Source organism: Moheibacter sediminis (assembly GCF_900176425.1).
Taxonomy (GTDB): domain Bacteria; phylum Bacteroidota; class Bacteroidia; order Flavobacteriales; family Weeksellaceae; genus Moheibacter; species Moheibacter sediminis.
The window spans coordinates 1-57,671 of sequence record NZ_FWXS01000002.1 but is presented as its reverse complement, the minus strand read 5'-3'; the positions used below and the strand labels follow the sequence as shown (position 1 = coordinate 57,671).

Annotated in this window: 56 protein-coding genes (1 of these 56 running past the window's edge); 22 read left to right on the top strand and 34 right to left on the bottom strand. The window is 33.4% G+C overall.

Translation table 11 applies throughout. The features are described from left to right. The 3 genes from argS to B8977_RS03155 form a co-directional block, all read left to right on the top strand. Positions 1-1,139 carry the 3' portion of an arginine--tRNA ligase gene (argS, locus tag B8977_RS03165; protein WP_084016097.1) on the top strand. The gene continues 631 nt to the left of window position 1, outside the view, so the window shows 1,139 of its 1,770 coding nt (coding positions 632-1,770); its start codon lies off the left edge, out of view; the stop codon is at positions 1,137-1,139. Between the two features lie 207 nt (positions 1,140-1,346). After that, the gene (locus B8977_RS03160) at positions 1,347-2,645 is read left to right on the top strand and encodes an aminopeptidase P N-terminal domain-containing protein (RefSeq protein ID WP_084016095.1); all 1,299 of its coding nucleotides are present in this window, start codon (positions 1,347-1,349) and stop codon (positions 2,643-2,645) included. A 103-nt stretch (positions 2,646-2,748) separates the two neighbouring features. Beyond that, positions 2,749-3,324 carry a Crp/Fnr family transcriptional regulator gene (locus B8977_RS03155; RefSeq protein WP_084016093.1) on the top strand — a complete coding sequence of 192 codons (576 nt, stop codon included), beginning with the start codon at positions 2,749-2,751 and terminating at the stop codon, positions 3,322-3,324. Positions 3,325-3,648: 324 nt separating this feature from the next. Here B8977_RS03155 and B8977_RS03150 read toward each other — a convergent pair whose 3' ends face one another. Further along, positions 3,649-3,900 carry a type B 50S ribosomal protein L31 gene (locus tag B8977_RS03150; RefSeq protein WP_084016091.1) on the bottom strand — a complete coding sequence of 84 codons (252 nt, stop codon included), beginning with the start codon at positions 3,898-3,900 and terminating at the stop codon, positions 3,649-3,651. Between the two features lie 215 nt (positions 3,901-4,115). Between B8977_RS03150 and B8977_RS03145 the strand changes: the two genes are divergently transcribed. Then, positions 4,116-5,483, top strand: coding sequence for a hypothetical protein (locus B8977_RS03145; protein ID WP_084016089.1), 1,368 nt, complete (start codon positions 4,116-4,118; stop codon positions 5,481-5,483). On the opposite strand, the gene B8977_RS03140 is transcribed toward B8977_RS03145, so the two are convergent. Together B8977_RS03140 and B8977_RS03135 are read right to left on the bottom strand one after the other, a co-directional pair. Then, entirely contained in the window at positions 5,480-6,061 is a 582-nt protein-coding gene (locus tag B8977_RS03140; RefSeq protein WP_084016087.1) for a phosphatase PAP2 family protein, read from the bottom strand. The two genes, B8977_RS03145 and B8977_RS03140, sit on opposite strands and share 4 nt — an antisense overlap. 18 nt (positions 6,062-6,079) lie before the next feature. Beyond that, positions 6,080-7,165, bottom strand: a complete 1,086-nt coding sequence (locus B8977_RS03135) for a M42 family metallopeptidase (protein WP_084016085.1) — start codon at positions 7,163-7,165, stop codon at positions 6,080-6,082. A gap of 142 nt (positions 7,166-7,307) precedes the next feature. Here B8977_RS03135 and B8977_RS03130 point away from each other — a divergent pair, with 142 nt between their 5' ends. The 4 genes from B8977_RS03130 (at position 7,308) to B8977_RS03115 (ending at position 10,801) form a co-directional block, all read left to right on the top strand. After that, positions 7,308-7,952: a DUF4294 domain-containing protein gene (locus tag B8977_RS03130; protein WP_245828415.1), complete on the top strand. Its 645-nt coding sequence runs from the start codon at positions 7,308-7,310 to the stop codon at positions 7,950-7,952. Positions 7,953-8,020: 68 nt separating this feature from the next. Continuing rightward, positions 8,021-9,007, top strand: coding sequence for a 6-phosphofructokinase (pfkA, locus tag B8977_RS03125; protein WP_084016081.1), 987 nt, complete (start codon positions 8,021-8,023; stop codon positions 9,005-9,007). A 24-nt stretch (positions 9,008-9,031) separates the two neighbouring features. Beyond that, entirely contained in the window at positions 9,032-10,036 is a 1,005-nt protein-coding gene (gene gap / locus B8977_RS03120; protein ID WP_084016079.1) for a type I glyceraldehyde-3-phosphate dehydrogenase, read from the top strand. Between the two features lie 174 nt (positions 10,037-10,210). Continuing rightward, on the top strand, positions 10,211-10,801 hold the full coding sequence (locus tag B8977_RS03115) for an RNA polymerase sigma factor (RefSeq protein ID WP_084016077.1): 591 nt from the start codon (positions 10,211-10,213) through the stop codon (positions 10,799-10,801). A gap of 272 nt (positions 10,802-11,073) precedes the next feature. On the opposite strand, the gene B8977_RS03110 is transcribed toward B8977_RS03115, so the two are convergent. Further along, positions 11,074-11,664: a DUF937 domain-containing protein gene (locus B8977_RS03110; RefSeq protein WP_084016075.1), complete on the bottom strand. Its 591-nt coding sequence runs from the start codon at positions 11,662-11,664 to the stop codon at positions 11,074-11,076. 116 nt (positions 11,665-11,780) lie between these two features. Between B8977_RS03110 and B8977_RS03105 the strand changes: the two genes are divergently transcribed. The 4 genes from B8977_RS03105 (at position 11,781) to obgE (ending at position 17,417) form a co-directional block, all read left to right on the top strand. After that, positions 11,781-12,818 (top strand): GyrI-like domain-containing protein, encoded by a 1,038-nt coding sequence (locus B8977_RS03105; RefSeq protein WP_084016073.1) that lies wholly within the window; start codon positions 11,781-11,783, stop codon positions 12,816-12,818. Positions 12,819-12,908: 90 nt separating this feature from the next. Continuing rightward, on the top strand, positions 12,909-15,728 hold the full coding sequence (gene uvrA / locus B8977_RS03100; protein WP_084016071.1) for an excinuclease ABC subunit UvrA: 2,820 nt from the start codon (positions 12,909-12,911) through the stop codon (positions 15,726-15,728). A gap of 54 nt (positions 15,729-15,782) precedes the next feature. Continuing rightward, positions 15,783-16,337: a hypothetical protein gene (locus B8977_RS03095; RefSeq protein WP_245828413.1), complete on the top strand. Its 555-nt coding sequence runs from the start codon at positions 15,783-15,785 to the stop codon at positions 16,335-16,337. Positions 16,338-16,430: 93 nt separating this feature from the next. Beyond that, a complete protein-coding gene (obgE, locus tag B8977_RS03090) occupies positions 16,431-17,417 on the top strand; it encodes a GTPase ObgE (protein WP_084016069.1) in 987 nt (328 codons plus the stop codon). A gap of 12 nt (positions 17,418-17,429) precedes the next feature. Here obgE and B8977_RS03085 read toward each other — a convergent pair whose 3' ends face one another. Both B8977_RS03085 and B8977_RS03080 read right to left on the bottom strand, forming a co-directional pair. After that, positions 17,430-18,167, bottom strand: a complete 738-nt coding sequence (locus tag B8977_RS03085) for a LytR/AlgR family response regulator transcription factor (RefSeq protein ID WP_084016057.1) — start codon at positions 18,165-18,167, stop codon at positions 17,430-17,432. Further along, positions 18,164-19,183, bottom strand: a complete 1,020-nt coding sequence (locus B8977_RS03080; protein WP_159447444.1) for a sensor histidine kinase — start codon at positions 19,181-19,183, stop codon at positions 18,164-18,166. Before B8977_RS03080 ends, B8977_RS03085 begins: the two co-directional genes overlap by 4 nt. Positions 19,184-19,380: 197 nt before the next feature. On the opposite strand from B8977_RS03080, the gene B8977_RS03075 reads away from it, so the two are divergent. Continuing rightward, entirely contained in the window at positions 19,381-21,102 is a 1,722-nt protein-coding gene (locus B8977_RS03075) for a CRTAC1 family protein (RefSeq protein WP_084016053.1), read from the top strand. A gap of 178 nt (positions 21,103-21,280) precedes the next feature. Here B8977_RS03075 and ffh read toward each other — a convergent pair whose 3' ends face one another. From ffh to B8977_RS03060, 3 genes are all read right to left on the bottom strand, one after another. Then, the gene (gene ffh / locus B8977_RS03070) at positions 21,281-22,618 is read right to left on the bottom strand and encodes a signal recognition particle protein (RefSeq protein ID WP_084016051.1); all 1,338 of its coding nucleotides are present in this window, start codon (positions 22,616-22,618) and stop codon (positions 21,281-21,283) included. A 74-nt stretch (positions 22,619-22,692) separates the two neighbouring features. Next, complete coding sequence (locus B8977_RS03065; RefSeq protein ID WP_084016049.1) at positions 22,693-23,361, bottom strand: DUF2461 domain-containing protein; 669 nt, start codon at positions 23,359-23,361, stop codon at positions 22,693-22,695. Positions 23,362-23,381: 20 nt separating this feature from the next. Further along, complete coding sequence (locus B8977_RS03060) at positions 23,382-24,155, bottom strand: exodeoxyribonuclease III (protein WP_084016047.1); 774 nt, start codon at positions 24,153-24,155, stop codon at positions 23,382-23,384. 247 nt (positions 24,156-24,402) lie between these two features. Between B8977_RS03060 and B8977_RS03055 the strand changes: the two genes are divergently transcribed. Next, on the top strand, positions 24,403-24,993 hold the full coding sequence (locus B8977_RS03055) for an HPP family protein (RefSeq protein WP_084016045.1): 591 nt from the start codon (positions 24,403-24,405) through the stop codon (positions 24,991-24,993). A gap of 60 nt (positions 24,994-25,053) precedes the next feature. Here B8977_RS03055 and B8977_RS14980 read toward each other — a convergent pair whose 3' ends face one another. Further along, positions 25,054-25,224 carry a lmo0937 family membrane protein gene (locus tag B8977_RS14980; protein ID WP_143736293.1) on the bottom strand — a complete coding sequence of 57 codons (171 nt, stop codon included), beginning with the start codon at positions 25,222-25,224 and terminating at the stop codon, positions 25,054-25,056. Positions 25,225-25,452: 228 nt separating this feature from the next. On the opposite strand from B8977_RS14980, the gene B8977_RS03050 reads away from it, so the two are divergent. Beyond that, positions 25,453-25,947 carry a TlpA family protein disulfide reductase gene (locus B8977_RS03050; protein ID WP_084016043.1) on the top strand — a complete coding sequence of 165 codons (495 nt, stop codon included), beginning with the start codon at positions 25,453-25,455 and terminating at the stop codon, positions 25,945-25,947. 90 nt (positions 25,948-26,037) lie between these two features. Beyond that, positions 26,038-26,610 (top strand): thioredoxin family protein, encoded by a 573-nt coding sequence (locus B8977_RS03045; RefSeq protein ID WP_245828443.1) that lies wholly within the window; start codon positions 26,038-26,040, stop codon positions 26,608-26,610. A gap of 1 nt (position 26,611) precedes the next feature. On the opposite strand, the gene B8977_RS03040 is transcribed toward B8977_RS03045, so the two are convergent. Together B8977_RS03040 and B8977_RS03035 are read right to left on the bottom strand one after the other, a co-directional pair. Further along, positions 26,612-27,451, bottom strand: a complete 840-nt coding sequence (locus B8977_RS03040) for a hypothetical protein (RefSeq protein WP_084016039.1) — start codon at positions 27,449-27,451, stop codon at positions 26,612-26,614. Next, a complete protein-coding gene (locus B8977_RS03035) occupies positions 27,448-28,245 on the bottom strand; it encodes a glycosyltransferase family 32 protein (RefSeq protein WP_084016037.1) in 798 nt (265 codons plus the stop codon). Before B8977_RS03035 ends, B8977_RS03040 begins: the two co-directional genes overlap by 4 nt. A 96-nt stretch (positions 28,246-28,341) precedes the next feature. On the opposite strand from B8977_RS03035, the gene B8977_RS03030 reads away from it, so the two are divergent. Then, positions 28,342-29,169, top strand: a complete 828-nt coding sequence (locus B8977_RS03030; RefSeq protein ID WP_084016035.1) for a glycosyltransferase family A protein — start codon at positions 28,342-28,344, stop codon at positions 29,167-29,169. Positions 29,170-29,383: 214 nt separating this feature from the next. Here the strand turns inward: B8977_RS03030 and B8977_RS03025 are convergent, their stop codons facing one another. The 3 genes from B8977_RS03025 to B8977_RS03015 form a co-directional block, all read right to left on the bottom strand. After that, positions 29,384-32,251: a type I restriction endonuclease subunit R gene (locus B8977_RS03025; RefSeq protein ID WP_084016033.1), complete on the bottom strand. Its 2,868-nt coding sequence runs from the start codon at positions 32,249-32,251 to the stop codon at positions 29,384-29,386. Between the two features lie 39 nt (positions 32,252-32,290). Then, positions 32,291-33,259: a hypothetical protein gene (locus tag B8977_RS03020; RefSeq protein WP_084016031.1), complete on the bottom strand. Its 969-nt coding sequence runs from the start codon at positions 33,257-33,259 to the stop codon at positions 32,291-32,293. 115 nt (positions 33,260-33,374) lie between these two features. Continuing rightward, positions 33,375-34,298: a tyrosine-type recombinase/integrase gene (locus B8977_RS03015; protein WP_084016029.1), complete on the bottom strand. Its 924-nt coding sequence runs from the start codon at positions 34,296-34,298 to the stop codon at positions 33,375-33,377. 127 nt (positions 34,299-34,425) lie between these two features. Here B8977_RS03015 and B8977_RS03010 point away from each other — a divergent pair, with 127 nt between their 5' ends. Then, a complete protein-coding gene (locus B8977_RS03010) occupies positions 34,426-35,568 on the top strand; it encodes a restriction endonuclease subunit S (protein ID WP_084016027.1) in 1,143 nt (380 codons plus the stop codon). Here the strand turns inward: B8977_RS03010 and B8977_RS03005 are convergent. From B8977_RS03005 to mobA, 4 genes are all read right to left on the bottom strand, one after another. Continuing rightward, entirely contained in the window at positions 35,561-36,772 is a 1,212-nt protein-coding gene (locus B8977_RS03005) for a restriction endonuclease subunit S (protein WP_084016025.1), read from the bottom strand. The two genes, B8977_RS03010 and B8977_RS03005, sit on opposite strands and share 8 nt — an antisense overlap. Before the next feature lie 47 nt (positions 36,773-36,819). Next, positions 36,820-38,376, bottom strand: coding sequence for a type I restriction-modification system subunit M (locus tag B8977_RS03000; protein ID WP_084016023.1), 1,557 nt, complete (start codon positions 38,374-38,376; stop codon positions 36,820-36,822). 166 nt (positions 38,377-38,542) lie between these two features. Then, positions 38,543-39,808, bottom strand: a complete 1,266-nt coding sequence (mobB, locus tag B8977_RS02995; protein ID WP_084016021.1) for a conjugal transfer protein MobB — start codon at positions 39,806-39,808, stop codon at positions 38,543-38,545. A 4-nt stretch (positions 39,809-39,812) separates the two neighbouring features. Next, positions 39,813-40,247 carry a conjugal transfer protein MobA gene (mobA, locus tag B8977_RS02990; protein WP_084016580.1) on the bottom strand — a complete coding sequence of 145 codons (435 nt, stop codon included), beginning with the start codon at positions 40,245-40,247 and terminating at the stop codon, positions 39,813-39,815. 568 nt (positions 40,248-40,815) lie between these two features. On the opposite strand from mobA, the gene B8977_RS02985 reads away from it, so the two are divergent. The 4 genes from B8977_RS02985 (at position 40,816) to B8977_RS15250 (ending at position 42,843) form a co-directional block, all read left to right on the top strand. Continuing rightward, entirely contained in the window at positions 40,816-41,274 is a 459-nt protein-coding gene (locus tag B8977_RS02985) for a DUF3408 domain-containing protein (RefSeq protein ID WP_084016020.1), read from the top strand. Positions 41,275-41,784: 510 nt separating this feature from the next. Next, entirely contained in the window at positions 41,785-42,168 is a 384-nt protein-coding gene (locus tag B8977_RS02980) for a hypothetical protein (RefSeq protein WP_084016018.1), read from the top strand. Continuing rightward, a complete protein-coding gene (locus B8977_RS15280) occupies positions 42,110-42,565 on the top strand; it encodes a helix-turn-helix domain-containing protein (protein WP_317043179.1) in 456 nt (151 codons plus the stop codon). Before B8977_RS02980 ends, B8977_RS15280 begins: the two co-directional genes overlap by 59 nt. Continuing rightward, a complete protein-coding gene (locus B8977_RS15250) occupies positions 42,562-42,843 on the top strand; it encodes a helix-turn-helix domain-containing protein (RefSeq protein ID WP_084016016.1) in 282 nt (93 codons plus the stop codon). Before B8977_RS15280 ends, B8977_RS15250 begins: the two co-directional genes overlap by 4 nt. Before the next feature lie 13 nt (positions 42,844-42,856). Here the strand turns inward: B8977_RS15250 and B8977_RS02965 are convergent, their stop codons facing one another. The 15 genes from B8977_RS02965 to B8977_RS02895 all read right to left on the bottom strand — a co-directional run bounded on the left by B8977_RS02965 (position 42,857) and on the right by B8977_RS02895 (position 57,536). Beyond that, the gene (locus B8977_RS02965; protein WP_084016014.1) at positions 42,857-44,584 is read right to left on the bottom strand and encodes a DUF2326 domain-containing protein; all 1,728 of its coding nucleotides are present in this window, start codon (positions 44,582-44,584) and stop codon (positions 42,857-42,859) included. Next, complete coding sequence (locus B8977_RS02960) at positions 44,581-44,817, bottom strand: hypothetical protein (RefSeq protein ID WP_076506217.1); 237 nt, start codon at positions 44,815-44,817, stop codon at positions 44,581-44,583. Before B8977_RS02960 ends, B8977_RS02965 begins: the two co-directional genes overlap by 4 nt. 2 nt (positions 44,818-44,819) lie before the next feature. Further along, the gene (locus tag B8977_RS02955) at positions 44,820-45,746 is read right to left on the bottom strand and encodes an SMEK domain-containing protein (RefSeq protein ID WP_084016012.1); all 927 of its coding nucleotides are present in this window, start codon (positions 45,744-45,746) and stop codon (positions 44,820-44,822) included. Between the two features lie 238 nt (positions 45,747-45,984). Continuing rightward, complete coding sequence (locus B8977_RS02950) at positions 45,985-47,235, bottom strand: site-specific integrase (protein ID WP_084016010.1); 1,251 nt, start codon at positions 47,233-47,235, stop codon at positions 45,985-45,987. A gap of 279 nt (positions 47,236-47,514) precedes the next feature. Further along, a complete protein-coding gene (locus tag B8977_RS02945) occupies positions 47,515-48,513 on the bottom strand; it encodes a WaaS/CpsH family glycosyltransferase (RefSeq protein WP_143736290.1) in 999 nt (332 codons plus the stop codon). Beyond that, positions 48,495-49,337 (bottom strand): glycosyltransferase, encoded by an 843-nt coding sequence (locus B8977_RS02940; protein ID WP_084016006.1) that lies wholly within the window; start codon positions 49,335-49,337, stop codon positions 48,495-48,497. The genes B8977_RS02945 and B8977_RS02940 overlap by 19 nt, the downstream gene beginning before the upstream one ends. 5 nt (positions 49,338-49,342) lie before the next feature. Next, positions 49,343-50,530, bottom strand: a complete 1,188-nt coding sequence (locus B8977_RS02935; protein WP_084016004.1) for a glycosyltransferase family 4 protein — start codon at positions 50,528-50,530, stop codon at positions 49,343-49,345. Positions 50,531-50,533: 3 nt separating this feature from the next. Next, a complete protein-coding gene (locus B8977_RS02930) occupies positions 50,534-51,112 on the bottom strand; it encodes an acyltransferase (RefSeq protein WP_084016002.1) in 579 nt (192 codons plus the stop codon). Positions 51,113-51,171: 59 nt separating this feature from the next. Next, a complete protein-coding gene (locus B8977_RS02925; RefSeq protein ID WP_084016000.1) occupies positions 51,172-52,098 on the bottom strand; it encodes a glycosyltransferase family 2 protein in 927 nt (308 codons plus the stop codon). Further along, positions 52,091-52,651, bottom strand: coding sequence for a GNAT family N-acetyltransferase (locus tag B8977_RS02920; RefSeq protein ID WP_084015998.1), 561 nt, complete (start codon positions 52,649-52,651; stop codon positions 52,091-52,093). The genes B8977_RS02925 and B8977_RS02920 overlap by 8 nt, the downstream gene beginning before the upstream one ends. A 4-nt stretch (positions 52,652-52,655) precedes the next feature. Continuing rightward, a complete protein-coding gene (locus tag B8977_RS02915) occupies positions 52,656-53,618 on the bottom strand; it encodes a hypothetical protein (RefSeq protein ID WP_084015996.1) in 963 nt (320 codons plus the stop codon). A 6-nt stretch (positions 53,619-53,624) separates the two neighbouring features. Further along, entirely contained in the window at positions 53,625-54,326 is a 702-nt protein-coding gene (locus tag B8977_RS02910; protein WP_084015994.1) for a WbqC family protein, read from the bottom strand. A gap of 1 nt (position 54,327) precedes the next feature. Beyond that, on the bottom strand, positions 54,328-55,410 hold the full coding sequence (locus tag B8977_RS02905) for a DegT/DnrJ/EryC1/StrS family aminotransferase (RefSeq protein ID WP_084015992.1): 1,083 nt from the start codon (positions 55,408-55,410) through the stop codon (positions 54,328-54,330). Continuing rightward, a complete protein-coding gene (locus B8977_RS02900) occupies positions 55,407-56,675 on the bottom strand; it encodes an ABC transporter ATP-binding protein (protein ID WP_084015991.1) in 1,269 nt (422 codons plus the stop codon). The genes B8977_RS02905 and B8977_RS02900 overlap by 4 nt, the downstream gene beginning before the upstream one ends. Positions 56,676-56,687: 12 nt before the next feature. Then, the gene (locus B8977_RS02895; protein WP_084015989.1) at positions 56,688-57,536 is read right to left on the bottom strand and encodes an ABC transporter permease; all 849 of its coding nucleotides are present in this window, start codon (positions 57,534-57,536) and stop codon (positions 56,688-56,690) included. Positions 57,537-57,671 lie beyond the last annotated feature (135 nt).

Here is a 57,671-nt window from a genome sequence, read left to right as displayed (position 1 = left end):
TAGTTGAAAAAGGACAATCTGAAGATGAAGCTAAAAAGAACGCTCCGTTATTTCTCGAAGCGCAGGAAATGCTCAGAAAATGGGAATCCGGAGACCTACAAGTTCGCTCGCTTTGGGAAACTATGAATGGTTGGGTTTATGATGGATTTGGAAAAACTTATAAAAGATTAGGCGTTGATTTTGACCATTACCAGTACGAAAGCAATACGTATTTATTAGGTAAAGATTTAATTCAAAAAGGAATTGAAAAAGGTGTTTTTTACCAAAAAGAAGACGGTTCAGTTTGGATTGATCTGACGGAAGACGGTTTGGACGAAAAACTCGTTTTGCGTTCGGATGGAACTTCGGTTTATATCACTCAGGATTTCGGAACTGCGGTGGAAAGATTTGAAACTTTTGACATCGATAAATTGATTTACGTTGTCGGAAACGAACAAGATTATCATTTCAAAGTTTTGTTTTTAATTCTTAAAAAATTAGGTTACGATTGGGCACAGACGCTCGAGCATCTTTCTTACGGAATGGTTGATTTGCCTGAAGGGAAAATGAAATCACGCGAAGGAACAGTGGTTGATGCCGATGAATTGATGGAAGAAATGCACCAGACCGCGAAAGAAATTTCTCTAGAATTAGGAAAACTGGATGATTATTCTGATGAAGAAAAGGAAAAACTCTACGAAATCATTGGAATGGGCGCTTTGAAATATTTCATTTTAAAAGTAGATCCTAAAAAACGAATTTTGTTTGATCCGAAAGAAAGTGTAGATTTCAACGGAAATACGGGACCTTTTATTCAGTATGCTTTTGCTCGAATTCAATCTATACTGAGAAAGGGAAAACCGCAAAATTTTGATTTGAATTCAATTGAATTGAACGAAACTGAAAAAGAAATCATTCGTCATTTGAACAATTACGAAGAAACGATTCAAAAAGCTGCGGCTGAGTTGAGCCCGGCTTTAGTAACGAATTATACATATGATTTAGTAAAACATTTTAACCATTTCTATCAAAATTATACAATTTTAAAAGCTGAGGATCAAAACATTAAAAATTTCAGATTGTACTTGGCTTTATGGACAGCAAATGTAATTGCATCTTCATTTAATTTATTAGGAATTAACGTTCCGGAAAAAATGTGATAATATTCACTTAATTTTTGGCTAAAAGTTTTGTGGTTAAAATAATTTGTGTAAATTTGACACCATAAAAGCTAATAGCTTTTTCATAGGTTTAGGTTGGTTAAGGTTAGCACCTCATTCTTACGAATGAGGTGTTACTTTTTTATACCTATTTTAACTTGCATTACCATTTCATCTTTCATACATTTGTTTTCATAAAAATCAGTTATGACTACAAAATACGAACAGATATCCTCTGACCTATTCATCAAAAACAGACAAAAATTTACTAAAGAATTAAAACCAAAATCAATCGCGGTTTTCAATTCAAACGATATATATCCGGTAAGTGCCGACAGTACGCTGCCTTTTAATCAGCACCGAGATATTTTTTATTTATCAGGAATTGATCAGGAAGAAAGTATTTTAGTTATTTTCCCGGATAGTTATGAGGAAAAACACAGAGAAATCCTTTTCCTTCGTGAAACAAATGAACACGTTGCGATTTGGGAAGGAGCAAAATTAGATAAGGAACAAGCTTTTGAAGTTTCAGGAATTAAAACGGTTTATTGGTTACAAGATTTCCATAAAGTGCTTTATAAGTTATTGACCGAAGCAGATAATATTTACATCAATATCAATGAACATTACCGTGCAGAACGTGTAGTTGAAACTCGCGAAGACCGTTTCATCAAAACTTTGAAAAATGATTATCCGGCACATAATTATTTGCGCAGCAATCCGATTTTGCAAAGACTTCGTTCAATCAAAGAACCGGAAGAGATTGAGTTGATCCAAACGGCTTGTGACATTACTGAAAAAGGATTCAGAAGAATTTTATCTTTCACAAAGCCAGGTGTTTGGGAATATGAAATCGAAGCGGAATTTGCACATGAGTTTTTGAGAAATCGTTCGAAAGGTTTTGCATATACGCCAATCATAGGAAGCGGTTACAGTTCCAATGTTTTGCATTATATCCAAAACAATCAGCAGTGTAAAGACGGCGACATTTTGCTTTTGGATGTTGGAGCTGAGTATGCAAATTATTCATCTGACATGACCAGAACGATTCCTGTGAATGGGAAATTCAATGAGCGACAAAAAGAAATTTACAATGCGGTTTTGAATTGTAAAAATGAAGCAGAGAAATTGTTGGTTGCTGGAAATAACTGGTATGATTACCACAGAGAAATGGGCAAAATCTACACTTCTGAATTACTTGGTTTAGGTTTAATTGACAAAGCAGACGTTCAAAATGAAAACCCTGAATGGCCTGCTTACAAAAAATACATGATGCACGGAACTTCGCACCACATGGGATTAGATACGCATGATTATGGTATCTTATCCGATAAATTTGTGGAAGGAATGGTGTTTACAAATGAGCCGGGATTCTATATCCCTTCGGAGAATTTAGGAGTCAGAATCGAAGATGATTATGTGATTCAAAGTTCGGGTGCGCCAATCAATCTGATGAAGAATATTCCTATCGAAGTTGAGGAGATAGAAAGCTTGATGAATGCTTAAAAATTGAAGTTAATTTCAATATGTCATTCCGACGAAGGAGAAATCTTATTTATTTTAGATTTTTAATTAAATTCCATTCAGAATGACAAAATAAATATTATCAATGTCAGGGATTTTCAAAGCACATTTAGAAAAATTTATCCAGGTGAGTGAGGAAGATTTCCCTCTGATTCTGGATTATTTTCATGTGTTAAATGTGAGAAAGAAAGAAAATCTGCTAGTGGAAGGAAATGTTTGCAAGTTTCATTATTTTGTACTGGAGGGTTGTCTGCGGAAGTTTTTCATCAATGAGAAAGGAACGGAACAAACGACTGAATTTGCAATTGAAACTTGGTGGATAACGGATCATCTTGCTTATGAACATAAGCTTGTGACGGATTTCTATATACAGGCGGTGGAAAAGTCAGTCGTTTTGGTGATCAGCCAGGAAGCTCAGGAGGAATTGCTGATAAAGTTTCCGGAAATGGAAAGATATTTCAGATTTGTTTATCAGCGTGCGTTTGCGGCAGCTCAAAGGAGATTGAGGTATTTATTCAATTATAGTAAAGAGGAGTTTTACCATAAGATGGTTGAGGCCCAACCAGCGTTTGTGCAACGGATACCGCAATATCTGATAGCTTCTTTTCTTGGATTCACACCGGAATACCTGAGTGAGATACGGGCGAAAAGTCTTTCGTAAATAAAATTGAAACGCTTTTACGAACAAGTAATTTGGTATATGTTTTTTGATTTTATAAAACTCGACGAATTATTGATAATATTAAGGGCTTAAAATTATTATAAAACCCTCGACTCGCACGAGGGATTGCAAGGGCGCGACTGAAAGAAGCGGTACGAAATGCAATGAAGTACCGAAGCGAAGCGGAGCCGTGAAAAGCCCGACCGACGGGATGCCTGCTCAAAGGGCAGCACGGCGGACGTGCCCTAATATTGAAAAAAAAAATTGATTGCATAAAAAAAGTCCCGCAAAACGGAACTTTTTTATTATGAACAAATCAAAATCTTACTTTTGAAATTTTGAATACTTATTTTTGAATTTGTCGATACGACCTGCTGTATCTACCAATTTTTGTTTTCCTGTGTAGAAAGGGTGAGATGTACTTGAAATCTCCATTTTGATCAATGGGTACTCTACACCATCGATTTCAATTGTATCGCGTGTGTCAGCTCCAGAACGAGTGATGAAAGTTTCATCATTACTCATATCTTTGAATACAACTAATCTATAATTTTCGGGATGAATTCCTTTTTTCATAATGTTTATTTTTTGATTCGCAATTTCCACTTCCTACCGTTTCCATTGCAGTTAACTTCTCATTTTGAGTGTGCAAAGATAAAAATAATTCTGAATTACAAAATGATTTATAGATTTTTATTTTTGTAAAATTAATATTTTTACGCGAAGTTCGAAATTCGAAGTTCGAAATTCGTTTTTTTATGTAGTTTTGTTCGAATTAATTTATTGAAATTATGCAAATACGTTCCCTTGTAACCGGCGCAATATTATTACTAATTATAGGAATCACTTCATGTCGTGATGATTTTGATTTTGATCCGGCTTCTGATGAATTAGGATTTTCTACCGATACGATTTCTTTGGACACCATTTTTAACCATACCAATTCTCAGACTTACAAATTTACGGTTCACAACCGTCAGAACAAAGATGTTGAAATTCCAAGGATCTATTTGTCGCGTGGCGAAAGTTCTCTCTATAAACTAAATGTTGACGGTATGCCGGGGTATGCATTTGAAAATGTTCCTGTAAGAGCCAAAGACAGTATTTTCATTTTTGTGGAAATGGCTGCAGGCGAAGCACCTGTAAATCCTTTGTATGAAGATGAAGTAGTTTTTGAAACTACAAATGGTTCGCAAAATGTGAAATTATTGTCTTGGATTGAAAAGGCTAAGTTTTATATTCCTGAGCAAGGACAAACTGATGTGTTAATCACTGAACCAAGTTGGGATAATTCTGAATCAAGAGTAATTTTTGGGAATGCCGTTGTAAATAACAACCTAACTATACAAGGTGGAACAAGAGTTTATTTTCACAATGGTGCAGGAATGACAGTTAATGGAAATCTGACCGTCAATGGTCAACTCGGAAATGAAGTCCGTTTCAGAAGTGACAGACATGACGAACGTTCGGACTCTTTACCAAATATGTGGGGGGAAATTAAAATTAAATCTCCTAATACAAGTATTTTAAATAAAATCGATTACGCAATAATAAAAGGCGGAAATATCGGATTGGAAGTAGAAAATTCTAGATTGGAAATTTCAAATACCAAAATCTTAAACAACGAATCTATCGGTTTATATGCAAAAAATGCTAACATCACAGGATACAATCTTGTAATTAATAATAGTAATATTACAGCTTTAGGAATTGAGGGTGGAACTTATGATTTCAGGCATTGTACTTTTGCAAATTACCACAACATTGGACAAGGAATCGGAAGTAATCATAGCTTAGTTTTAAGTAATGATGGAGCTTCAATCACGCAAGCAAATTTCTATAACAACATTTTTTATGGACGCGCTTCAAATGCTATAGTTTTTGACAGCGTTGGAAGTGGTGCTTTCATTCATGATTTTAGAAATAATTTAATAAGAAACGACTTTGGAGATTTAACTTTTCCAGCATCCAATATTACTGAAGGAGATCCTTTATTTGTAAACCCTGGATTTGGAACTAATGATTTGAGATTAAAAATTGATTCTCCTGCTGCTCAAAATGGTGATATTGGAAATCAAGGCGTGGATCAAGACATTTTACAAATTGCAAGACCTAATAATCCTACTTTAGGAGCATACCAACAAACAGTAACGCCTTAGATAAATAACTGCAAAACAGAGCCACAAATCGCTCCGATTATAAAACCGCACACAACCTCCTGGGTTGTGTGTTTTTTTAGTACCAATCTTGACCAAGCAATCATCAACACAAAAATCCACCATAAAATTCCTGCAATGGGATTTAAATTAAACAACAAAAATCCCAAATAAACATTGACCGCGACGTGCAATGAACTTTTGATGAAATAATTCATCGCCTGCATAATCAGCAATAAAATCGTCGCAAACAGAAAACTGTAAATCAAATCTTTGGATTGATTTGTAAACATCAAAATCAGATTTACCAAGATTAACAAAGGAAGAACCAAAAAGTAAAACTTTTTTCGTTCATTTCTATCCGAAACATCGAAGCTTTCTATTTTTTCTTTTTTAAGTTTTTTGGTCAAATTAATCAAAACCGGAATTTGAATAATTCCAATTACCAAACAAGAAATAAACAACGCATTTTTTAATGGCTGCGTCTGAAATAAAAGAAAAATAACAACAAATGGGACAGTCACCAGCGGATGTCCCATTGTCGATATTATTTTTGCAAATGAATTATTTTTCTGTGTCATTTCGAAGCACGAGAAATCTTAGAAATATTTAAAATTCTGGCCCTCTTTAATTTTTTTTACAGACTCATACATCAATTTAATGGTATTTTCCACATCATTTTTATCAACCATTTCTACAGTCGTATGCATATAACGCAAAGGCAAAGAAACCAAAGCCGACGGAACGCCGCCATTGCTGTACGCAAAAGCATCGGTGTCAGTTCCCGTTACACGGCTGCTTGCCGCACGTTGGAAAGGAATTTTATTATTTTCAGCAGCTTCTATGATCAATTCTCTCAAATTATTCTGAACCGCTGGCGCATAAGTAATTACCGGTCCGTCTCCACATTTTACTTCGCCATCTTTGATCTGGCTCATTTTCGGAGTAGAAGTATCGTGGGTAACATCAGTCACAATCGCAACATCAGGCTGAATGGTTTTGGTAATCATTTCTGCTCCGCGCAATCCAACTTCTTCCTGAACAGAATTTGTAAAATAAACTCCAAAATCGATTTTATCTTTATTTTCATGAAGCAGCCTTGCAACTTCCGCAATCATAAAACCTCCAACTCTATTATCCAAAGCCCTGCAAACAAAATACTTATCATTTAAAATCATGAACTCATCCGGATAAGTTACCACGCATCCAACATGAATTCCCATTTTTACAACTTCTTCTTTTGAACTTGCGCCACAGTCAATCCAAATGGTTTCTATTTTTGGAATTTCATCACGTTCTCTATCACGCACATGAATCGCCGGCCAGCCAAATAATCCTGGAACGATCCCTTTTTTGGTATGAATATTCACACGTTTTGAAGGTGCAATTACTGCATCTGAACCACCATTGCGGATTACGTACAACATTCCTTCTTTTGAAATATAATTTACATACCATGAAATTTCATCGGCATGCGCTTCTAAAATAACTTTATATTTTGCTTTCGGATTCAAAATTCCGTAAGCCGTCCCGTAATTATCAGATCTAATTTCGTCAACATAAGGTTTTATATAGTCAATCCAAGCCAATTGCCCGGCGGTTTCATATCCAGTTGGTGAAGTAGTATTTAAATAATTTTCTAAAAACTGAAGTGATTTTTTAGAATAAAATTCTTTTTTAGCCATTGATTAAAATTTCGACAAACCTACATATTTTTTTAACCAAAATGAATTTCAATATTTTCCGGTAATTAATTTATCTTAATCTAAATTCTCAATTAGTTAACAATAAGACAAAATAGGAACAATTTTTGATTATATGCGGTTTATGAATTTTAAACTACTCCTAATACTTATTATTTTATTTCCTTGTTTTATTTTTTCGCAGGTCGAACCACAAAAAGAACAAGAATTACAAAAGGAATTGGCAGAAATGGATTCTATAACTGAGGATGATTTGGCTGCTTTTGATACCATTCAGCTGAATAATGCAGATTTATTTCATTTAAATTTAAAATCAGATTTAGAAAAAAAATATTATTTATGGCTCCGCAAAAGGGTTCGGGATGTTTGGCCTTACGTAAAAGTTGCAGTTGAAGAATATAATTTCATAGAAGAATCTTCAAAAGAATTTAGCAGTAACAGAGAAAAAAGAAAATTTGTAAAAGAAAGACAAAAAGTGCTGGCAGATGAATTTGAAGGAAAATTGAAAGATTTATCACGCTCCAGAGGTCAGATTTTAATCAAATTAATCCACAGAGAAACCGATAAAACATCATTTCAAATCATCAAAGAGTTACGTGGCGGTATGAACGCATTTCTTTGGAATTCAGCCGGAGGCGCATTTGATTTAGATTTAAAAACACAATTTGACCCACACAAAACCAGAGAAGATTTATACATAGAAGTGATTTTGGAAAAAGATTTCCGTACCGGAAGATTGGAACCCATTCAGGAAATAGAAAAAAGATAACTTTATCCTAATAATTTTATTTAACAATCCCTATTTATTATATTTGTAAATCAATTTTCAGCTAAAAAGTGGCAAAAAAATCTATCAAAAAAATAGGGGTTCTAACTTCAGGAGGTGATTCTCCCGGTATGAATACTGCCATACGTGCAGTTGTTAGGGCTTGCTCGTATTACAACATTCAATGCATCGGCATCAAGGAAGGTTATCACGGATTGATTAATAATGATATGTCAGAACTCGGACCTCGCTCCGTAAAACACATCATCAACCGTGGCGGAACTTTTTTAAAAACTGCACGGTCACAAGAATTCAGAACGCCGGAAGGACGAAAAAAAGCTTTTGAAAATTTCAAATTAAATGAATTAGATGCTTTAGTTGTAATTGGTGGAGATGGCTCATTTACAGGTGCTTCTGTTTTTCATAAAGAATTTGAAGTTCCGTTTATAGGAATTCCGGGAACCATCGACAATGATATTTTTGGAACAGATGCTACGATTGGATATGACACCGCGCTGAACACTGTTATAGAAGCGATTGACAGAATCCGTGATTCTGCTACTTCCCACAACCGTGTTTTCTTTGTGGAAGTAATGGGACGCGATGCAGGTTTTATAGCATTAAATAGTGGAATTGCTTCAGGTGCCCAGGATATTTTAATTCCTGAAAAAAAGGACAGCTTGGAAGAATTGCTTCAAACTTTAGAAAGGTCACAACAGGCAGGAAAAAATTCAAGCATCATAGTAGTTGCAGAAGGAGAAGAATTAGGAAATGTATATGATTTGGCAAAAGCCACCCAAAAGAAATTTCCTGAATACGATATTCGCGTAACAGTTCTGGGACACATACAAAGAGGCGGAAGTCCAACCTGTCAGGACAGGGTTTTGGCTAGCCGTTTAGGTGTCGCGGCTGTTGAGGCAATTTTAGAAGGGAAATCAAATTTGATGGCGGGTTTGCGTTCCAACAAAGTAGTTTATACCCCCATAGAAGAAGCCATCAAAAAACACAATCAAATAGACGAAGAACTCATAAAAGTAGCTAAGATTTTAGCAATATAATAACCTTAAAACAAAAACAAAAAAATGTCAACAATCAAAGTAGGAATTAACGGTTTTGGACGTATTGGTGGTCTTGTTTTCAATGCAATGCTTGAAAGAGACAACATCGAAATCGTGGGAATCAATGACTTAATCAATGCTGAATACATGGCATACATGATGAAATACGATTCTGTTCACGGAGGATTCAAAGGGGAAATTAAAGTTGAAGGAAATAACCTTGTTGTAAACGGAAAAACCATCCGAATTACTTCTGAAAGAGATCCAAACAATTTGAAATGGAATGAAGTTGGCGCTGATTATATTGTAGAATCTACCGGATTGTTTTTAGACAAAGAAACTGCTACAGCACATTTAAACGCAGGTGGTAAAAAAGTAATTCTTTCTGCTCCTTCAAAAGACGATACGCCAATGTACGTAATGGGTGTTAACCATAAAGAATTGACAGATGATGTAAAAATATTCTCAAACGCTTCTTGTACGACAAACTGTTTGGCTCCATTGGCAAAAGTAGTTCATGACAATTTCGGAATCGTTGAAGGTTTGATGACAACTGTACATGCTACGACTGCAACGCAAAGAACTGTTGACGGACCATCTATGAAAGACTGGAGAGGCGGACGTTCAGCTTTGTTAAATATCATTCCTTCTTCAACAGGTGCTGCAAAAGCAGTTGGAAAGGTAATTCCTTCATTAAATGGAAAATTGACAGGTATGTCATTCCGTGTTCCAACAGCTGATGTTTCTGTGGTAGATTTAACAGTAAGATTGGAAAAAGCTACTACTTATGATGAAATTTCTGCCGCTATGAAATCTGCTGCCGAAGGTGAATTAAAAGGAATTTTGGGATATACTGAAGATTTGGTAGTTTCTCAGGATTTCATTGGAGATAAAAGAACTTCAATTTTCGACAAAGACGCAGGAATTATGTTGTCACCAAATTTCGTGAAATTGGTTTCTTGGTATGACAATGAAACAGGATATTCAAACAAATTGACAGATTTATTGGTTCATTCTGCATCACTTTAATAGGTAGTTCTGAAATAAATATAAAAAAGCTGTCTTTTCAAGGCAGCTTTTTTTTTATGAAAAAAATCATATCCTTTAAGATTATTTTATATATTTGCTGATATAACAATTAAAATTCATTGCCTATAGAGCTACTTTCTACATTATTTAACATTTGAGACAAAAGTAGATAGTATGGAAATCATTGATGATTCGCGATTGGTCGATGCTTATATTCTCGGCAACGAGGCAGCATTAGCCGAATTAATCGATAGGCACAAAAATAAAGTCTATGGCTTTATTTTCTCCAAAGTTTTAGACAAAGACATTGCTGAAGATATCTTTCAAGATACATTCGTAAAAGTAATTCTTACTTTAAAAGAAGGTAAATACAATGAAGAAGGTAAATTTTTACCTTGGGTCATGCGTATTGCTCATAATTTATCCATTGATTATTTCAGATCACGCAGAAGAATGCCTGTGATTGGTGAAACTTTTATGGATGAAGAGTTTAGTATTTTCGATTTTTTGGCAGATCCGGAAGATTGTTCGGAAACCAAAATTATTAAAGAACAGATTGACAAAGAATTAAGACAAATAATCGATTATCTACCTGAAGACCAGCAAGAAGTTTTAAGACTTAGAATCTTCAAAGGATTGAGCTTCAAAGAAATTGCTGAAGAGACCGATGTCAGTATCAATACGGCTTTGGGAAGAATGCGATATGCTTTGATTAATTTGAGAAAAGTCATCGAAGATAAAAATCTTTCTTTGACTATGGTTTAATAAAAATTAATTATAAACATTTTGCAATATAATTTTGAGTGATGCGTTTTTATTTATATGAACTCAAAATTATTGTATATGAAGCAAAATTACTCTTTTATCGGTGAGATTTTTTCACCAAAGGATTCTACAATCCAAAACATTTTAAATTTTTCAAAAACATTATCAGTTATTAGAAGTGGTATCTTGAAGAAAAATATAGTTTGCTTCAAGAATTAAAAAAAAGAGGGAAGTTCACAGAACTTCCCTCTTTCATTTTCATTTTTTTTCAATCATTTCTTGAAAAACCCTCCTAAAAGTTTACTTCCAATATCCATCACATCGTCCATTGCACTTCCATCTCCATCTTGGTCAAGAAGTTTTTCGATTGTACTCATTTCTCTTTGGTTTGTTTGAGCAGCACCACCAACCAATCCTCCTAGAAGACCAGTCAATCCACCAGCATCTAAACCTTGTGAATTTTTCTCTTTTCCTAAATACCCCATAACAATTGGTGCTAGCATGGCCAAAAGCTGAGCCACTTGCCCGCCATTCAAACCACTTGATTGTCCAATCGCATTTTCAACCTGAGATTGTTTACCTCCCAAAACGTGTCCTAAAATTCCGGCACCATCTGAGAAATTTCCTGAACTTAGAAATCCACCCAAATTATCCAAAATGCTTCCGTCATGTTTTGTTTCCAATGCCTTATTAATATTTTGTGCATCACCGTTTGCAGCATTTTTATTTAAAGCGGTAAGCAAAAAAGGAATTGCAGCAGAAATAGCCATTTGAGCTTGTTCATTTTTGATTCCCAATTGGCTAACTACCCCTGAAACCAACTGTTGTCCAACAGGTCCTTGTAATAAGTGTGAAATGTCCATTAAATTTTTATTTATTGATTAGTTATACCAAATGTAATATTTTTAAATTAAATTCCTTAAATTAAATTTTCAAAAAAGACAACTCTAATATTTACCTTTGTCAAAATTCATTTTCTATGAAAAGATTTACACAATTTTTGATCGTTTTAGTAATTGCAATCTTAATTATTCCTTTGTTTTTACCCAACAAAATAACTGCCGAAACTGAGAAAGAACTCAATCTGCCGGTAGGAATTGTTTATGAAGAATTCAATAATCTGAAAGAATATTCCGAATGGGAACCCTGGGCAAAATCCGATTCCACAGCTAAAAAAGAATATTTCGCACCTTATCGTGGTGAAGGTGCGGGGTATAAATGGGGAAATGTTGAAAACGAATCTCAGAGTGGTGAACTTACCATTTCCACAGCCGAACCTAATAAACAAATCGAATTTAAACTCGAAGGTTTGGGATTAGGAAAAGTATCTAAAATGTTAGTTGAATTTATTCCTGAAGGTGCTTCCAAAACAAAATTAAAATGGAAAATTGAAAGCGAAGAAATCGGTTATTTTTCAAGATATTACAGTTATTTTACTTCAAAAAATATCAAAGAAAAATTGGATGAAGGTTTGATTTCTTTGGAAGAAAGATTGAAATCTGCAGCTTTAACTCCTGAACAAGCCAATTCTTTACTTCCCGGAATGATTAAAACTGAAATGTTTGATGGAGAAAAACTAATCACAATTCTAAACGAAACTTCGTTGGACGCGAGTGAAATCAATACTGCACGTGAAGAATCTTTGGGTAAATTATTCAGTTACTTGACCGATTTTATAAAAATTCCACCACAAAATATCGGTAAACCCACTTCGTATTTTGAATATATCGACACCGCTTCCAAAAAGGCAAAATTTTATTGCGGTTATCCGATTACAGAAATAGTTAAATTAGAGGAAGATATGCAGCTTTATTCGTTGCCTGCAGGAAAAAATTTGGTTTGCATCCACAAAGGAAGTTATGAAACTTTGAACCAAACCATTCAAAAAATGAAGCAATATGCAGCCAAAGAAAAATTATCTTTAGGTAATTCACATTGGGAAAGTTACATGAATGACCCTGAAATTGTAAAAGATAAAAACGAATTGCTTACCAAAATTTACATTCCGATTAAATAATTTATTCAAATACAAAATTACTGAAGTGCTCTTTTTAAGAGCACTTTTTTTTCGTCTTGAATTCATGTAACTTTGTACGATTTTTTGAATATGAACGATTTTATAGAAGTTTACGGCGCGCGCGAACACAATCTAAAAGACATAGATATTAAAATTCCCCGCGAAAAACTGGTTGTCATAACCGGTCTCAGCGGAAGTGGGAAATCTTCCTTAGCTTTTGACACCATTTATGCGGAAGGTCAGCGTCGCTACATCGAAACTTTTTCTGCCTATGCAAGACAGTTTTTAGGAGGAATGGAACGTCCTGATGTCGATAAAATTGAAGGACTTTCGCCCGTGATTGCCATCGAACAAAAAACTACTTCAAAAAGTCCGCGTTCTACTGTAGGAACCATTACTGAAATTTATGATTTTCTGCGGTTGCTTTACGCAAGAGCTTCCACTGCTTATTCGTACAACACTGGAGAAGAAATGGTTAGCTATACTGATGAACACATCAAAGATTTGATTCGAAATAATTTTCAGGAGAAAAAAATTGCCATTCTTTCGCCTTTGGTTCGTTCCAGAAAAGGACATTACCGCGAATTATTTGCCCAAATTGCAAAACGCGGCTATATGGAAGTTCGTGTCAATGGTGAGGTTATAGACATCACGCCCGGAATGAAATTAGACCGTTACAAAACCCATGACATTGAATTATTGATTGATAAATTAAAATTAAATGATTCAATTTCAGACGAAAGATTGAAAAGTTCTATTGATACAGCAATGCAGCAGGGAGACAATGTTTTGATGATTTTGGATTATGAAACAAACGAAACCCGTTTCTACAGCAGAAATCTCATGTGTCCCACCACAGGTATCTCCTACCCTTCTCCCGAACCGAATTCATTTTCGTTTAACTCTCCAAAAGGTGCTTGTCCGGTTTGCAATGGATTAGGAGAATTGAAAGAAGTGAGTTTGGATAAGGTTTTTCCTGATCACAATCGTTCTTTTAAAAATGGAATGATTGCACCTTTGGAAGAAATTAAAAATACAAGCAGAATCAAGAAACAAATCGAATCCATCTATGCTAAATACAATGAAAATCTCGACACACCTTTCAAAAAATTAAAGAAAGAATTGGTCAATGACATTTTGCATGGATTGAAAGAGACTGTTGACGTTCAATTGAAATTTGCAGACGTAAACAAAATTTATAAAATTGATTTTGAAGGAATTATTTCTTTTCTAGATGAATTGATGAATGACAAAATGAATCCTTCGGCAAATTCTATTTCACGCAAATTTTCAAAACAAGTCAAATGTACTGCATGTGACGGATACCGTTTGAACAATGAATCGCTTCATTTCAAAATGGACAATAAACACATCGGTGAAGTCGCTCATTTTGATTTGAGATTTTTATTGAATTGGATCAATACATTAGACAAAAAATTAGACCCAAAACAAAAGAAAATCGCGGAAGAAATCTTGAAAGAAATCAGCACCAGATTGACTTTCCTTTTAGATGTCGGATTAGATTATCTTTCAATCGACCGACCTTCCAAATCACTTTCCGGCGGTGAAGCGCAGCGAATTCGTTTGGCTACGCAAATCGGTTCACAGCTTGTCAACGTACTTTATATTTTGGACGAACCCAGCATTGGACTGCATCAGCGTGACAATGTGAAACTGATTGATTCACTCAAAAAATTGCGTGATATTGGAAATTCGGTTTTGGTAGTGGAACATGACAAAGACATGATTTTGGAATCGGATTACGTAATCGACATCGGTCCGAAAGCCGGAAAACGCGGCGGAAAAATCGTTTGGCATGGTCTTCCAAAAGACATCAAAAATGCGCATACGCTGACTTCTGATTATATCAATGGAGATTTGGCAATAGAAATTCCAAAAGAAAGAAGGAAAGGAAACGGAGACTTCATCAAGCTTTCGGGTGCTTCCGGAAATAATCTGAAAAATGTAACGCTGGAAATTCCTTTGGGTGAATTGGTGGTAATTACAGGGGTTTCAGGAAGCGGAAAATCTACTTTGATCACCGAAACGCTTTACCCGATTTTGAGCAAACATTTTTACCGCTCGGAACAGGAACCGATGCCTTTCAAAAAGATTGAAGGTTTAGAACACATTGACAAGGTAATTGAAGTGGATCAGTCTCCAATTGGGCGAACACCTCGCTCTAATCCGGCGACTTACACCAATTTATTTTCTGATATCAGAAATTTGTTTACCCAATTACCTGAAGCAAAAATCCGCGGTTATAAGCCCGGAAGATTTTCATTTAATGTAAAAGGAGGACGATGCGAAACCTGTGAAGGCGGCGGATTGAAAGTCATCGAAATGAACTTTTTACCAGATGTTTACGTTCCTTGCGAAACTTGTCATGGAAAACGTTTTAATCGTGAAACACTGGAAGTCAGATACAAAGGAAAATCCATTTCTGACGTTTTGGACATGACCGTCAACGAAGCCGTTGAGTTCTTTGAACCTATTCCTAAAATCTTTAGAAGTGTGAAAACTTTGCAAGATGTCGGTTTGGGTTATATCACTCTGGGGCAGCAATCCACTACCCTTTCCGGCGGTGAAGCGCAGCGTGTAAAATTGGCTTCGGAATTGAGCAAAAAACAAACCGGAAAAACTCTTTACATTCTTGATGAGCCCACTACAGGATTGCATTTTGAAGACATTCGTGTTTTGATGGATGTAATTCAAAAAATCGTAGATTTTGGAAATACGGTGATCATCATCGAGCACAATTTAGATGTTATCAAAATTGCAGACCACATCATCGACATTGGTCCCGATGGTGGTGAAAAAGGTGGAACCATCGTAGCAAAAGGTACTCCGGAAGAAGTAGTAAAAAACTCAAAAAGCATTACAGGAAAATTTTTGAAAGAAGAACTTTAGATTTATTATTTTGAATTTTAAATGTTGAATTATAAATGATTTTAAAAGTAATTTATGTTTGATTTTATCTTAATTTCAGAAAAATCCATTTCTAAAAAATTTCAAAAATTGGAAATTAATTCCTTTTCTGAAGCGATGAAATTCATTAAAAATTTGCCATACGGAAGAAATTCAAATCGTGAAAATTTTCTTTTGGTTTTGAATGAAATGAAAGGAACTTGCAGTTCCAAACATGCTTTATTGAAAAAGTTGGCAATTGAAAATCAAAAGGCTGAAGTGAAATTGATGTTGGGAATCTTCAGGATGAATGGAAAAAATACGCCCAAAATTAAAAACACTTTAAATGAATTCAATTTAGATTATATTCCTGAAGCGCATAATTATTTAAAAATCCACAATCAAATATTTGACTGTACAACTTCAAATTCTTCAGAATTAAATTTTGTTAATGATTTGATTTTAGAAATTGAAATACAACCCTCTCAGGTTATTGATTTTAAAGTGGAATTCCATAAAAATTTTCTTAATGATTGGATTAAATCAAAATCATTTTCCTTAGAAGAAATATGGATAATTCGTGAAAAGTGTATTGCGGATTTATCATCATAAATTTTTAAATTTATCAAAAGAGCATTATCTCTACAATACAGCCCACCTCATAATTAAAATCCGTATTTTTGCAAATTAAATAAAACTTCAGTTTTGCATTCAAACTTCGTAGATTACATCAAATTAAACTGTAAAAGTGGAAATGGCGGCGCCGGATCTGCACACCTTCACCGTGAAAAATTTATCGAAAAAGGTGGGCCTGACGGTGGTGACGGCGGACGCGGTGGACACATCATTCTCAAAGGAAATGCGCAGCTATGGACACTCCTACCCTTGCGATATACACGTCATTTAAAGGCTGATAACGGAAAAAATGGAGGTACTTCACGCGCAACCGGTGCAGATGGAAATGATGTGGTCATTGAAGTTCCAATCGGGACAATTGCCAAAGACGAAAACGGAGATTTCATGGGTGAAATCACGGAAGACGGTCAACAGGTAATTTTGATGGAAGGTGGAAAAGGCGGACTTGGAAACTGGCATTTCCGCTCTCCTACAAGACAAACTCCACGTTATGCTCAGCCGGGGTTACCTGGATTGGAGGGGCAAGTAATTCTTGAATTGAAAATTTTGGCGGATGTTGGGTTGGTTGGGTTTCCAAATGCTGGAAAATCAACTTTGCTTTCAGTCGTTTCTGCGGCGAAACCTAAAATTGCGGATTATGCTTTTACAACGCTCACACCCAACTTAGGAATTGTTCCTTATAGAAATCACCAATCTTTTGTGATGGCGGATATTCCCGGAATTATAGAGGGTGCTGCCGAAGGAAAAGGTTTGGGACATAGATTTTTACGCCATATAGAAAGAAATTCTTTGTTGTTGTTTTTAATTCCTGCAGACTCCAAAGATCATGTGAAAGAATATGAAATTTTAGTGAATGAATTGCGTGAATACAATCCGGAATTACTAGACAAGGAAAGGATCTTAGCGATTTCTAAAAGCGATATGCTCGATGATGAATTAAAAGAAGAAATTTCTGAATTGCTTCCAAAAGACATTCCGCATTTGTACATTTCTTCCGTTGCTCAATTGGGATTGATGGAGTTGAAAGATTTGCTTTGGAATAAATTGAATGATTAAATCAAAATAGGACTAAATTATCTCCTTTTGAAAATTCTTTATAAAATTCTCTGAAACATAAAATTCATTTTGGTCAGACATTATAATTTTTACAGTTGATTTATGATGACTTGATTCCATAATGAAATCTTTATTGATAATTGTAGATTTATTAATTCTCATAAAACCTTCTGGCAAAAATTCTTCTAATTTTTTCAGAGAAATTCTGATCAACTTTTTCTCGTCTGAAGAAATAAAACTACAATAATACCCCTCTGAAATGATGTATTGTAACTTTTCTTTTTCAATGAAATGATTTTTAACACCTTCCGGTATCGCCAGCATTTTAGGAGAATTAACTGTATAATTTTTCAATAAATTCATTAAATCATTTAAATCAGTCTTTTCCTGTTTTGAAATAATCCTGCTAATAGCAGAATTAAAACGCTCTTGTGTGTAAGGTTTCAATAGGTAATCAATTGCTTCATATTCAAATGCTTTTATGGCATATTGGTCATAAGCCGTAATAAAAATGGTTTTTCCGTAAAAATGATTCTTAATTTCAGAAAGCAAATCAAATGCAGTCGCATCTTTTAGCTGGATGTCAAGCAAAAGCAAATCCGGTTTAAATTCAATTATTACTTTTTTGGCTTCCAATGCAGATTTCGCTGAAGCAATCAACTGAATATCAGAGTTTCCCTCAATCATTTTTATAAGTCGTCTCAATGCCGGCGCCTCATCATCGACAGCAATTGCACTTAATCTTTTCATTTTAATAGGATTTTATTGATTACCCATTCACCTTCCTGATAGATTTGGAATGAATTTTTATTTCCTGTAAAAATTTCCATTCGTTCCGCGACATTATTCAATCCAATTTGGTGAATTTGACTTGTTAATTTTGCTCCATTATTTTTGACAAATACAGATTTTTCTCCTTCATCCGCTTCAATTATAATTTTAAGTGAATTATTAAATCCTTTAAACCCATGCTTGATAGAATTTTCTACCAAAGGCTGAAGAATCAAACTCGGCAATTTCATTTTTGAAGCCTCGGGAGAAATTTTAATTTCATAATCTAATTGTTCTTCATATCTGGTTTTTTCTATGGAAAGATATTTTTTAATCGTTGAAATTTCTTCTTCCAAAGTAATCGGAATTTCAAAATTACTGTTTAAAGTTGTGCGGAGAATGTCACTCAGATTGACAATCATTTCCTGCGCTTTTTGTTTATTTTCATCTATTTCCGCCACCACACTGTTCAATGCATTGAATAGAAAATGCGGCTGCAACTGGCTTTTCAAAATTTGAAGTTTGGTTTGATTTAATTCAATTTCAAGGTTTTTCTGTTGATTGATAGAATTTCTTTCTTTTCCTATGAACTCAAAAGCATAGAGAATTGCAATTTGAAATAAATAGTTTTTCAATACATTATGAAAATCCCCCACGATAAAACTAAACACACTTTCCTTATAGTCAGAAGGGTTTGGATAAAAAACATGTGGAATTAAGTGCAACGTCAATATAAATACAAACGCATAAAAAACTCCAAACAGACAAAGAAATAAAATCCTTTTGAAGTTGCTGTATTTTGAAGTTACATCAAAAAATGGTAAAACCATAAGGAAAAATAACAACACCCCGTTGAACATAGTTCCTAACGGAGTTATCATATAATCAATCAATTGATAATCATATCTTCCTGAATATTCAACTGCAAACAACTGAAAAAATGTTGAGACAGCCAGAATTAACCATAAAATCAAAACCCATTTTACCCGGTTCATTTTATAAAAATTTAAACAAAGGAAATCAATAATTTTCATTTAAAGGTTGAAAAATCGTTCAGAATCAATTGTTTTTCAATCACTTGATAAACAAATTATCAGCTTTTATATCAAAATTTTCAGGCTTCATATCAAATTTATACAACCCAAAATTATGATTCAGAATTTTACTGAAATTAATTCAAAATCATATTGTTATGAAAACTTTTATTTTAAGTGTGATTACATTATTTCTCTTAAGTCATTCCTACGCGCAATCCTTTGAAAAAATGAATTTTCCGGATATTACTACTACCCTATCTTCTTCAAGAAGTGCCAATTTCATAGATGTAAACGGTGATGGATGGGACGATATTTTCTTCACAAACGGACTCTCGACAGGCGAAAAAAATATGCTTTATCTGAACAATGGTAACGGAAGTTTCATCACTGTGACCGATGATGATATCGTGGAACACAGCATCCGCGCTGTCGGAGCCAGTTTTGCAGATGTTGACAATGATAATGATTTAGATGGATTTGTGGTAACTTGGGGTTCGGGCGGTCAGCCGAAACGAAATTACTTTTACAGAAACAATGGGAATTCAACTTTTACTTTTGATCCGAATGTTGCTCCAAATTTAACTTATTCAGAAACTGCTACCTTGATTGATGTCAACAATGATCAATTATTGGATTTATACATTACGAACAGCGCACAATCTTTGCGCAATTTATACTTTGAGAATCAAGGAGATGGCTCATTCATTCAAAGAACTGATTTGATCATTACAAACGAAAATATTCCTTCTCGTTCTGTGGATTGGGTAGATTATGACAATGACGGAGATTCAGATTTATTTGTAACCAATGAAGGCAATAATAAAAATACACTCTATAGAAATGACGGTCCTAATAATTTTACTCAGATAACTGATTTAGCAATTGTACAGGATCTCAAAAATTCAATGGGAAGTTCATGGGCTGACGTAGATAATGATGGCGATTTTGATTTGCTGGTTACGAATTACGAGCATTCCAATCAATTGTTCATCAATGAAAATGGGATTTTTACAGAAGATTTAGATTCTGAAATTTCCGCAGAAATCACGAATTCTTTTGGTTCCACTTTTGGCGATTTTGACAATGACGGCGATTTGGACTTATTTATCGCAAATTCCTATTCAGATACTCATTTCACCAATTCAATTTTCATCAATGATGGAAATGGGAATTTCACAAAAAATACTTCTTCAATTTTGGCAAATCATGAAGGATGGACATACAGCGCGGCTTTTGGAGATTATAATAACGATGGGTGGTTGGATGTGATATTAGCAAATAATGAAAATGAATCACAAGAAAATGCTGTTTTTAAAAATACAGGAACAGGAAATAATTGGATTAAAATAAAATGTATCGGAACGAATTCCAACAAATCTGCAATCGGTACAATTGTAAAAATAACTGCTGTAATAAATGGAAATTCTGTCACACAAATGCGAAAAGTTGAAGCTTCATCTGGCTATGCAAGTCAAAACAGTTTGACTACACATTTTGGGTTGGGAAATGCTGCGGAAATTCAAGAAATTCAAATTAAATGGCCTTCGGGATTGGTAGAGAATTTTTCAGGATTAGATATCAATAACATTTATAATCTAACTGAAGGAAACGGAACTATGGCTTTAAGTGAAATTAATAAATCAGAATTCAAAGTTTATCCGAATCCATCGAAAGATACTTTATTTATTGATGGAAAATTTGATTCCAATTCAAAATTTGAATTGATTAATTCAGAAGGAAAACAAATTCAAATATTTGATTTAGAATTAAATAATAAAACTAAAATCAATATTTCAAATCTATCTAATGGAATTTATTTTTACAAAATTTCAGAAGATGGAAAAGTGATTGATTCTGGAAAAATTATAAAAAATTAAATAAACCATAATGTGAAATTAACCCCGATGGCAGTGGAAATCATTTTGCAGAGAACGAGATTTTTTGTCTGCAAAAAAGAGTGGGAATGAAATGAAACTCCTTTTTTGCAGCAACAAAAAAGGAGTCATCAAAAATTATTGTAAAGTACAGCGGGATAAGTTCCTGAAAATTTTCGAATTAAGCTTTTGGCGCATTTTTACCCATTGCCTGCATCATTTGTCTTCCACCCGGAGATTGCATGAATTTCATCATTTTGCCCATTTCAGAGAATTGTTTCAATAACTGATTGACTTCTTGAACAGAAGTTCCTGAACCTGAAGCTATTCTCTTTTTACGACTTGCATCAATTAATTGAGGATTTTGTCTTTCTTTTGGTGTCATGGAATGAATAATTGCTTCCACCCCTTTGAATGCATTGTCATCGATTTCAATGTCTTTCAATGCCTTTCCAGCTCCGGGGATCATCCCCATCAAATCTTTCATGTTACCCATGCGTTTGATTTGCTGAATTTGTTTCAAAAAGTCATCAAAATCAAATGTATTTTTGGCAATTTTCTTTTGTAAACGTTTTGCTTCTTCCTCGTCAAACTGCTCCTGCGCACGTTCTACCAAGGAAACAACGTCACCCATACCGAGAATTCTGTCCGCCATACGACTTGGATAGAAAATATCCAAAGCTTCCATTTTTTCTCCGGTCGAGATGAATTTAATAGGTTTATCAACCACCGTACGAATCGTCAAAGCCGCTCCACCACGTGTATCACCGTCTAATTTGGTAAGAATAACTCCGTTGTAATCCAACACATCATTGAATGCTTTCGCGGTGTTCACTGCGTCTTGTCCGGTCATGGAATCCACGACAAATAAAGTTTCGTGAGGTTTTACAGTTTGATGTACTTGACGAATCTCATTCATCATCGCTTCATCAATCGCCAAACGACCCGCAGTATCTATAATAATCACATTGTGGTTTCCTTCTTTCCCTTTCTGCAAAGCATTTTGTGCAATCTGAACCGGATTTTTATTTTCGGTCTCGGCATAAACAGGAACGCCGATTTGCTCACCCAAAACTTTTAACTGCTCAATCGCCGCCGGACGGTAAACATCACCCGCTACCAACAAAGGATTTTTGCCCTTTTTGGTTTTCAGGTAATTTGCCAATTTTCCGGAGAACGTTGTCTTACCGGAACCTTGCAAACCTGCAATCAAAATAATCGTTGGATTTCCAGATAAATTTAATTCTTCACTGTCACCACCCATCAATTCGGCTAATTCGTCATGGACGATTTTGACCATCAACTGGTTTGGATTCAGGGAAGTAATTACGTTTTGCCCAAGTGCTTTTTCTTTTACTTTGTCCGTAAAATCCTTTGCTACTTTGTAACTCACGTCGGCATCGACCAGAGCTCTGCGCACTTCTTTGATGGTTTCTGCAACGTTGATTTCGGTAATCTGCCCTTTTCCTTTGAGCGTATGTAATGCTTTGTCTAATTTATCCTGTAAACTCTGGAACATCGTTCTTGATTATTTTGGTTTGCAAAGATAAGATTTTTGGTTGGATGTTGGAAGATGGAAGTTTGATGTTTTTATTATAGAATCGCTTCTTCGAAATAATGATTCAATGGTTGAATGATTTTATAATCTTTGATTAATTGTTTGATGAAATCATTTTCCAAAACGATTTCCGGATCGTAATTTTTGAAATAATAGAATGATTTATTGAGAATTAAATGTTGTTTTTCGATGATTTCGGAGAAAGGTTTATTGATGCGTTTATTTTTCTCGCCACGAATTTCTCCGAAATTTTGTTTGAATTTTTTATCTGAAATCAATTCTTGCAAACGTTCCGGTTCGTCATAAATTTTTTGACGGATTTGCTGCAAAAGTTCCGGCGAAGGTTGATAAGCACCGCTGTACAAACGAACGTGTTCGCCAGAAAGTTCAATGTACGCTCCAAAACTGTTCATGCTCTTGCGTCCGCCGGGAGCAATCAACGCTGAAACATGAATTTTATATGGAGATTTGTCCTGACTGAAACGGATGTCGCGATTGATGCGGAAAATGCATTCTTTCGCAGTTAATTCGCCAACAGCTAAACCTTCATTTTTAAAAGCTTCAATCAAATTTGTTACGAATTTCTCAAACGGAAATTTTACAAATTCTTCGTAGTGTTTTTTGTTTTCGTGAAACCAATCGCGATTGTTATTAGCAGGTAATTCTCGTAGGAATTGTAGGAATTCGGGGGTGAAGTAGTTCATATAATTTAAATTTATTAAAGTTAAACATCTAATTCCACCAAAACCGGGCAATGGTCGGAATGTTTGGCTTCGGGCAAAATGGCTGCTCTTTTCAATTTATTTTCCAATGGTTTGCTGACCATATTGTAGTCGATACGCCAGCCTTTGTTTTCGAGTCTTACACTTGGAAATCTTTGGCTCCACCAGCTGTAGTGGTGCGGTTCTTTGACGAAATAACGGAATGAATCGATCAAATCGCATTGTATGATATATTCGCTGAGCCATTCGCGTTCCATCGGCAAAAATCCCGAAACTTTCGCATTTCGAATCGGATCCCAAATGTCGATGGCTTCGTGACAGATATTATAATCACCACAAATTACCAAGTTTGGATGGGAAATTCTGAGTTCTTTGATGTAATTTAAAAAATCATGGCAAAATTGCATTTTAAAATCTAACCTATCCAGGTTGGTACCGCTTGGAAGATAAAGACTGATGATAGAAACATCTGCAAAATCTACACGCAAAACGCGTCCTTCGTTGTCAATGTAGTCGATACCGGTTCCGAATTGGACATGAAGTGGTTTTTCTTTGGTGAGAATTGCAACACCACTGTAACCCTTTTTCTGTGCGGAATGCCAATAGGAATTGTATCCCAAATCTGTCAAAATCTGCATTTCATTTGCGATTTGATTCTCGTTTGCTTTGATTTCTTGGAGGCAAAGTACGTCGGGCTGTGCCGCAGCAATCCATTCGTTGAGTCCTTTTTTCATGGCGGCTCGGATACCGTTGACGTTGTAGCTTATGATGTTCATTTGATATTATGTTTGGATGGGAACGAATTTAAGGGAAAACAAATGAAGTTACAAGTGTTTTACGAGTGGTTTTTGTTGTTAATTCTATTAATTACAACATATATTATAAGGTGAATAAATGTCGTTTTAACTAATGGGCACTATATCGTATAACACAGCGAATGTTGATTTAATTCATATCAGCCTTTAGGCATTTGGTTTATATTTACATCATTAAAAATTCTGAAAAAAAGCAGCACCCAAACCAGTGAAAAAAAGGATAAACCGAGGTTTACGGATTTCAAGATATGTGATTTATAAAGAAACGCTGGTTGACTATAAAGAGCATTTCTGGTCATTTCTAGGTGCGTTTATCGGCATTGCATTGATTGCTTTTTTTCAAAGCTTTATATTGACAAAAGAAGAAAATATATTTCTGATCGGTTCTTTCGGTGCTTCCAGTGTTTTGATTTATGGCGCGATACAAAGTCCGCTGGCTCAACCAAGAAATTTAATTTTGGGTAATGTGATTTCCGCAGCTATTGGAGTGTCAATTGCTAAAGTTTTGCCTGACATTATCTGGATAACTGCTCCGCTTGCCGTTTCGCTTTCAATCGTAAGTATGCAAATGATCAAAGCGCTTCATCCACCGGGTGGTGCCGCTGCACTGATTGCTGTAATTGGTTCTGAGAAAATTCAGGAATTGGGCTATTTGTATGTTTTCACTCCTGTATTGACTGGAACTTTGATTTTATTTTTTGTTGCTTTGATTTTCAACAACATTACCAAACATAGAAAATACCCAAATGACAGACGATTTGGGCATTCCATCAAAAGATTATTTTTCAAAAAAGCATAAAGAAATTGTGCCGGCATGAAACTTCCTACCAGCACAATTTTCAATTATTGTTTTTTAAAATCAGTCGAGCGGTCTTCTGCCTGAAATGATGTTGTAAAGAATAACTATAATTGCGATAACAAGTAGAATATGTATCAATCCACCGAGAGACATTGCAATCCCTTCTATGAAAAATCCTAATAACCAAACGATGATACATACTACTGCTACAAACCAAAGAATACTTCTCATAACATTTATTTTTAGAGTTAAAATTTATTTCACTTATTATGATTTTGATCAATTATGATTTTAATCATGTTGTCACTAAACAAATAAGATGCCATTTAATTTTTTTTACTAAAACGAATTTGATGTATTTACACGTGAATAATAATTTCATTGAATTATTAAGTTAAATTTTACTTAATTTAAACTTCATTAACAATTTACTCATTGATTTCCTATTAAATTTATAAAATGAAAAATTTATTGCTGACAAGTTTGTTTTTGGCTTTTTGGAGCTGCAATGCACAAGAATCAGAAAGTTATGTGCTCAAATCGGTAAATTATGAGGAACTAAAATCTATCATTCAAAAAGATGATGGGAAATTGTACGTCGTAAATTTCTGGGCGACCTGGTGTAAACCCTGTATAGAAGAGCTTCCACACTTTATGGAAGTAAATGAATTGTACAAATCTGACCCTAATTATAAGATGATTCTAGTTTCATTGGATAATGTAAAAGCGATGGACACGAAAGTGAAAAAATTCATTGAATCCAATCATCTGAATGTAGATGTATATCTTTTGGATGATAATAAAAAAATGAATGAATGGATACCTGCTACCGACAAAAGCTGGAGCGGCGCTATACCTGCCACTATTTTTTACAAAAATAAAAAGAAAGTTCATTTCCAGGAGTTACAAATGACTCAATATGAATTGGAAGACATCATTAATGAAAATTTATAAACTATGAATAAGATTTTAATCCTATTATTTGCCGGATTTGTTTTGACTTCGTGTCAATCCAAAACAGAAACCTCAACCGTTGAAATTGCAATGGCTGAGCCCAAAGAATCTACAGCTCACAATGGTTACCATATCGGGGATGTTGCAGCAGATTTCAAATTGAAGAATGTAAATGATAAGTTTGTTTCTTTGGCTGACTATAAAGACGCTAAAGGTTTTTTAGTAATTTTCACTTGTAACCATTGTCCTTATGCAATTGCTTATGAAGACAGAATCATTGCTTTGGATAAGAAATATTCAAAATTAGGTTATCCTGTCATCGCAATCAATCCAAATGACCCAACAGTTCAGCCTGAAGACAGCTTTGAAAACATGAAAAAACGTTCGAAAGAAAAAGGTTTTACTTTTCCCTATTTATTTGATGACGGACAAAAAGTTTATCCGTTATATGGTGCTACGAAAACACCTCATGTTTTCTTGCTGAACAAAGAAAATGGTAAAAACATTGTGAAATATATAGGTACGATTGACAATAATTATGAAGATGCAAGCGATGCAGATGAGCATTATGTGGAAGCTGCAGTAGATGCTTTATTAGCCAAAAAACCTATCCAGCAAACTACTACAGTTGCAATTGGATGTACGATAAAGGTGAAAAAATAAATCAGTTATAAAAGTCCTTGACTTTTTTATGACCAACATGCAGGATTACCTCCTCACCTATCCCCTCGTTTCCATCGCACACACACCATTGTTTTGGTAAAATATAAGGATATAGACCCGTTTTCCAAGCAGCTTTCCACATCACAAGTGAAGCCCGGGACGGGTCTTTTTTCATGATTTCCGAACAGGTTTGGTAGAATTCTACACCCCGGGAATCATCTTTCCATAAAGTCATAGGACTTTGATTGTAAGAATGTCCTAACCCGAGACTTTCATCATTGATGGTTTGGGTATCTTTTGAGAGAATCATATCTTGTCTCAATAGTTGTCTATCATTGTAAGGCACACAGAATCCAAATTTGATTGTCATGTAAATGAGCGAAACGATATCTGAAGAAACTACTCGCATATCAGAATCCAAAATGCATTTGAAATCAGCCTTTGAGTTTATAAGAGATTGAAATTTAAAATAATCTGCAGTTCTGTATCCGTATCGGGAATGTTCCGGATACATTACAGGTGAGTTTACTTTAATTAAATCAACATCTGGTATATTTATATCGAAATCAGAATAAACTGTATATTTTGCATTGGGAAAATACTTTTTTAGTGATGATAAAGTCGGGTCTAAACGCTGTGAGCCATTTAAATCACTTCCTCCTCCGTTTACTCTGTTTTCTCCAAATTCACTGAATAGAAATTCGATTGAAATTGAATTTAATATTTCCAATTGCTGCTCAGAAAAAGGATTATCTATAAATGAAAAATCTTTCTGTTTCTTTTTTTTAACCTCATTAATTCCCAACAAAACCGAAAGTGCGTTTTTGATCCTTGTCATCATAATCCTATTCTTTTCTTTAGTTTCTGTTTCATGTAGTTAAAAATATACCGAGTAGGTATCTTGTCTAGTACATCATCTATATTGAGGGCTTTATGATTGAGCACAACATTGGTTATTTTTTTCTTGGAGTTTTCTTCATTTAAAAGCATATTGAGAATCCCATACATATTTACCATTTGCTTATAATGATTTTCTTCGGCTGTCCAGCTATCATGCCAAGATCCGGAGAAATGATGAGTTACGTAATTGAGCGGCAAATCCAATGAAAAATAATTGGACGGATAAAGGCTGACGTTATGTTTTAATTTTTGAAAAGTATCCTTTTCAGCGTCTGCACCAAATTCTTCCACCAAAAGTTTAGAAAAAATATGAGTATTGGGAATTTCTTCAAATATAGTTTCATTATAATGAGCCAGCATTTTCTCTCCTAAAATGTGTCCTTTTTCAATTCCCCAGAATGCAGAATAAGGAAGATTTTTTATTTCAAAACCACAAATAGCAGATTCGTGAGTAAAGTCTGATAATGGGCCTTTCATTTCCATATCTGTATCTAAATAGAAACCTCCATGATTAAATAACGCATAAACTCTTGCCACATCTGCTACAAAAGCCCATTTCTTTTTGTTGTAGGCTTCACGGGCAAATTGGTTTAAATTGACATCAAAATTGGTTTCATTCCACTCAATAATCTCAAAGTCCGGATTAAATTTTTTCCAACTTTGAATGCAAAACTCTGCGATTGGAGGTTTAGGATTATTACCAAACCAGCAGTAATGAATTTTCTTAGGAATCATATGTTTAAAGATATAAAGCTTATAAGATGGTTAATAATCATAAGGTAAGATTTTTATGTGTAGTTTTGCAAAACTAAACTATACTACTAAAATTAAATGTTCAAATTTACTGTTTTTACACCTACTTATAATAGAAAATTCATTATTGAAAATTTATACGAAAGTTTACTCCGACAAAGTTATAAAGATTTTGAATGGTTAATTGTGGATGATGGATCTACAGATGATACTGAACTTCTCATCAATAAATTCATTTCCAATGAAAACTTGAATATAAGCTACCTAAAAAAGAAAAATGGAGGCAAGCATACAGCCATTAATCTGGGATTAGAAAAAGCAAAAGGAGAGTTATTTTTCATTGTTGACAGCGATGATATTTTAACAGATGATTCATTGGAGATACTTAATCAAAACAGCAATAGATTAAACGATGAAATAATTGGGTTGGTAGGCATGAAGGCTTTTAAAAAAACAGGAGAAAGCATGGTTCATACATTTAGCGAACCTAGTATAGTTGCTTCTTCTATCGAATTTACTTATAAGCTTGGGTACAACGAAGAAACAGCCATTTGTGTAAAAACTGAAATTGCTAAAAAATATAAATTTCCGGAAATCGAGAAAGAATTTTTTTGTCTGGAATCTCTTCTCTGGAATCGACTATCTCAGAATTATAAATTTTATTATTTCAATCAGATAATTTACAAAGGAGATTATTTACAAGATGGGCTGACTAGCAACTACAAACAAAATCTTTTTAATTCGTATAATACTTCAGCTATTTACTACAGAGAATTACTTTCTCATGAAATTATACCCAACGATGTAAAAAATCATGCCGTCAAAAGTATCATTTCCTTATCTAGACAAAGTAAAAACCGTGTTTTTTTTATTTTAAAGTTTTCAGGGAAAAGCCTTATCGTTTGAATACTAAGCTTTTATAGAGATAATCAAAGAAGTCAGGTAACGATTTGGTAACGGTGCTTATTGCTTTGCTTTTCAACCTGTTTCCGTTAGCTCAAAGCAAATATACAAAAAAATGGAAAGGATAGGTTTTAGATTTCCTATCCTTAATTTTCTTATGATTCTTAGATATTTCTGATTTTTGTAAAATGATTACTTAAATGAGAGAATTGAAACATCAATTTCCTGATACCCCATTTACAAAAGTCTCAACAAAATCTAAGATTTTATTCAAGATTCGGTCACCGATTTCTTTAGATTTCAATACACTGGGTCTTCCTTCTTCTCTAAGTGCTAAAATTTCTTTTCGCAAAGGTTCACGTTCAGTAAAAAGATAGTTTTCTATTAATTTTTCTGTCTTTTCTTCAGACAGATTTTCAGATCTTACTAACTCTTGAAGGGCATTTTCTTGTTCTTCATTCCAGAATTTTTCAAATTCTTCGGGAATAGTATCTGTATCTTCAATATTTGGCAGGCTTTCTTGAATAAATTTCTCTATTAATTCTCTTTTACTTCTTAATGAAACTTCCGTATTCAATAAGTTGGCAATTTCTTTTTCAATACTTTCTTTGTCTTTCGCACTGTGTTTTGACTTGAATTTAATCAACAACTGAATAATATATGTAACATTGATAGTATCACGTCTTATCAATTCTAATTCAAAATCTATATCATTCAAAATAGATGTTTTTTCGGGTGAAGGATCAGACCCAAGTCTATCTTTTAAATCTAAATATTTACTAGTATAATCTGCAAAAAGCTGTTCTTCAATATCTAAATCATCCCACGTGAACTCTGAATAATGACTCATCTTCTTATGCAAACGTATCAAAGCACGAAAAGCTAAGATAAACTGTAATTTATCTTCTTCGGTATATAAACTGTCAACAGCGTCTACCTTTGGAACGATTTCTAATAACTTTTGAGTTGTCTCATTGAATTTTTCGACATATGTTTCATAAGGTTCAACTATAATTTCATCAATCGCCTCCTTGTTACTAAACAAAGCAATAGCTTCATCTGTTTTATCTTTGAGATTTCTAAAGCATACAATATTTCCTTGTGTTTTATTCTTATCTAAAATACGATTTGTACGGCTAAAAGCTTGTATAAGCCCGTGGTATTGGAGATTCTTATCAACATATAAGGTGTTTAGATACTTGCTATCAAATCCTGTCAAAAACATATTAGCTACCAATAGAATATCCGTTTCATTCTGCTTGGATTTTTTAGCTACAGCATTGTAATAATTGTAAAAACTTTCGGTGTCTTTAATATTTTGTTTCTCCCCAAATAAATCATTGAAGTCTTGTACATAATTTTCCAGTAGTTCTCTACGATGAGGTCTATATCCGTATTCGGCTTGAGGCTCGGCAACCATTCCTAATTGCGAATAAGTGGAATCTTCCATTTCCTCCTCGTTTTGAGCAAAACTGAAGATTGTTGCTATTTTAAGATTATGCTCACCATTTAATTTTTTACGTTTAAAAATTTCATAATACTTAATAACAGCATCAATATCCTGTACGCACATCATTGCACAAAACTTCTTGGATTGTGTTTTTTGATCGTGGTATTGTATAATGTAATCTACGATCGCTTCTTTTCGTTCAGGAGCCTCAAATACTTCCGTTTCGTTGATTTGTTCTATTTTCAAATCAATGATATGTTCTTTTTTCTTGAACGTTTGAATGTATTCTATTGAAAATTTCAATACATTTTCATCTCTTATCGCATCGGTTATCACATATTTATGCAAGCATTTGCCAAACAAACTTGCTGTGGTTTTTTCTCCATTTGCATTCTCAGCTAAAATTGGAGTACCTGTAAAACCAAATAATTGAATATTAGAGAAGTAATTTACAATGTTTTTATGCGTATCGCCAAACTGAGAACGGTGACATTCATCAAAAATAAAGACCATTCGTTCGTTTTGAATGGATTTCATTTTCACTAAATTCCTGCCCGAAATAGCATTGTTCAGCTTTTGAATGGTCGTAACAATAATGCTAACATTCGGGTCATTGAATTTCCGTATTAAATCGTCTGTATTGGTTGCAGAACTGACAGAACCTTTGTTAAATTTGTCGTATTCCTGATTGGTTTGATAATCCAGATCCTTTCTGTCAACTACAAATACTACCTTTTTGATTGCCGGAATTTTAGATAAAATCTGACTTGCTTTAAAGCTCGTCAACGTTTTACCACTTCCAGTGGTATGCCAGATATATCCGTTTTTTTCAATGTTGTAACCGTTCAAAATTTCATTTTCCGTTACCTTTTTGATAATGCTTTCTACTGCATAGTACTGATACGGACGAAGTACCATTAGGCGTTTGTCTGTTTCATTCAGCACAATATATTTGCATATCATTTTACTGATGTGGCAGGGTTCTAAAAAAGCATCTGTGAAACCATTCAGAATATTGTTGAGCGGATTATTTTGTTCGTCTGTCCAATGGAAAGTTTGAAGATATTCCTGTTTATGTGTTCCAAAATTGCTAAAATATTTGGTATTGACACCATTACTAATAATGAATAACTGTACAAAATGGAACAAACCTTTTCCTGCACCAAAACTATGTTTTTGATAACGGTTAATTTGGTTGAAGGCTTCCTTCATTTCCAAACCTCTTCGCTTTAGCTCTATTTGTATAAGAGGTAATCCGTTAATCAATAAAGTAACATCATAGCGATTTTGATATTTTCCTTCCTGTGTTATCTGATTGGTAACCTGATATTCATTCTGACACCAATGTTCTACATTAAGAAATTCAAAATATAGATTATCTCCATTATCTCGGATGATATGATGTTTCTGTTCCCGTAATATTTTAGCCTTCTCAAATACAGAACCTTTATTGACAATGTTTAATACTTTTTCAAATTCACTCTCGCTGAATTTTATATGGTTGTGCTTTTCTAATTGCGTTTTTAGGTTTGCCAATAAAGATTTCTCATCAGCAATGGTGATATATTTATAACCCAATTTTTGTAATTGGTTAACGAGTTGTTCTTCTAAAATTTGTTCAGACTGTTTGCTCAAAATAATTATCAGGTATAAAGTAGTTAATAGGAATGTTTGTTATGCTTCGCTGGTAGGGATGTATTTTTCGTTACAGTAGGTTTCAACTTCTGTGTCGTTAATAAAATAACTGTCACAGAATTCATCAAGTTCTTTCTCTGCTCCTGAAATATATTTTTCATTTGCAGTCATTAACTTTTCAGTTTGTTCGATGAACTTTTCAAACTCTTTGTTCATTTTACAAAGTTTGTCAATAGTCTTAAAATCCAAATCTCTGAATACGGCTGGGAATAGTATCTTGCTTTGATATGGATTGGCGTTAAGCTCTATAATTCCAATTCCAAAAGATTGATTAAGCCTAGCCATTTCTTCATTCAAACTATCACTAAATTCAAATGCCACTAAATAGCCATAGTTTGCCCAGCTTGAATTTGAAACTGCCTGAAAAAAAGCTTTTTTCAACTCACTATCACTATTAATTTCTCTTTTTAATTCATAAGAACTCAATTTGAATGTGTCCACACGATTAATTGACTTTAAAAAATTCTGACTGGCTTTAGTCTGTAAATGCAAAAATTTGATTCCAACCATATCAGGATGTGTCCAGATTTGATTATTATCTTTACCATTAGACTGTTCGTGAAAAATTGTCTTAGAATAAGTATCTGTATTTTTTAGATAACTACTCAGGAGCTTGTGTAAATCTCGTTCTTCGTAAACTTTGGGCTTTTTAAGTTTGACAACTGGATTTTTTTGCATTTCAATATCGCCACTCAAAATATCAATACCAATATTTTGCTCGTTTTTTGTCAGGTAATAAGAATATGTCCCATTTGTCTGCTTAAGACGCTTTACCCTTGTATCGCCATTACGAATATAATCTCCTAACTGAGCTGAAACGGTAGAAGCTGGTGTTTTACCTGCAAATTCATAATATTTGTTTTCAAGAATGTGATTGCAGATTTCAATTGAATTTGCTAATGTGTTCAAATCCTCTAAACTTTTTAAAATAGCCTCTTTTATGGTCATTATCTATACAATGTGATTATATGGCTAAAATAATAAAAATAAGCCCAAATAAATTTACTTTTCAGAATTGCATAAAATTATTTGGGCTTGAAAATTTAAAAGTTATAAATCATAACTACCTCAATGCTTTAAACATCTGTTCAATTGCTTTCTTCTTTTGCTCCATATTGGGATGAACATATAAGTTTAAGGTTGTACTTATATTAGAGTGTCCTAATAATACACTTACCGTTTTGTAATCACAATTACTTTCAATACATCTGGTAGCGAAACTATGTCTTAACCCGTGAAATTTAAGATCTGGCATTTTCAACTCTTTCATTAGATTTTTGTAATAGCTACGATAAGTTCTGGGTTCTGTCGGTTTGGCATCATTTGTTAAAACAAAGAATGAAGGATTTACTATTTTTTTAAACGGTTTCAATATCTTCAACAAATCTTTGCTAATTGGGATCTCACGGATAGAATTCTTAGTTTTAGGAGTGTCAAGAATAAGTTCCGTTTTTCTGGTTCCTTCTTCTATCACATATATACGTTGAATCGTCTGATTAACACTAATAACTCCATTATCTGTATCAACATCTTCCCAAGTTAATGCACATACTTCCCCAATACGTATACCAGCACTCAAACAAATATAAACCCCTAAATTGCGGAATGTAAAATGCTCCTGAATATAATTCATAATTTTTTTCTGATCATTTCTGGTAAGAACTTCGATATTGTGCTTTTCTCTTTCAGTTGGGAACTGAATATCGAAAGGGGTATAATCCAACCATTTATTTTTCGCACCAAATTTGAGAATCATTTTCAGGACAATTAAAATATCCTTAATGGTTTTATGACTTAAACCGGTTTCCAGTTTTTGGAATACAAAGCTTTGCACATCGGCTTCTTCAATTGCACATTTATCACCGAAAACAGGTATTAGATGGTTTTCAATTAAGAGCGTGTAAGCTGAGAAACTCGATTTTTTTACGTACTGCTTTTTGTCTATTTTCCACAGACCAATGACTTCTGAAATTTGTTTTTTGTTCATTTTATTGAATTAAAGTTTTAAAATGACAAAGGAAGCAGAAAGTAATTAAATGAGTTAGTGTTTGAATTGGAGGTCAAATGTTTCTCAAATCTTCTGAATAAGAGATATAAAATCCTATGTTCCAAATTTGAGATTCCCAGGATTTATTGAAGAATGGCAAACGAAGAAATTGGGAGAGATTATAGACTTCAAAGTAACCAATTCCTTTTCGCGTGAGAATTTGAATTATGAATCTGGAGCTGTAAAGAATATCCATTACGGCGATATCCATACTAAATTTCAAACCTTATTTAATATTACTAATGAAATAGTACCTTTTATAAATGAGGAAATAAATTTACAAAGAATTTCAGATGAAAATTATTGCAGAGAAGGAGACATTATATTTGCAGATGCTTCCGAAGATCTGAATGATGTGGGTAAAAGTATTGAAGTTGTAAATGTTAACGGTGAAAAATTACTATCAGGGTTACATACTTTATTGGCGAGACCAAAAGAAAATATTTTCCATTTGGGCTTTAATGGATATTTATTCAAATCCAATCAAGTTAGAACACAAATTCAAAAAGAGTCTCAAGGCTCAAAGGTTTTAAGTATCAATGTTGGACGAATTTCAAAAATTGAATTATCGTTTCCTGATCTAAAAGAACAAGAAAGAATAACCGCTTTATTAAGTTTGTTGGATGATCGTATCTACACCCAAAACAAAATAATTGAACAATTAAAAACCTTAATTAAAGGGCTTTGTCAAAAACTAATTCTAAAGCAAGTACCAAATAGAAAATTAAGTGATTGTGTTTCTTGTTATTCATCATCATTAACAGAATCGAATGTAATTGATAAAAATGGAGTTTATCCAGTTTATGGAGCCTCGGGTATTATTGCGTTTACGGAAAATTACCAAATTAATAAAGATGCAGTTTTAATAATCAAAGATGGCTCTGGAGTTGGAAAGGTGCAATTTGGATCGGATAAATTTTCGGTTATTGGTACTCTAAACTATTTAACTGCAAAGTCAGAAATTAATTTAAGATATATTTTCTTCTGTTTGAAATTTTTCAACTTTGAAAAATACAAAGTTGGTTCTGGAATTCCACACATTTATTTCAAAGACTACGGAGAATCTACTATTTTCTGTCCTTCTTCGGAAAAACAAGATAAAATAGAAAAATTGTTGTCAACTATTGACGAAAAAATAAATATTGGAAAAAAATCACTGCAAAAATATGAGATACAGAAAAAGTATCTGCTACAAAACCTATTTATATAAATAGGTTTTGTAGCAGATATTTCTTTTGAGATTGATATTTATCCAAAATATTTTTCTCCGCCTGAATCTTGGCATCAATAGAAGAAAGAAATTGAGAAATTTTGTTTTGTTCCGAGAGAGTGGGAAATAGTAATTTAAGCTTTGATAACTTGTTATAATACATATATGTTCTCGACCCGCCTTGCTTTTGTAATAATGCATAGTTTTTAAACGCTTGTCCCTCATTTAAATAGGTTTTTAAAAAGTAATCGTTTACACCACTAGTTGTAAAAACAGGGTATAAAGTGCTTACGATTCCTTTATCACAAATAGTGTTTATATTAAATTTAAAAGTTACATCATCGCTCATATGTCTGTAAGTAAAATAACCACGAGGAACGATGTTGTATCCTCTATTATCTTTGCTTGCTACTTCATTTCCATCAAAGTAATCTTTCTGGAAATATATACCTGTTCTAGCAGAAGTTAGGATAGGATACTGATTATTTATCGTTGTGGTTTTATCAAATTTCACTAAAACATCATACAAGCCTTGTACTTCCCATTCCTCATTGAACTCATTGAATCTAATTTTCTGAGAAAATATCTTTTCACTTAGCCCTTTAATTAAGGTTTTTAATTGTTCAATTATTTTGTTTTGGGTGTGGATTCTTTCGTCAAGTAAAACCAAAAATGAAGAAATTCTATCTTGTTCATTGAGTTTTGGTAAACTTAAAGTAAGGGAAGCTAATTGACTCGAATATAAATGTACTACGGAAATGCCCTGTGCTAAATTTGCTATTTCCATTTTCTTTTTACTGTTTAGATAATAGGATAAAAAAACTCCATTATTCGCTGTTTTGATGATGTTTAAATCACCTCCTAATGCAATGCCTGACTTCAAAACACAGGAAGCTGTTGCAATATCGATTGTTGTTTCTCCAGACGCAGGAATGATAACATCATTCTCTTCACTTAAAACTAAAGTAGATGTATTTACATTAGTCTTGGATTTTATTTCGTTAATGACTTCTGTGTAATGTGTATAAAGTTCTCCATATCTTATACATTCGGTAATTCCATTTTCTTCGATATCACTTTTAGAAATTCCTTTTCCTTTTGAAAATGTTGCAATCTCTCCCAATTTCTTCGTTTGCCATTCTTCAATAAATCCTGGGAATCTCAAATTTGGAACGTTACCTACTTTTAATTTTTTATTTGTCATCTCGATGATTTAATTTTCGTTAGCAAAAACATTAAGGATATAAAAAACTAAAATACAAGCCCTAATTCCTTGAAATAGACATCTATTTCTTTATCCAATTCAGCTCGTTTGGTTTCCAAAAATTTGATTTCCTGCATTACTGCTTGGATATCGATTTCTTCCTCTTCCTCAAAAGTGTCGACATATCTTGGAATATTCAGGTTATAGTCATTTTCAGCAACCTCTTCTAAAGTAGCCAAATGACTGTATTTATCAATGACTGTTCTGTTACGATAGGTTTCTACAATTTTATCAATGTGATTTTCTCGCAATATATTTTGATTTTTTACTTTTTCAAATTCCTTACTTGCATCGATAAATAAAATATGGTTTGGGTCTTCCTTACATTTTTTAAACACTAAAATACAAGTCGGGATACCTGTACCGTAAAAAATATTGGCAGGTAAACCAATTACAGCATCTAAATAATTTTTCTGTTCGATAAGATATTTTCGAATATGTAATTCTGCCGAACCTCTAAACAATACACCGTGTGGCAGAACAATAGCCATTGTACCGTTCTCTGCAAGATGGTGTATCATATGCTGGACAAAGGCAAAATCTGCTTTGCTTGCTGGAGCCAATTTGCCGTATTGACTAAATCGCTCGTTACTAAGATGTAAAGGATTGGCACTCCAGTTGGCTGAAAATGGTGGATTCGCTACAATAGCTTCTGCTAACAACCCTTCGTGTTGTGGATGTTCTAAAGTATCTTCCTGCTTAATGTCAAATTTTAGATAATGCACTCCGTGAAGTATCATATTCATTCGGGCAAGATTGTAAGTTGTACGGTTCATTTCTTGACCGTAGAAATTATTGACATCTTTTACTTCTCTTGCAACCCGCAATAACAAAGAGCCTGAACCACAAGTTGGGTCATACACAGACTTAAGTCTATTCTTGCCTGTAGTAACAATTTTTGCCAGAATTTTAGAGACTTCTTGAGGTGTATAAAATTCTCCAGCTTTTTTTCCTGCACCACTGGCAAACTGACCTATCAAATATTCGTAAGCATCACCTAATACATCGAGTTCTGTATCATTCAATTTGAAATCAATTTCGTCTAAATGCACCAACACTTTTACAATAATAGCATTTCGGGCATCTGCTGTTCTTCCTAAATTATTACTATTTAAATCCATATCAGAAAACAGGTCTTCAAAGTCTTCTTCACTTTGTGTTCCCATTGTACTTAACTGAATATTGGTCAATATCTTCTGTAAATCTTCAAGAATAAAATTGTTGCTCCCGCTATTTCCTCGTTTAGCGATTTCACTAAACAATTCAGATGGTTTTAAAAAGTACCCTAAGGTTTCAAGAGATTCTTCTCTAATAGCTTCAATATATTCTAAGCCTTTTGCTGTATTTTCATCAATATTTCTGAATTGGATTTTATCTTCTTCCAATATGGAATTGGCATAAATTTCCATTTTTTCAGCTAAATATTTATAAAAAATAAATCCCAAAATATAATCTCGGAATTCATCAGCATTCATTTTCCCACGTAATGTATTGGCTATATTCCAGAGTTGTTGCTCTAAGATTTTCTTCTGTTCTTCTGACATTGAAATAAACGTTATTTGATTAGGGATTTATTACCCCTTAAGAATCGACTAAAATACTAAACTTTTAACTTCTAAACGTTATAGCTAACTACAAAATGATCATTTTTATAGTATTGATTTAACTTAATAAAATTAATAATCGGCTTTATGTAATTGAGAACGTCTATTACAATCTTCTCCCTTTCTTCTTTTTCTTCTTCATTTGGTTGGCAAACTGCTCTTCTTCGTAGTCCTCGCTTTGTGTATCGAGTAACAGATTAAATAATCCTATATTGGTATTAGGTGAATGTTTTTGCGAAATAAACTCGAAAAGGTCTTTTGTCGGTTGGTGGTCTATTACGTTCATAGTGGGAGCAGGGTTATCCTGTATCTTTAATTCGGGTTTGTTTCCGTTGTTCCACCAATCATTGAACACATTTGCTGATAAGTTTCGATCTAAAGTTGAAGCGTTCCAAACGCTACGGCTTTCGTGGTCGATGAACGTGATGCCGTAAATCCGTCCGCTATCGTTCCTGCGGACAACGGTATTGATGCCCTGCTCGGTCAGTTGCTTTCTAAAATCCGTTTCATTGCTTGTCGTGTGCATAGCCAATTCAACGGTATTCTTTAAAACTGACCTTGTAGGGTTAACTTTCATTTTTTCTTTGGACTGTTCAATGTGTTTTTGCAGTTGTGCCACGCCTGCATCTTTGCCGAAAAGCGATGCTTTGAAAGGGTTGCTTACTTTGTTTCCGTTTTCATCCAATGCTACATATACCAAACCATTTACGGTCTGTCCGTTCCGCTCGCCTTTGACTTCCTCTACTGTGATGTTGAATAGAGAAAGTAACGCATTATAGCTTCCCATCGTAGAAAAGCTGTAGTACTTAGGCAAGTGTCGCACTACCGTAGCAATTTGGCTCTTTATATTTCCATTTTTATGATTTACAGGCTTAAAAATCTTATCGGTTTGTTTCTGTTCCTGTTCGGTTGCTTTGTTCAGGTTATACTTCGTTTCCAAGTCCCGACAGATTGCCATTGAGCGTGGGTGGTCGTAATCATCGGGGATTTTCTTTCCGTCAATGCCCACGCAGGTCGAAACGATATGAATGTGCGTTCTATCAATATCCGTATGTTTGAAAACTATGTAAGGTTGATTGCCGTAGCCCATACGCTCCATATACTCCTGTGCCATTTCGGTAAACTGCTCATCGCTGACCTTATCCGAAGGATCTGGGTTCAGCGATATATGCCGAACCGTCTTTTCCGTTTTAATATTTGCCGATAGATACGGTTCAAAGCATTTATTAAAATAAGCTACAGAATACCTGCCGTCCACTGTGTCGGGTATCTTATTCAGCAACTGAACCGTTCCGTTTTCCTTTTCCACTTTCTGCTGATTGTACAAAATAGCTGCGTACATATTGCTTCCCTTTCCGATTTTTGCAATCATAACTTCACTCTTTATTTAGATATTTCTTTTCAAATTCTGTGGTTAGGTTAACAACTTTTAGCAATAGTTCTTTCATTTCTGCTGTCTGTTTTTCCAATTTGTAGAGGTATGCAGATGCTTTTTTATCCGAAAAATTAGCGTTTAACAGCTTTACAATCTGATTGTAATTGGTAGCTATTCCCCGAAACTGTCCGAAAAATTTGGTCAAACCTGCGTGGTATGCTACTGCATCCATATCAATTTTTACGGTCTTTACCGTCTTTTGAAAGATGCAGGCTGTAATAAAATGTGCCGTTACTTTCATTCCCGAGTGGTCAAAGAGGGCAAGGAACCTGGCGTTATCTTCATCATTCAGGTTAATGGAATACCGATTGACCGCAGGGTCAATCTTCGGTTTTCTTCCTGTCTTTTTAACCTGTTTTCTGTTATTCTCTTCCATAATAAATCCATTTTTAATTTTTAATAAACGTGCGACTTCGGAGCCGTTTCCAGCCCCCTGCAAGGGCAAGTGCTTTTGAGGTGCCGAAATTCATTTCGAGGACCTCAAGAGATAACTTGCTCTGAACAAGGGTTCAGAAAAATCCGTTTTGCAAACGGATTGGAGTTAGAGGGGAAAACCCATAGCTTCCATTACAAATTTCGGTAAGACTATTTGAATAACAGCTATTTACAACCACGACAATTCAAGCCAAATGATGCCACTGAATGCCACCTTAAGTCAGATTAGGTCTGCTTTTATTTCCTTTGTATATGGTTAGCTAGCTGGTTACCTATATCGTTAACGATGTAACCAATCAGCATACATCTTGATTGCAAATGAGGGTGACTGATAACAAATCAACGTACGTAGTTGATGGCTAATTGCATATTTTTCAGTTAGCGAAACAGCTAATTAAGGGTATGCAGGTACATAGGTAGATAGGTTGTTACATAGGTGCAACAGTACATACAGCTGACTACTTAACCAACCAAACAGCTAATTGGATATAACATTAAAGTTGAGAGATATGATACACGAAGAAAACAAAAATCAGCAACCCGAAACAGAGAATTTTTCTATTGAAAATTTCCTAACTGATGAAAAGAAAGAACCTGAACAAGAGCAGAACACTTTACCGCATAGCGATGGCCTTAATGCCATCGAAACAGGCGAAAAATCTGTAGAAACAGAAGATACAAAACCGATTGCAGGCAATACCAAAAGAACCGTTTCAAAACCAAAGAAGCTGACGAAAGAGGATTATTGCGTAGAGTTCTTTAAAATCCCTAAAAGGAATGCAAGCAAAGGCAAATCGGTCTATGTACGGCAGGAACACCACGAAACATTTAACAGACTTACCAACATTATGGGTATGGACAAGCTGACTATTTATGCGTATCTGGATAACATTATCGAATACCATTTTCAGGAGTTCGGGGAATTGATTAGCGAAATCTATAACGAGAAACACAAACCGCTGTTTTGATTATGGTGTTTTGTCAGGTGCGATGCGTTGCTCCCTCTTAAAATTACTTTTCAAAAGAAAAAAACAGAAAAAAAAGAAAGCCATTTTAACAAGGCGGACAGGCGAAAAAACCAAAAGGAAACGGAATAAGTCCCGAAGGGTGGCAGGGCAAACACAACCACTCGGCGAAGCCACCATATTTGCCCTGCCATTATGCCGTAGTCTTTTGGTTGGGTGGTGCGGTGGCTGTCCGCCTTATCTTTGCTACCTTTTTTATTGTTTTTTAATCAATTCCAATCAAAGAAAGGGTACAAAAAACACGTAAGGGCTAAGGATAGGTGTTTTTTGTATGCTTTCCTTTATCCGTACAAAACTCTTTAAATGTATGAAGGCTTTGCAAGGAAAATTTAAAGTGTTTTGAGGATTACTTTCTATTCATATTGTGCCAACATAAGCCAAATACTGCCACATAATGCCAATTGAAAACAATACATTCCCTTGTGTTCTATATTGGGCTGAAATTTTGAACCTATGGCACAAAAAGTAATACCTGACAAAGAGCAGAAAGAGAAAGAACAAATCAGAAAAAAAGAACATAGTCCTTTGATACAAGTTGATAAGCAGAGCGACCCGATTTCTAATTTCATCGCTAATTTCAAACGCCAGTTCAGGGAAGCAAAAGGCTTAATAAATTGGAACAGGCTATTTGGCGGTAAACGTGCTGAACAGTCAGAGCAATCTGTCCAGCCTGAAAGTTTAATTGGTACGACAAAAACAGTTATGCGTTCAGATTTTAAAAACGATGAAAAAAATCAGACTGTACAGAAAAACAAAAAGCCTGCCTTGAAGACTGACAATGCAATCAAACCACAACAGGCTCGTCCGAAAAACAATAAACCAAAATTGGGATTGTAATACAGTATTTGGCATCTGTGCGCCAAATACCGCCATTGGATGCAACATTAGAATGACCTATGTAAATAGCTTTTATTTTAGAGGTTTAAATGATGCAGATATGGAAATAACAGTTTTAGACATTCAGATTTTAAAATCAATGCATAGGGAAGTTAAGGAAGTTTCCAATTTGATAGCGGAAATGACTGCACCCTACAAAGCATTGCAACAGGCAACAAAATGGCTCGACCAACAGGAAGCCTGCCAACTGCTGAACATCAGCAAAAGAACTTTGCAGACATACAGGGCAAAAGGTATTCTTGGGGCAACGCAAATCAATCGGAAGACGTATTTCAGATTATCCGAAGTGGAATTACTTATGCAGGGAGAGCGACCATTAAAGAAGCAAAAGAAATGAAACAGATTGGAAATTCAAACGAAGATATGCTTGCCTTGCTCGAAGCTGTGGTAGGCATCAAAAATGAACTGTTATATATCAGAGAATATTTCCACCCATTACTAAAAGGGGAAATCTATCTGTCAGGCGAACAGGTTTGCGAGATGTTACACATCAGTAAACGGACATTGCAACAGTACAGGGATGACGGACTGATACCTTTTATCAAGCTCGAACGGAAAATCTTGTTTCGTGAAAGCGATATTGTAAAAGTATTGGAAGATAACTACCAACAGTAGTCTATGAACTTCGTTACTTGGTTTCATTATACTTTAAGCCCAAAAATCTATTTTCTTTTGTAAATGATGCTCTTTTTACATCACTAACATTAAATGAAAGTTTACCATTTTGAGAAGCTAATTCTATCAAGTCACTATTCAACGTAACGATATATTGAAATTCATTAGGACTCTTTTCATTGTAGCCATAAAGAAAATTTAAACTTTTTTCAATAGAATCATCATCCTCGAAAATATTATCGTGGATTAAAAAACCGGGATGATATTGTTTTGTATATTCATTAAGCATTAATGAAATGTCATAGATGAAAACTTTCATTCTTTCAGTAGAATGACTACCATCATCATCAGTTCTCATAACAAATTCAACAACACTTTTATTTTTTGTTGTCTTGATATCGAAATGAGCCTCCCTGTTACCCATTATTTTTTCGTGAATCTCTAAAATTGTTTCTCTAAAACTCTTAATTATTTTAGCTTTTTGATATAGTTCTTCGTCAAAATCAGAAATTAGAACTGTTTTTTCTGCTTCCAATAGCTTTTTATCTCTTTCAGCAGTATCATATCTTTCAATCAAGGAACGAAGGTTACTTAGTTCGCTGTTTTTGTCATTGAAGATTTTTATTGAAGTTTTCAAATCCCTTAAAACTTCTCCTTTATCTATAAGACTAATTTTTTGAGAATAATCATTGTCTAATTTTCTAACTACTTCATTTAGTTGGTTAAGTTCTTTTTTTAAAGCAGTTAATCGATCATTTACAATAGAACTTCTAAAGCCATCTATTTTATTTTTAAACTCCTTTAGGTCATCCAAAGATTTTTCTACTAAATCGCCTAATCCTTGTTTGAACTGATTAAATATTATAGAAATTTCATTTTCATTAATATTTTCAGGCTTTGGCAAAGAATCAATTTGCTTAATCTCGTATTTGATGGCTTGTTGACGTATTCTAAGTTCTGACAGTTTATTTTCCAATCTAACTAAATCTTCCTGAAGTAATTCAAAGGATTCATTATTTTTCAACCCTTCAATAGATTTATTGACTTTTAAAACTTCACTTTCCAACTCATTTAAATGAGCTTTGGCATCCTGAATTTTGAGTTCATTATTTTGAGTTACTAATTTTTTTATTTCAGTGAAGTACACTTTTCTTTTTTGCAACTCATCATTCAATGTTTTAATCTCTGAATATTTTTCAAGACCCAAATTCAAATAAAAAAGGTGAGGCCCACAATCAGAAGGTATTCTTTTTTTTGTATCGTGGGATTGAATTAAGTCTTTAAATTCTGACCTTTCATCTCTGATAATGGGTTGTAATAAATTTCTAAAACTTAATCGTTTTAAATTGGCTGGGAAGAGTTCAAAATATAAAGTGCCTAAATAATCTGAGGCATCATCTAATCTATTAAAAATCTTTTCTTCTCCATTAACAAAAATGAATATTTCTTCTTGATTTTTTATTGAACGAGAGATAGTGATTTTTTTATCATTAAAGTCTACGTCTAATTTAATTTGACTTTCAGTTATATCAGAATATTTCTTAGGAATCAAATTTAATCTACTATCTGGTATTCTCTTAAGCAGACAAAAGTTTATGAACTCTATACAAATAGACTTACCTACACCAATCTTTTTATTGGTGCTTTCTGCCTCTTCTCCCATAATGATATTTATCCCATATTCAAAAGAAATGGGTTCGAATATCTGCGGTTCGCTGTATAGTCTGTTAATCTTAATCATTTCTGCTTTCTGACATAAATAAAGGGTTCTTTAAAATCAATTATTCCGGATGAATATAAAAATGCAAGCCCAAAGAACATATGCCTGTAACGTGTGATATTATACTTTTTAAGGTCTTTAGATAACTCAAAAATAGAAATCTTATCTACTTTTTGACGTTGAATATTTTTCAAAATCAAAGAAGCAACATATACAGATGATGTTTTTATATTTTCGTCTTTAGATACTAACATTCTTAATTATTGGGAAAAACATTACAATTGATTAATTCGTCTAACAAATAAAACTTTATAGCAATTTTATCGAATTTAATTCCGTTTTCGGAAAGTTTGCCATAAAATAACTCAACTAACTTTTCTAATGCTACCTGAGGATTATTACTTTCAACTGTTAAAATCTTGTCACTTTCATCTTTTAAATAACTCGATATTTTAATTGCTTTAACTCCATCGATTACTCGTTTAGCTTCAATCAATGGTTGCTGATAAACTGTACAAAGTTCTGTGTATAAATTTATCAAAAAAACGCTATGTTCTGAAAATCTCTTATAGATTTTAAATTGCGGGTCTACATTTTCCGGTTTCTCAGATATACTACGGTTATCATCTTTGCTTAGATATTCTATCAAAGCCATTATCGTTTCTACTTCATTGGATTCTGTCTTCTTCCTTTCTTGTAAAATTTGTTCATTAAGAAAATCTGCGATGCTTTTAAGCTTAACTAAGTCCGTAATGTTGTTTATTTCTGCTAAAATTTTCTTTATATCAAGGACATCTTCTTTATGATTGAAGTTATTACCAAATTTTGTTCTGTAATCTTTAGCATTCTTAGCTATTAATAATATTTTCAATTTATAATCCTTGCGAGAAGAGTCTTTGAAAAATCCGTCAATAGCCTCTTTTATTTTCTTGTTGTCGTTTTGAGACGTTACTTGGATAGCTAATTTATTTTTGGTGTCAAGTAAGTCAATATGGGCAAAATTGTTTTCTATGAAATTCGTATTATCGAATTCATAACCTAATAAATTGAAAAAATCTCTATAAAAATTTTCTGCATAAACATTAATATCTGTTAAATTGAGAGAATTAAAAAGCTCTACCTCTGTTTTGAGATAAGCCAATCTTTTTCCAATTAATGTTAAATACAAATGTCTATTATCCATATAAATAATTACTACAATATACTGATTTTAATTCTTGCAAAGATAGATAAATAATGTACGAAATAAGCTTTTAGAATGTCATTCTAAAAGCTTATTTGTAATACTAGAAAACATTCTCAGAGGATAGAATAGGTTATAAACATAGAAAGTCTGTAACTTGACAGGGAATTACTGTTTAAATTTAAAAACTCAGTCCATTGTTTGAAATAATGGACTAAGCTGGTTTTTTATGAACAATCTATAAGTTTGCAACAAAGGACTCCTCCATACCCTTGAATTTATGTGATACCTTTTGCATATCCTTACCAACTTTTTCGTTGAGAATTTTTGCATAAATCTGAGTGGTAGCAATATTCTTATGCCCTAACATTTTGCTCAAACTCTCCAACGGAACACCCTCGCTTAAAAATAGCGTAGCAAACGTATGACGTGCTAAATGAAAGGTTACTTTCTTTTCTACAAGGCAGTCAATCAGTTGAGATATTCTCTTTAAGCTGTCATTACAAATCGTATTTGATGGTACAGGAAATACCTTTCCGTCCTTTGACAATCCTGCATATTTTTCAATAATCATTTTTGGAATATCCAAGAGCATCACGTTTGATGATGTAGCTGTTTTCTTTCTTCGCACAATAATCCACCTGTTACCGTCAAAAAAATCTTGGATATTGCTGTTTTTAAGTCCTTTCATATCTGAATAGGAAAGACCTGTAAAGCAACTGAAAACAAACAGGTCTTTAACTAATTCGTCTTTCTTTTTATCGCAGTTGAACGTTACGAGCTGTTCCAATTCATTACGCAATAGATAACCACGGTCTTTATCCTTTTTGGCATTCTTGTATTCGCTGAACGGATTAAAAGCAAGATGCTTTCTGCTCATTGCCAATCGGCAAAGCGTAGTAAATCCAATCATATACAGCCAAATGGTGTTGTGTGTTAAACTTTGGTCGTCACGCAGGTAGTAATCAAAATCCTGAACAAAATCAGGTGTAAGGTCGTTAAAGGACACATCGGAATAGCCGTATTTTGTAAGTGCAAAATTTCTAAGATGTTTTAAAAGTATTTTGTATTTACTGCGTGTGCCATTTACCCGAAGTCCGCTATTAACCTTTTTCTCGTAGTCGGACAAGAACTGTTCATAGAATTTGAAAAAGGTCAGTTCTCCGCTTTCCATTCCAAGAAAGGCATTTTTAAGTTTAGCACTGTTTACAAACCCCTCGTTCTTCAGAATTTTGGAATAGCATTCCTCAATACCCGAACGAATTTTGTCAAGTTTGCTGTTTGTGTCTTGAGCTTCTCGGCTTTTACCTAAAACCCTGCCGTACTTCAAATCCCAATTTGTTGCGGAAATATCCAGCTTGGTACTGAATGCAGACTGTTTGCCGTTTACGGTAATCCTGCACATAACCGTAACTTTTCCGTTTTTCTTTGGGGCGTTCTTTTTAAGGTAGAACAATACCTTAAATGTTGATTTTTTTGTCGTTTCCATACTCACAATTCTTAATGATAAAATTAAACCTATGTGAGCTACGGAACAATATGAAAAACTATGCAGAAAGCTGAAATACAGTGTTTTAAAACGATTGTTTCTAATGTTTAAAAGTAACGTTTTAGTAACCTTACTTTTGCCAAACCTCGCTTTTTACTGCTTTTTACCTCATTACCAAAAAATCATAAAACGGCTGTAAAGCCTTAACTTACAGCCGTTTTGCCTGTTATTAATCTTTGATGTATTTTTACTGAAACTTTATTTTAAAAAACCTGCCTTTTAAGCATCTTCTAAAATATTTGATATCCAAGACTTGAATTCATATTTAGATTTTATATCGGAAGGAATTGACTGATAACGTTTTTTGATGAATTCTTCTAGTCCATCAAAATTAATAAAATCGGTAATGAAAATATTATCAGGGTTATAGAAGTCATAATTTTTAACCGAATGATTATTTGTAATTACTTTGCAATTATAGTTCATTGCTTCAAAAAATCTTAATGATAGACCATCATGTTCTTCCCGTTTGAAATCTAATAGTATTTTTGCTCGCTTAGCATATTGTAAGTTTTCCTCATAGGTTATGGGTTCAGTTATTATTTCTATCTCTTTCGGTGATTCCATGTTTCTGAAAGCTCCTAATAATATTTTATAATTGAATTCTGTGCCTGAGTAATTGATTATTTCTTTTAAATTCTCAAATCTATCTGGTAAATAAGCACCTGTATAGTAGAAATCTATTATTTTTTCTTCCTGAATTTTATCTTCAAAATAACAATTCGTAATCGCTGTAAAATTATACTCAGGATAATTTGCTACATCTGATTCATCAAAAACAAAAACTTTATCAAATAAATAATAATAGTCTAATATCTTCTGTGAAACCTTAATGCCGTCTAACTGATAATCAACCATTTTACCACTGATGTCTTGGGCATATTTTAGAGCATTTTCAGGAATTAAATCTCCCCGGATTACAAAGCAATAATCGAATTTTAGATTGAGTCTTTTTAGTTTTTTAAGTGAACGGTTGGTATGATTTATAAAATTTCTTTCATTAATTTCATGGAGGTGCTTATTATCTTTGAATACTTTTTTGTAAACTAAATTTTCAATTTTTTGAAATAAATTAAATTTAAAATAAGAAATAGGTTCGTCATAAAATTCATATACATTGTAATTATTTAAGCGGAAATGTTTTACAAATGCTTGGGCAAGATTTTGGTTGCGATAGATGAATAGTACTGATTTCATTCTTAATACTTGTAAATCCAATAAATAAATCTCAGAGCTTTAAAGCTGCCAATAACACCCAATTTGGAAAGATTGAAATATTTTAAGAGAAATGTAAGTCTTTCTTTTTTACTAAATCTTTTCTGTCTTAAAAATTCTACAAAGTTGAAATAAGCTTCAAATTCTGTATTTCTGTCTATAATTTTTTGCGAAAAATATTCTGCATTTAGTTCTCTGTTATATATTAACTGATTGAGCCATTCTTTCGAAAGTGTTCCGGGAGAAAAATGCACGATTGATATTTTATTTGTAATAAAATTTTGAAGAGATGTGTTGATCTTTAATGAGAATGAAATATCATAAGCATGGAAATCTTTTAATCTTTCATCAAATTTATTTTTTTGCCACACATCTTTTCGGCAACCTATAAAAACCCCATCTATAAACTTTACATCGAAAAGCCCTTTTTCATTTCCCTTAAATGTATAATCATATCGTTTTTGAGTCTCATTGTTAAAATGCGCAATATGGCTAGCTGCATATCCCTTTACAACCCACCATGAGGTTGGTACATGGGGGATATAGTTGGCACCTGCTACTCCTATGCAGCCAAGGTTTTCATCTTTCAGATAATCAACCAATATGTTACCCCAATCTTGAGTTTCAAATAATAAATCTTCGTGAATAAATAATAGATTTTCATATTTTGCTTGCTCTGCTCCTTTGTTGTATGCTTCGCAAATGCCCATTAAACCAGGATTTTTGATTTGGATGATTTCGTAAGGAATGCCACAGGTTTCTGCAATGTTTTTTTCTGCTGCAGCAAAATAATCGGGTTTATGAGATGAGATGATTAAGGAAAGCATATTTTCTATGATTTATCGGATAGGATTTTTTGTAAGAAGGCTATGTTTTTATGTATAAGGATTTCCTCAGAATACATTTCTGTTAGTTTTGATTTTATTTTGTCCCCTAACTGTTTCATCTGTTCCGGATATTGTAAAAGAGATATGATTTTTTCTGCTAAAATATCAAGGTCTAAATAAGGCACTAAAATACCTGATTGATCATCTAAAAATTCTTCTGCACCACCACTTTTTTCAAATGCAATAATCGGCTTACATAATTTTGCAGCCGAAAGCATCACTAAGGGAAAAGGATCTTCTCTGGAAAGAAGCAAAAAAATATCAAACAAATTAATATAATCGTTAGGATACTGGTTTTGTTCAATGTAAATGATGTAATCTTCCACACCTAGTTTTTTTGCATCTAATTTTGAACATCTCACCATTTGGTTATTTTCCGAGCCGCCAAGATTTACGAATTTGAATTTTAATAACGGTTCTTTTTGAAGTATTTTTTTTACTAATGCTGGTACTAAATCAGTTCCCTTTCTTAATTCTTGGGCACTTGCAATTCCGATTACAAATTCAGATTCATTTATTTCATGCTTTTGCTTTAAATAGAATTTCTCTTGATTTATTGTAATTTGCTCTTGTACAAAAGCATGTATAATGGATATTTTATTTTCAGGAACTTCATAATTTTCTACAAGATTATCACCAACGGCTTTAGACCCGCAGACTATATAATTGATTTGTTTGATTTTTTGTACAATCAACTCTTTAGGCATAATACTTTCCAATGAGAAACTTAGTTCGTGAATTGTAATCGCAGTAGGTATATTGTATTTTTTAAATTCTGTTAAGATTTCAAGTGAGGCTATTGTATTACCGTAAACTAAATCGTAATGGTTTGCAGATATTTTTTTCACCAAATCCTGCCTTTGATTTAGAGTATATTTCTTACCATAAATTTTTGTTTCAATTCTGTTTAAATTTCTCTTTATAAAATTCTCATGTACGTTTTTATTATTTTCTAAATAAATATTTTCTGTAAGCACAGAAAAATCTTTGTACAATGGTCCATTTTTTAAAACAAGAATATCGAAATCAAAAAAAGCACTGGATTTAAATTTCTTAAGAATACTCAATAATAAAATAGGGGCGCCCGAGAGACTTGCTTCATGACTAATAAAGAGAATTTTTTTCTTTTCCATATCTTATTTATTAGTTTCCAATTGCAGATTTTGAATATTTTTTACAATCGTATTGGACGGAATTGATTTATGAATTAAGCAGCCTGCACCTATCACTACGTTGTTACCAATCGTAACTCCTTTTAATATGGTAACATTGCTGGCAATCCAGCAGTTTTTTCCAATTTTTATCGGAGCTGTACTGAATTGGTCTTTAGATATTGATATTTTTTCTGTTTTAGAGATTAGGTGGTTGTGGTCATATAATTTTACATTTTCTCCAAAAAGAGTATCTTCTCCAATTTCTATTTTCTCTAAGCAATTGATGGAGCATGAATTATTAAAAAAAACATTTTTTGAAATGATTAATTCTGCCTCATTCCAGACTAAAAATTCACAATATTTTCTAGTGTTGACTCCTTCTTTGATTGTGATTTTTGCTGAATCATCCAGTAAAAAAATATTGTTATTGTAAAATGAATTAAACGAGTCATGTATATTTACGTTAGGTTTTGAAACTAAAAAATTCCAATCATTCTTTTTTTTTCTTAAAGCTGCCTTTTCTATTATTTTTTCTATTATTTGCCAGACTTTTTCTTTCATGATTCATGTTTTTTTTCAAACAAAAGATTGTTAGATTAATAATGATAAAAGGAGAAATATTATTTTTTCAAATGTTTTCTATACCATAATATAGACAAAAACTTTTTTAGATTTGAAAACTTTGGTGTCAAACCCAGATTTTGAGTTACTATTTTAAAGCTATCAGAATAATTTTTATGAATTATACTGTGTTCAAATAATGAGATAGAGTGTCGTTTGATTGTTTCAATATCTTGGTGGCTGTATTTAGGTTTAAATATTTTTTTAATTTTTAAAATATGATTTAAATGTGCTTGGTGAGTTTTTAATTTTGAATTGATGGTTTGCATTGCTCCATTCTCATGAATTCTGTAAAATGCATAAACATGATTATCACAGTATGCCTTAGTATTTTTATGGAAAAAAAGTATATTGAGATACAGCATCCAATCACCAAAAAAAACGTCTTTAAACCATTCACTGTTTATTTTTGTATTGCGAAAAAGGACGGTACAGGTTATTAAATGATTATTGGTAAAAAAATCGTCAATTGTAAAAGTATTCTTTATTTTATTTCCAATAATATCACCATGAGAAGTTTTTGCCAAAGCACTATGAATACTGTAATCTTCATTTTCTTCTAAAAAAGTTACTTGTTTTTGGAGCTTTAGCGGATCTGTCCAGTAATCATCACCTTCTAATGCTGCTATATATTTCCCGGTGAGGTTTGCAAATAAATCTTTATTATTTTCCTGGGCACCAATATTTTTATTTTGTAAAATAAGTTTTATTTTATCTGGAAATTTCCGTTGGTATTCCTGAATAATTTGCCGGGTGTTATCTGGAGAAAAGTCATCTGCAATGACCAAATGCACGAGAAATGAAGTTTGCTGCATCAATACGCTATCGATTGCTTTTTTGATGTAATTCTCATGACCGTAAGTAAGCATTGCAACAGAAACCATAGGAATTTCTTTGGTCTTGTCTGTCAATAGATAATTATTCATCCCAATAATTATTCTTTTTAATAAGTTCAAAATAATCCTCACGAGTTATCCCAACTATGATACGATCCCAGTATTGATTTTTTCTATAATACCACCCACGTTGTCTCCCTTCCTCTTTCCAGCCACAATGTTTTGTTATGAAACCTAATCCTGGTTCATTATATTCAATAACAGTTCCATCAAGACGATTTAGATGGAGTTCTTCAAAAGCATATCGCTGAATAGCCATGAATGTGTCTATACCATAACCTTTACCTCTGATGTCTTTGTCGCCAAGCTGTAGGCCAGTAAATGCGTTGTTGTTTTTCCAATCAATATCAACAAGATTAACAGTTCCGATTAAACCATGCTCTTCTGTGTCGATGGCAAAATTCTGCTTGTTTGGGCTTGCTCCTAAATTTGCAAACCATTTATCCATATAATCTAAATTACTAGGAAAGTGCCAACCTCCTAACATTGCCCAAATTTCAGGGTCATTTGCCCATTTGTGCAATAATGGTAAATCTTCCTTTTCAATTGCTCTGAGCGTAACATTTTTTCCAAGAATGTTCATATTTTTAATTATTTATTTTATATAAAATTTTATTCATTTCTTCTTTACAATATCTCTGATCTATAGGCAATGCAACTATTTCTCGAGCTAAAGAATAGGAATTTGTGTCTTCATTGCACCATTCTGCGACATTGGGCCAATAAGTGGCACAGTAAATTTTATCTGAATGCAGTTTATTTTTAATATCTGCATTTTTTGTACGAAAGGGATAAACCAAAGGTACAGAATCCATATCAAGTTCTAATTTTAGAAGGTTTTCTGTTTTTAGATGTTGATGAAGCAATTCAAAATTTGATCTTCTTTGTTCTTTGATTTTTTCGTAATCAATTCCCGATAAAATTCTTTTGGTTAAGTTTGACATCTGCTTTATGGGCTGATGTTCTAAAGATGCTTCATTTTCTCCAAAATCGCTATATCCATTTTCTGCCGATAAATCGATTCTTTTTAATAGATGGCTCATTCTCGAATGGCTTTCATCTTTTTTAAAATTTCCCTGAAGTCTTTTATTGCTGTAAAGAATTCCTCCGTCAGAAACACCTACAAATTTTCGCGGAGAATAAAAAGTGTCAACATTTTCTATTGGTTTTGAAAAAAATGCCTGGGCATTATCAATCACTAAATTCCCTGAAATTGTTTGTATTTTATTTTTGATGAAATCATCTTTGATTCCGAAGTAATTAGTGTATAAAAAAACTTCTGAATCTTTTATTAAATTATAATTAAAGATCGGTTCCAGATTATTGTCAATATCATAAAATTCAAAAGAAATATCAAGCTTGTTAATAGGTTCCAGCACAGCATCACAAGTATAGAACGGAATGTATATTTTAGTATATTTTTTAACCCTCAATATATATTCCAAACAGTTACGACCTGAATTTAATTCAATACAATTTCCACCACCATGCAAGGGTTTCCCAAAAGGAATCTCCAGTTCAAAATATCCTCCTATTGCTTTGGTTTCCATTTTTGGTTAAATTAATTCAAAACGATTCAACATTTCATTTATTTGTTCAGGTGTATTAAACATCATCACATCGATAATTGATAACCAAGGCACAAAATTATCACCGAACTGTGGATATTGAATAGCCTTTGTTTTTATGAAATAAAGTTCAATATCATAATCAGAAAAATATTTTTTATCATACAATTCCTGACCACCTAAAGGATTGATATAAATATTGGCTTTTTCAGTTTTACAAATATCTATAAGTCTTTCTGCTCTTTGCAATTCTGAATTTTTATAAATGTATGATGATTTTTCAATTATAGTTTGAATGCCTATATATTTAGTAATTTCAACCAAACTATAATAAATCAAATCACTGATTTTCCCTTGATCCGAAATCAGAATTTTCTCCAAAATACATCTTACAGATTCATAAAATGGTGCTTTTTTATAAACTTCGAGTGTTTTAAAAAATTTGTCTTTCCATTTTGGAAATAAAATTTCATTAATTTCAATTTCATTAATTTTTTTAAAAGAGCTTGCATCTTTTAATGGAACAGAAAACAGGTGGCTTTTATTGTTAAGCAATATGTTGTTTCTATTGATCCAACCTTGTTTTATATAATTTACATCATCATAAATAATGAACTTATCTACCGCGTTTATTAGTTGAAAATAACCTATATAAGGCATGAAATAAGGTTGCATTATTGCTATTTTCATGCTAATTATTTTGAATTCCTATAATTATTCTTGAAATCAATTCTACTTCTTCCAGAGTCAAGTCATAATACAATGGAAGACACAGTACTCTTTTGGAAATATCGTCTGTAAAATCAAGTTCCAATTTAGGAAGATACGGAAGTGCTGAAGCTAAACTTGGATAAAAGTATCTCCTTGTAAAAATTTCCTGCTTGTCTAAATCTCCTTTTATTTTCAAAAGTAATTCTTCGTTTTCCAAAACTAAGGGATAATAAGCATAGTTTTGTTGAGATTTATTATGCCAGACAGGTTTAACTGCCCTTAAATTCTTTAATTTTTTGTCATAGAGATCAGCAAGTGTTTTTCTTTTTTCATGAATTTGATTAATGTATTTTAAATTAACAAGTCCCATGGCTGCATGGAATTCCGAGTTTTTACCATTCAATCCTAATTCTGAGAAGGAATCAAATCCTGAAATCCCGAAATTTCGTATAGATGCCATTTTTTTCAATAATTCCGAATTTGAGGTAACAATCAACCCTCCCTCTACTGAATGATATAATTTTGTTGCATGAAGAGAACAAGTTGATACATCACCATATTCGAAAATTGATTTTCCGTTTATTTCAACACCAAATGCGTGTGCTGCATCATAGATAACTTTGAGATTATGTTTTTTTGCAATTTTTTCTATTTTTTCCACATCACAGGGATTTCCGTAAACATGTGTGGCCAGTATTGCTGAGGTTTTTTCGGTAATTGCAGCTTCTATCTTTTGTGCATCGATATTCAAAGATTTCAAATCGATATCAACAAAAACGGGCGTACACCCTTCCCACACAATGGAACTAGTGGTAGCTACAAACGAAAAAGGTGTGGTAATAATTTCACCGGACAGTTCCAATGCTTTGATAGCCATCTGTATGGCAACTGTCCCATTGGTCACAAATAATAAATTATTGACATTTAGATGCTCTTTGAGCTCCATTTCAAGTTGACTGGCAAGTGGTCCCATATTGGTAAGCCAGTTTCTTTTCCAAATACCTTGTATGTATTTTAGATATTCTTCTTCAGGAGGTAAGAAAGGTTGGGTAACTAGAATCATTTGATTTGAGTATTAGTCCAATTAAACTGAGGGCGAATAAAACCAGGTTCACGTCCCATATAAATTCCTACATCTCTCATCCCATCAACTACTGTGAAGGAAACCAAATCCTTTTCTATCAACACTGCCTGTTTTTTGTCTTGAACCAGAAAAAAACTTAAATAATAATTTCCTGACTGAAAGAATTTCTTTGGAAACTTACAAGTCAGAGAATTTTCACCAACTCTCAAGTCAACATCTGAGCTTCCAAATGAAAATAATGCTTCTCCATAATCATTAATTAAATGATAAGTGATATGATAACGGGAGGGTTCAGATCTTAAATTAAAATTTGTTATCATTTCTATTTCTTCATTTTCATCTAAAGGTTCATCGCTAGATTTTGATGGGTTTTTCAATATTATTTCTTCCAATTTGAATACTTCATTTTGGATTTGATTAAATTTAAAATGATTGCTATCATTTGATTTATTTGCACCCAGATATCTCAAAACTGCGTTATCCACATCACCTCTAAAAGAAATTTGTCCATTTTCCATTAAAATGCCATCTGTACAAAGTGTCTTGACACTCGCCATATTGTGGCTCACAAACAAAATCGTTCTTCCCTCATCCTGAGTTACATCACCCATCTTCCCTAAACATTTCTTTTGGAATTCCGCGTCCCCAACTGCTAAAACTTCGTCAACAATTAGAATTTCTGATTCTAAATGTGCTGCTACTGCAAATGCCAGCCGAACGTACATACCTGATGAATAGCGTTTTACAGGAGTACCTATGTATCTTTCTACACCTGCAAAATCTACTATTTCATCAAATTTTCGAGTGATTTCTTTTCGAGTCATCCCTAAAATAGCTCCATTTAGATAAATATTTTCTTTACCAGTCATTTCAGGATGAAATCCTGTTCCTACTTCAAGGAGTGAGGCAATTCTTCCTTTATATTTTATGGTTCCGGTCGTAGGTTTTGTAACGCGAGAAAGAAGTTTCAATAAGGTGGACTTTCCGGCTCCGTTCCTGCCGATAATTCCTACCGCTTTTCCTTGTTCAATTTGAAAATTAATATCTTTCAATGCCCAGACGTAATCCGAATTGCCTGTTTTGGTACGGTCATTTGATTCACCAATTTTTAAATATGGATCTTCCTTTCCTCTCAGGGAATACCACCATCGATTCAAATCATGAGTCAGAGTTCCCGTTCCGATTTCTCCTAAACGATACTGTTTGGAAACATTTTCTATATCTAATACTATATTTTTTGACATAACAAATTAGGTTTAAACGGTATCCATAAAAGATTTTTCAACTTTGTTGAATATAATTGCTCCTAATGAGAGGATTAAAAATATGACAAAAGTCGAATATATCAGCATATTTATGGTAAAATCTCCTGTTCCCAAATAACCATATTTAAAGCATTCAAAAACGCCTGTCAAAGGATTTATCTCTAATATCCATCTGTATTTTTCCGAAAATGATGATACGGGAATTACAACGGGTGTTGCATACATGTATAATTGAATTCCAAAACCTAGTAACATACTGAAATCTTTATATTTAGTTGTCAAAGATGAAAAAATCATTCCGGCTCCCAACGCAAATGCTGCCATAAGCACAATTAAAAACGGTGTCATCAAAATCCATGCATTTGGCTCTATGCTTCCTTGAATTACATAGAAAATTATAACGCCCAAAAACAATAAGTACTGTACACCAAAACGCATTAAATTTGAAATTACAATCGATAAAGGCATAACTAATCTAGGGAAGTAAACTTTTCCAAAAACGGAAGCATTTCCTTTGAAAACATTTGATGTAGAGGTTAAACAAGTTTGAAAATAATTCCACATTATGACACCAGCAAGGTAAAATGGAATCATAGGTGCCCCGTCAGTTGATAATTTTGCAACACGTCCAAATATTATAACAAACATGATAGTCGTTAAGATAGGATTTACAAAAAACCAGACCGGTCCTAAAACAGTTTGTTTAAATGTGGTAACAAAATCTCTGCGGACAAGCATATAAACTAAATCCTTATATCGCCAAACTTCACCTAAATTTAAAGACAAAAGTGTATGTTTGGATGAAATTATTTCAGACCATTCGTTATTTTCCTGGCTCATATATAATTTTTAATTAATTATTTTACTTTATTTCCATGAACCATCCCAATTCCATAATGTACAAACCCTTCTTCTTTCAGATATTCTGCATCATAGATATTTCGACCGTCAAATACGACTTTGTTTTTCAGAAGT

Coding starts and splice junctions, on each gene's coding strand:
- B8977_RS02940 (WP_084016006.1), bottom strand. CDS start 49,337: ATGCTTTCCTTAATCATCTCATCTCATAAACCCGATTATTTTGCTGCA.
- B8977_RS02985 (WP_084016020.1), top strand. CDS start 40,816: ATGATACACGAAGAAAACAAAAATCAGCAACCCGAAACAGAGAATTTT.
- B8977_RS03040 (WP_084016039.1), bottom strand. CDS start 27,451: ATGATGACAAGGATCAAAAACGCACTTTCGGTTTTGTTGGGAATTAAT.
- B8977_RS02955 (WP_084016012.1), bottom strand. CDS start 45,746: ATGGATAATAGACATTTGTATTTAACATTAATTGGAAAAAGATTGGCT.
- B8977_RS14980 (WP_143736293.1), bottom strand. CDS start 25,224: ATGAGAAGTATTCTTTGGTTTGTAGCAGTAGTATGTATCATCGTTTGG.
- B8977_RS03020 (WP_084016031.1), bottom strand. CDS start 33,259: ATGACCATAAAAGAGGCTATTTTAAAAAGTTTAGAGGATTTGAACACA.
- B8977_RS03130 (WP_245828415.1), top strand. CDS start 7,308: ATGAATTTTAAACTACTCCTAATACTTATTATTTTATTTCCTTGTTTT.
- B8977_RS02935 (WP_084016004.1), bottom strand. CDS start 50,530: ATGGAAAAGAAAAAAATTCTCTTTATTAGTCATGAAGCAAGTCTCTCG.
- B8977_RS03015 (WP_084016029.1), bottom strand. CDS start 34,298: ATGAACAAAAAACAAATTTCAGAAGTCATTGGTCTGTGGAAAATAGAC.
- B8977_RS03155 (WP_084016093.1), top strand. CDS start 2,749: ATGTCAGGGATTTTCAAAGCACATTTAGAAAAATTTATCCAGGTGAGT.
- B8977_RS03150 (WP_084016091.1), bottom strand. CDS start 3,900: ATGAAAAAAGGAATTCATCCCGAAAATTATAGATTAGTTGTATTCAAA.
- B8977_RS02960 (WP_076506217.1), bottom strand. CDS start 44,817: ATGTTAGTATCTAAAGACGAAAATATAAAAACATCATCTGTATATGTT.
- B8977_RS03075 (WP_084016053.1), top strand. CDS start 19,381: ATGAAAACTTTTATTTTAAGTGTGATTACATTATTTCTCTTAAGTCAT.
- B8977_RS02925 (WP_084016000.1), bottom strand. CDS start 52,098: ATGAATAATTATCTATTGACAGACAAGACCAAAGAAATTCCTATGGTT.
- B8977_RS03060 (WP_084016047.1), bottom strand. CDS start 24,155: ATGAACATCATAAGCTACAACGTCAACGGTATCCGAGCCGCCATGAAA.
- B8977_RS03045 (WP_245828443.1), top strand. CDS start 26,038: ATGGCTGAGCCCAAAGAATCTACAGCTCACAATGGTTACCATATCGGG.
- B8977_RS02900 (WP_084015991.1), bottom strand. CDS start 56,675: ATGTCAAAAAATATAGTATTAGATATAGAAAATGTTTCCAAACAGTAT.
- mobB (WP_084016021.1), bottom strand. CDS start 39,808: ATGATTGCAAAAATCGGAAAGGGAAGCAATATGTACGCAGCTATTTTG.
- B8977_RS03095 (WP_245828413.1), top strand. CDS start 15,783: ATGTTTGATTTTATCTTAATTTCAGAAAAATCCATTTCTAAAAAATTT.
- B8977_RS02915 (WP_084015996.1), bottom strand. CDS start 53,618: ATGGAAACCAAAGCAATAGGAGGATATTTTGAACTGGAGATTCCTTTT.
- B8977_RS02965 (WP_084016014.1), bottom strand. CDS start 44,584: ATGATTAAGATTAACAGACTATACAGCGAACCGCAGATATTCGAACCC.
- B8977_RS03085 (WP_084016057.1), bottom strand. CDS start 18,167: ATGAAAAGATTAAGTGCAATTGCTGTCGATGATGAGGCGCCGGCATTG.
- B8977_RS03160 (WP_084016095.1), top strand. CDS start 1,347: ATGACTACAAAATACGAACAGATATCCTCTGACCTATTCATCAAAAAC.
- B8977_RS03115 (WP_084016077.1), top strand. CDS start 10,211: ATGGAAATCATTGATGATTCGCGATTGGTCGATGCTTATATTCTCGGC.
- uvrA (WP_084016071.1), top strand. CDS start 12,909: ATGAACGATTTTATAGAAGTTTACGGCGCGCGCGAACACAATCTAAAA.
- B8977_RS03135 (WP_084016085.1), bottom strand. CDS start 7,165: ATGGCTAAAAAAGAATTTTATTCTAAAAAATCACTTCAGTTTTTAGAA.
- B8977_RS03110 (WP_084016075.1), bottom strand. CDS start 11,664: ATGGACATTTCACACTTATTACAAGGACCTGTTGGACAACAGTTGGTT.
- B8977_RS03030 (WP_084016035.1), top strand. CDS start 28,342: ATGTTCAAATTTACTGTTTTTACACCTACTTATAATAGAAAATTCATT.
- mobA (WP_084016580.1), bottom strand. CDS start 40,247: ATGGAAGAGAATAACAGAAAACAGGTTAAAAAGACAGGAAGAAAACCG.
- gap (WP_084016079.1), top strand. CDS start 9,032: ATGTCAACAATCAAAGTAGGAATTAACGGTTTTGGACGTATTGGTGGT.
- B8977_RS02910 (WP_084015994.1), bottom strand. CDS start 54,326: ATGAAAATAGCAATAATGCAACCTTATTTCATGCCTTATATAGGTTAT.
- B8977_RS02905 (WP_084015992.1), bottom strand. CDS start 55,410: ATGATTCTAGTTACCCAACCTTTCTTACCTCCTGAAGAAGAATATCTA.
- B8977_RS03145 (WP_084016089.1), top strand. CDS start 4,116: ATGCAAATACGTTCCCTTGTAACCGGCGCAATATTATTACTAATTATA.
- B8977_RS15250 (WP_084016016.1), top strand. CDS start 42,562: ATGAAACAGATTGGAAATTCAAACGAAGATATGCTTGCCTTGCTCGAA.
- B8977_RS02930 (WP_084016002.1), bottom strand. CDS start 51,112: ATGAAAGAAAAAGTCTGGCAAATAATAGAAAAAATAATAGAAAAGGCA.
- B8977_RS03140 (WP_084016087.1), bottom strand. CDS start 6,061: ATGACACAGAAAAATAATTCATTTGCAAAAATAATATCGACAATGGGA.
- B8977_RS02920 (WP_084015998.1), bottom strand. CDS start 52,651: ATGAACATTCTTGGAAAAAATGTTACGCTCAGAGCAATTGAAAAGGAA.
- B8977_RS03050 (WP_084016043.1), top strand. CDS start 25,453: ATGAAAAATTTATTGCTGACAAGTTTGTTTTTGGCTTTTTGGAGCTGC.
- ffh (WP_084016051.1), bottom strand. CDS start 22,618: ATGTTCCAGAGTTTACAGGATAAATTAGACAAAGCATTACATACGCTC.
- B8977_RS03005 (WP_084016025.1), bottom strand. CDS start 36,772: ATGACAAATAAAAAATTAAAAGTAGGTAACGTTCCAAATTTGAGATTC.
- B8977_RS02895 (WP_084015989.1), bottom strand. CDS start 57,536: ATGAGCCAGGAAAATAACGAATGGTCTGAAATAATTTCATCCAAACAT.
- B8977_RS03080 (WP_159447444.1), bottom strand. CDS start 19,183: ATGAACCGGGTAAAATGGGTTTTGATTTTATGGTTAATTCTGGCTGTC.
- B8977_RS03035 (WP_084016037.1), bottom strand. CDS start 28,245: ATGATTCCTAAGAAAATTCATTACTGCTGGTTTGGTAATAATCCTAAA.
- B8977_RS02950 (WP_084016010.1), bottom strand. CDS start 47,235: ATGGAAACGACAAAAAAATCAACATTTAAGGTATTGTTCTACCTTAAA.
- B8977_RS15280 (WP_317043179.1), top strand. CDS start 42,110: ATGCAATCAAACCACAACAGGCTCGTCCGAAAAACAATAAACCAAAAT.
- B8977_RS03105 (WP_084016073.1), top strand. CDS start 11,781: ATGAAAAGATTTACACAATTTTTGATCGTTTTAGTAATTGCAATCTTA.
- B8977_RS03065 (WP_084016049.1), bottom strand. CDS start 23,361: ATGAACTACTTCACCCCCGAATTCCTACAATTCCTACGAGAATTACCT.
- B8977_RS03000 (WP_084016023.1), bottom strand. CDS start 38,376: ATGTCAGAAGAACAGAAGAAAATCTTAGAGCAACAACTCTGGAATATA.
- B8977_RS02980 (WP_084016018.1), top strand. CDS start 41,785: ATGGCACAAAAAGTAATACCTGACAAAGAGCAGAAAGAGAAAGAACAA.